Annotated in this window: 50 protein-coding genes and 2 pseudogenes (1 of these 52 running past the window's edge); 38 read left to right on the top strand and 14 right to left on the bottom strand. The window is 39.9% G+C overall.

Features of this window, described 5'->3' with window-relative positions:
- On the bottom strand, positions 1 to 272 hold the beginning of the coding sequence (gene hpxO / locus EXE30_RS14245) for an FAD-dependent urate hydroxylase HpxO (protein WP_130162970.1). 886 nt of this gene lie to the left of the window's left edge; the window shows 272 of its 1,158 coding nt (coding positions 1–272); its start codon is at positions 270 to 272; its stop codon lies beyond the left edge, outside the window.
- 181 nt (positions 273 to 453) lie between these two features.
- Positions 454 to 1,164: a FadR/GntR family transcriptional regulator gene (locus tag EXE30_RS14240; protein WP_130162969.1), complete on the bottom strand. Its 711-nt coding sequence runs from the start codon at positions 1,162 to 1,164 to the stop codon at positions 454 to 456.
- A gap of 161 nt (positions 1,165 to 1,325) precedes the next feature.
- Here EXE30_RS14240 and alc point away from each other — a divergent pair, with 161 nt between their 5' ends.
- Positions 1,326 to 2,330: an allantoicase gene (gene alc / locus EXE30_RS14235; protein ID WP_130162968.1), complete on the top strand. Its 1,005-nt coding sequence runs from the start codon at positions 1,326 to 1,328 to the stop codon at positions 2,328 to 2,330.
- Positions 2,331 to 2,615: 285 nt separating this feature from the next.
- A complete protein-coding gene (locus EXE30_RS14230) occupies positions 2,616 to 3,119 on the top strand; it encodes an ureidoglycolate lyase (protein WP_130162967.1) in 504 nt (167 codons plus the stop codon).
- A 201-nt stretch (positions 3,120 to 3,320) separates the two neighbouring features.
- Here the strand turns inward: EXE30_RS14230 and puuE are convergent, their stop codons facing one another.
- Both puuE and EXE30_RS14220 read right to left on the bottom strand, forming a co-directional pair.
- Positions 3,321 to 4,274, bottom strand: a complete 954-nt coding sequence (puuE, locus tag EXE30_RS14225; RefSeq protein WP_130162966.1) for an allantoinase PuuE — start codon at positions 4,272 to 4,274, stop codon at positions 3,321 to 3,323.
- Positions 4,275 to 4,403: 129 nt separating this feature from the next.
- Positions 4,404 to 5,333: a LysR family transcriptional regulator gene (locus EXE30_RS14220; protein WP_130162965.1), complete on the bottom strand. Its 930-nt coding sequence runs from the start codon at positions 5,331 to 5,333 to the stop codon at positions 4,404 to 4,406.
- A 175-nt stretch (positions 5,334 to 5,508) separates the two neighbouring features.
- On the opposite strand from EXE30_RS14220, the gene EXE30_RS14215 reads away from it, so the two are divergent.
- The 9 genes from EXE30_RS14215 (at position 5,509) to EXE30_RS14175 (ending at position 16,599) form a co-directional block, all read left to right on the top strand.
- Positions 5,509 to 6,564, top strand: coding sequence for an aromatic ring-hydroxylating oxygenase subunit alpha (locus EXE30_RS14215; protein WP_130162964.1), 1,056 nt, complete (start codon positions 5,509 to 5,511; stop codon positions 6,562 to 6,564).
- A 150-nt stretch (positions 6,565 to 6,714) separates the two neighbouring features.
- Complete coding sequence (gene hutC / locus EXE30_RS14210; protein ID WP_121929991.1) at positions 6,715 to 7,467, top strand: histidine utilization repressor; 753 nt, start codon at positions 6,715 to 6,717, stop codon at positions 7,465 to 7,467.
- Positions 7,464 to 8,045 (top strand): HutD/Ves family protein, encoded by a 582-nt coding sequence (locus EXE30_RS14205; protein ID WP_130162963.1) that lies wholly within the window; start codon positions 7,464 to 7,466, stop codon positions 8,043 to 8,045. Before hutC ends, EXE30_RS14205 begins: the two co-directional genes overlap by 4 nt.
- 234 nt (positions 8,046 to 8,279) lie before the next feature.
- A complete protein-coding gene (hutU, locus tag EXE30_RS14200; protein WP_130162982.1) occupies positions 8,280 to 9,956 on the top strand; it encodes a urocanate hydratase in 1,677 nt (558 codons plus the stop codon).
- An 88-nt stretch (positions 9,957 to 10,044) separates the two neighbouring features.
- A complete protein-coding gene (gene hutH, locus EXE30_RS14195; RefSeq protein ID WP_130162962.1) occupies positions 10,045 to 11,583 on the top strand; it encodes a histidine ammonia-lyase in 1,539 nt (512 codons plus the stop codon).
- Positions 11,584 to 11,647: 64 nt separating this feature from the next.
- On the top strand, positions 11,648 to 13,060 hold the full coding sequence (locus EXE30_RS14190; RefSeq protein WP_130162961.1) for an amino acid permease: 1,413 nt from the start codon (positions 11,648 to 11,650) through the stop codon (positions 13,058 to 13,060).
- Positions 13,061 to 13,110: 50 nt separating this feature from the next.
- On the top strand, positions 13,111 to 14,316 hold the full coding sequence (gene hutI, locus EXE30_RS14185; RefSeq protein ID WP_130162960.1) for an imidazolonepropionase: 1,206 nt from the start codon (positions 13,111 to 13,113) through the stop codon (positions 14,314 to 14,316).
- A gap of 34 nt (positions 14,317 to 14,350) precedes the next feature.
- Entirely contained in the window at positions 14,351 to 15,271 is a 921-nt protein-coding gene (gene hutG, locus EXE30_RS14180) for a formimidoylglutamase (protein WP_130162959.1), read from the top strand.
- Positions 15,272 to 15,327: 56 nt separating this feature from the next.
- A complete protein-coding gene (locus EXE30_RS14175) occupies positions 15,328 to 16,599 on the top strand; it encodes a Glu/Leu/Phe/Val family dehydrogenase (protein WP_130162958.1) in 1,272 nt (423 codons plus the stop codon).
- Between the two features lie 68 nt (positions 16,600 to 16,667).
- Here EXE30_RS14175 and EXE30_RS14170 read toward each other — a convergent pair whose 3' ends face one another.
- Entirely contained in the window at positions 16,668 to 18,074 is a 1,407-nt protein-coding gene (locus tag EXE30_RS14170; RefSeq protein WP_130162957.1) for an aminotransferase-like domain-containing protein, read from the bottom strand.
- Between the two features lie 232 nt (positions 18,075 to 18,306).
- Here EXE30_RS14170 and EXE30_RS14165 point away from each other — a divergent pair, with 232 nt between their 5' ends.
- Both EXE30_RS14165 and EXE30_RS15930 read left to right on the top strand, forming a co-directional pair.
- Positions 18,307 to 19,125 carry a hypothetical protein gene (locus EXE30_RS14165; protein ID WP_213072747.1) on the top strand — a complete coding sequence of 273 codons (819 nt, stop codon included), beginning with the start codon at positions 18,307 to 18,309 and terminating at the stop codon, positions 19,123 to 19,125.
- Positions 19,126 to 19,166: 41 nt separating this feature from the next.
- Complete coding sequence (locus EXE30_RS15930) at positions 19,167 to 19,340, top strand: cbb3-type cytochrome oxidase assembly protein (protein ID WP_165382414.1); 174 nt, start codon at positions 19,167 to 19,169, stop codon at positions 19,338 to 19,340.
- Positions 19,341 to 19,578: 238 nt separating this feature from the next.
- On the opposite strand, the gene EXE30_RS14160 is transcribed toward EXE30_RS15930, so the two are convergent.
- Entirely contained in the window at positions 19,579 to 20,583 is a 1,005-nt protein-coding gene (locus tag EXE30_RS14160; protein WP_004671726.1) for a helix-turn-helix domain-containing protein, read from the bottom strand.
- An 85-nt stretch (positions 20,584 to 20,668) separates the two neighbouring features.
- Between EXE30_RS14160 and EXE30_RS16095 the strand changes: the two are divergent.
- From EXE30_RS16095 to EXE30_RS14130, 6 genes and pseudogenes are all read left to right on the top strand, one after another.
- Positions 20,669 to 20,776 (top strand): annotated as a pseudogene (locus EXE30_RS16095) (putative solute-binding protein); the annotation flags it as partial.
- 87 nt (positions 20,777 to 20,863) lie between these two features.
- Positions 20,864 to 21,775 (top strand): metal-dependent hydrolase, encoded by a 912-nt coding sequence (locus tag EXE30_RS14150; protein WP_130162955.1) that lies wholly within the window; start codon positions 20,864 to 20,866, stop codon positions 21,773 to 21,775.
- Between the two features lie 130 nt (positions 21,776 to 21,905).
- Entirely contained in the window at positions 21,906 to 22,913 is a 1,008-nt protein-coding gene (locus EXE30_RS14145; protein WP_130162954.1) for a putative solute-binding protein, read from the top strand.
- A gap of 159 nt (positions 22,914 to 23,072) precedes the next feature.
- Positions 23,073 to 25,481 carry an FdhF/YdeP family oxidoreductase gene (locus EXE30_RS14140; RefSeq protein WP_130162953.1) on the top strand — a complete coding sequence of 803 codons (2,409 nt, stop codon included), beginning with the start codon at positions 23,073 to 23,075 and terminating at the stop codon, positions 25,479 to 25,481.
- Between the two features lie 86 nt (positions 25,482 to 25,567).
- A complete protein-coding gene (fdhD, locus tag EXE30_RS14135; protein WP_407641645.1) occupies positions 25,568 to 26,323 on the top strand; it encodes a formate dehydrogenase accessory sulfurtransferase FdhD in 756 nt (251 codons plus the stop codon).
- 80 nt (positions 26,324 to 26,403) lie between these two features.
- Positions 26,404 to 27,345, top strand: a complete 942-nt coding sequence (locus tag EXE30_RS14130; RefSeq protein ID WP_130162951.1) for a Dyp-type peroxidase — start codon at positions 26,404 to 26,406, stop codon at positions 27,343 to 27,345.
- Positions 27,346 to 27,400: 55 nt separating this feature from the next.
- Here EXE30_RS14130 and EXE30_RS14125 read toward each other — a convergent pair whose 3' ends face one another.
- Both EXE30_RS14125 and EXE30_RS14120 read right to left on the bottom strand, forming a co-directional pair.
- Positions 27,401 to 28,243: an SDR family NAD(P)-dependent oxidoreductase gene (locus tag EXE30_RS14125; protein WP_130162950.1), complete on the bottom strand. Its 843-nt coding sequence runs from the start codon at positions 28,241 to 28,243 to the stop codon at positions 27,401 to 27,403.
- Between the two features lie 31 nt (positions 28,244 to 28,274).
- Entirely contained in the window at positions 28,275 to 29,765 is a 1,491-nt protein-coding gene (locus EXE30_RS14120; RefSeq protein ID WP_130162949.1) for a flavin-containing monooxygenase, read from the bottom strand.
- A gap of 126 nt (positions 29,766 to 29,891) precedes the next feature.
- Here EXE30_RS14120 and EXE30_RS14115 point away from each other — a divergent pair, with 126 nt between their 5' ends.
- Complete coding sequence (locus EXE30_RS14115; RefSeq protein WP_130162948.1) at positions 29,892 to 30,917, top strand: AraC family transcriptional regulator; 1,026 nt, start codon at positions 29,892 to 29,894, stop codon at positions 30,915 to 30,917.
- A gap of 12 nt (positions 30,918 to 30,929) precedes the next feature.
- Here the strand turns inward: EXE30_RS14115 and EXE30_RS14110 are convergent, their stop codons facing one another.
- The gene (locus EXE30_RS14110; protein ID WP_130162947.1) at positions 30,930 to 31,547 is read right to left on the bottom strand and encodes a TetR/AcrR family transcriptional regulator; all 618 of its coding nucleotides are present in this window, start codon (positions 31,545 to 31,547) and stop codon (positions 30,930 to 30,932) included.
- A 504-nt stretch (positions 31,548 to 32,051) separates the two neighbouring features.
- On the opposite strand from EXE30_RS14110, the gene EXE30_RS14105 reads away from it, so the two are divergent.
- The 5 genes from EXE30_RS14105 (at position 32,052) to EXE30_RS14085 (ending at position 37,734) form a co-directional block, all read left to right on the top strand.
- The gene (locus EXE30_RS14105; protein ID WP_130162946.1) at positions 32,052 to 33,011 is read left to right on the top strand and encodes a metal-dependent hydrolase; all 960 of its coding nucleotides are present in this window, start codon (positions 32,052 to 32,054) and stop codon (positions 33,009 to 33,011) included.
- A 142-nt stretch (positions 33,012 to 33,153) separates the two neighbouring features.
- Positions 33,154 to 34,128, top strand: coding sequence for a metal-dependent hydrolase (locus EXE30_RS14100; protein WP_130162945.1), 975 nt, complete (start codon positions 33,154 to 33,156; stop codon positions 34,126 to 34,128).
- A 37-nt stretch (positions 34,129 to 34,165) separates the two neighbouring features.
- Complete coding sequence (locus EXE30_RS14095; RefSeq protein ID WP_004671704.1) at positions 34,166 to 34,990, top strand: SDR family NAD(P)-dependent oxidoreductase; 825 nt, start codon at positions 34,166 to 34,168, stop codon at positions 34,988 to 34,990.
- Between the two features lie 263 nt (positions 34,991 to 35,253).
- Positions 35,254 to 36,774 carry a flavin-containing monooxygenase gene (locus tag EXE30_RS14090; RefSeq protein WP_130162944.1) on the top strand — a complete coding sequence of 507 codons (1,521 nt, stop codon included), beginning with the start codon at positions 35,254 to 35,256 and terminating at the stop codon, positions 36,772 to 36,774.
- An 87-nt stretch (positions 36,775 to 36,861) separates the two neighbouring features.
- A complete protein-coding gene (locus EXE30_RS14085) occupies positions 36,862 to 37,734 on the top strand; it encodes a class I SAM-dependent methyltransferase (protein ID WP_130162943.1) in 873 nt (290 codons plus the stop codon).
- 149 nt (positions 37,735 to 37,883) lie between these two features.
- On the opposite strand, the gene EXE30_RS15925 is transcribed toward EXE30_RS14085, so the two are convergent.
- Entirely contained in the window at positions 37,884 to 38,060 is a 177-nt protein-coding gene (locus tag EXE30_RS15925; RefSeq protein ID WP_005196575.1) for a hypothetical protein, read from the bottom strand.
- Positions 38,061 to 38,453: 393 nt separating this feature from the next.
- Between EXE30_RS15925 and EXE30_RS14080 the strand changes: the two genes are divergently transcribed.
- From EXE30_RS14080 to EXE30_RS14065, 4 genes are all read left to right on the top strand, one after another.
- The gene (locus tag EXE30_RS14080) at positions 38,454 to 39,383 is read left to right on the top strand and encodes an LpxL/LpxP family acyltransferase (protein WP_130162942.1); all 930 of its coding nucleotides are present in this window, start codon (positions 38,454 to 38,456) and stop codon (positions 39,381 to 39,383) included.
- Between the two features lie 326 nt (positions 39,384 to 39,709).
- A complete protein-coding gene (locus EXE30_RS14075) occupies positions 39,710 to 40,468 on the top strand; it encodes a LamB/YcsF family protein (RefSeq protein WP_130162941.1) in 759 nt (252 codons plus the stop codon).
- A gap of 33 nt (positions 40,469 to 40,501) precedes the next feature.
- Positions 40,502 to 42,085, top strand: coding sequence for a 5-oxoprolinase subunit B/C family protein (locus EXE30_RS14070; RefSeq protein WP_130162940.1), 1,584 nt, complete (start codon positions 40,502 to 40,504; stop codon positions 42,083 to 42,085).
- Positions 42,078 to 43,805, top strand: coding sequence for an acetyl/propionyl/methylcrotonyl-CoA carboxylase subunit alpha (locus tag EXE30_RS14065; protein ID WP_130162939.1), 1,728 nt, complete (start codon positions 42,078 to 42,080; stop codon positions 43,803 to 43,805). The genes EXE30_RS14070 and EXE30_RS14065 overlap by 8 nt, the downstream gene beginning before the upstream one ends.
- 62 nt (positions 43,806 to 43,867) lie before the next feature.
- On the opposite strand, the gene EXE30_RS14060 is transcribed toward EXE30_RS14065, so the two are convergent.
- Both EXE30_RS14060 and crp read right to left on the bottom strand, forming a co-directional pair.
- The gene (locus EXE30_RS14060) at positions 43,868 to 44,644 is read right to left on the bottom strand and encodes a M48 family metallopeptidase (RefSeq protein WP_130162938.1); all 777 of its coding nucleotides are present in this window, start codon (positions 44,642 to 44,644) and stop codon (positions 43,868 to 43,870) included.
- A gap of 211 nt (positions 44,645 to 44,855) precedes the next feature.
- Positions 44,856 to 45,563 carry a cAMP-activated global transcriptional regulator CRP gene (gene crp, locus EXE30_RS14055; protein WP_005196588.1) on the bottom strand — a complete coding sequence of 236 codons (708 nt, stop codon included), beginning with the start codon at positions 45,561 to 45,563 and terminating at the stop codon, positions 44,856 to 44,858.
- A 146-nt stretch (positions 45,564 to 45,709) separates the two neighbouring features.
- Between crp and EXE30_RS14050 the strand changes: the two genes are divergently transcribed.
- Positions 45,710 to 46,132 (top strand): OsmC family protein, encoded by a 423-nt coding sequence (locus tag EXE30_RS14050; protein ID WP_005196590.1) that lies wholly within the window; start codon positions 45,710 to 45,712, stop codon positions 46,130 to 46,132.
- Positions 46,133 to 46,192: 60 nt separating this feature from the next.
- On the opposite strand, the gene EXE30_RS14045 is transcribed toward EXE30_RS14050, so the two are convergent.
- Positions 46,193 to 46,993: a peptidoglycan DD-metalloendopeptidase family protein gene (locus tag EXE30_RS14045; protein ID WP_130162937.1), complete on the bottom strand. Its 801-nt coding sequence runs from the start codon at positions 46,991 to 46,993 to the stop codon at positions 46,193 to 46,195.
- Positions 46,994 to 47,254: 261 nt separating this feature from the next.
- On the opposite strand from EXE30_RS14045, the gene clpB reads away from it, so the two are divergent.
- Both clpB and EXE30_RS14035 read left to right on the top strand, forming a co-directional pair.
- Positions 47,255 to 49,834, top strand: coding sequence for an ATP-dependent chaperone ClpB (gene clpB / locus EXE30_RS14040; protein ID WP_130162936.1), 2,580 nt, complete (start codon positions 47,255 to 47,257; stop codon positions 49,832 to 49,834).
- A gap of 166 nt (positions 49,835 to 50,000) precedes the next feature.
- Positions 50,001 to 50,435: a hypothetical protein gene (locus EXE30_RS14035; RefSeq protein WP_130162935.1), complete on the top strand. Its 435-nt coding sequence runs from the start codon at positions 50,001 to 50,003 to the stop codon at positions 50,433 to 50,435.
- Positions 50,436 to 50,447: 12 nt separating this feature from the next.
- On the opposite strand, the gene rlmKL is transcribed toward EXE30_RS14035, so the two are convergent.
- Positions 50,448 to 52,652: a bifunctional 23S rRNA (guanine(2069)-N(7))-methyltransferase RlmK/23S rRNA (guanine(2445)-N(2))-methyltransferase RlmL gene (rlmKL, locus tag EXE30_RS14030; RefSeq protein ID WP_130162934.1), complete on the bottom strand. Its 2,205-nt coding sequence runs from the start codon at positions 52,650 to 52,652 to the stop codon at positions 50,448 to 50,450.
- Between the two features lie 275 nt (positions 52,653 to 52,927).
- Between rlmKL and EXE30_RS14025 the strand changes: the two genes are divergently transcribed.
- From EXE30_RS14025 to EXE30_RS14000, 6 genes and pseudogenes are all read left to right on the top strand, one after another.
- Positions 52,928 to 53,302 carry a hypothetical protein gene (locus EXE30_RS14025; RefSeq protein WP_130162933.1) on the top strand — a complete coding sequence of 125 codons (375 nt, stop codon included), beginning with the start codon at positions 52,928 to 52,930 and terminating at the stop codon, positions 53,300 to 53,302.
- A gap of 120 nt (positions 53,303 to 53,422) precedes the next feature.
- A complete protein-coding gene (locus EXE30_RS14020; RefSeq protein WP_130162932.1) occupies positions 53,423 to 54,439 on the top strand; it encodes an aspartate carbamoyltransferase catalytic subunit in 1,017 nt (338 codons plus the stop codon).
- Between the two features lie 12 nt (positions 54,440 to 54,451).
- Positions 54,452 to 55,684: a dihydroorotase gene (locus EXE30_RS14015; RefSeq protein ID WP_130162931.1), complete on the top strand. Its 1,233-nt coding sequence runs from the start codon at positions 54,452 to 54,454 to the stop codon at positions 55,682 to 55,684.
- 203 nt (positions 55,685 to 55,887) lie between these two features.
- On the top strand, positions 55,888 to 56,457 hold the full coding sequence (locus tag EXE30_RS14010) for a hypothetical protein (RefSeq protein WP_130162930.1): 570 nt from the start codon (positions 55,888 to 55,890) through the stop codon (positions 56,455 to 56,457).
- A 76-nt stretch (positions 56,458 to 56,533) separates the two neighbouring features.
- Positions 56,534 to 57,319 carry a Rossmann-like and DUF2520 domain-containing protein gene (locus EXE30_RS14005; protein ID WP_130162929.1) on the top strand — a complete coding sequence of 262 codons (786 nt, stop codon included), beginning with the start codon at positions 56,534 to 56,536 and terminating at the stop codon, positions 57,317 to 57,319.
- Between the two features lie 79 nt (positions 57,320 to 57,398).
- Positions 57,399 to 57,671 (top strand): annotated as a pseudogene (locus tag EXE30_RS14000) (phage late control D family protein); the annotation flags it as partial.

The following is a 57,671-nucleotide window of genomic DNA, read 5'->3' as shown; positions in this document are numbered from 1 at the left end:
TATAAAGGTGTTAGGCTAAATTGGGTCATGGTCTGATGCGTGAGCCCATCGATATAGGCAAGTGATTCCATTCGTCCACCCAATGCTTGGATTTGATCAGTCAAGCCAAGGTAGTTTAAACATTTAACCCCATTTGACCATAAAGAAATTGCTGCACCTACAGGCAGAATTTCCGCTGTTTGTTCATAGATCGTAACCTGATGCCCAAATTTTTTTAAAGCGATACCAGCAGTTAAACCGCCCATACCTGCACCTACAATCGCAATATTCATCGTTTAGACCCTGATTGTTAAAAATATAGAATTTCTAAACAGTCTTAAGCGAGAAGCGTGCCAGTTTTACTATGTGGTTTTACTGGTCATACCAGTTGTTGTGCTTCATTAAAAAGCAGAAATGGGGTGGGTGAGTTGATGTGGTTCAAAGTTTGAGGCAAAGTGGTGCGTGGAAATAAGATCATTGCTCATGCCGAGAAAAATAAACCCCCGCACGTTGAGCAGCACCAATGATATGCGCTTGCATGGCTTTCTCAGCCGTTACAGCATCTTGTTTAAATAACGCTTGTAAAATCACGTTATGTTCTTGAATGGTTTTAAAGGCAAGATTAGGTTGGACAAAAGGGAGGATCTGGCTTTTTTTCATCCATTCTGTATGCATTTTAAGTGTTTGAATAATCGATTGATTATGACTCAATTCTATAATGTGTTGATGAAAGGCATAATCAGATTCGGAAGCAGCTTGCCAATTTTGTTCTGTGATTGCAGTCGCAAGCGCTTCATAGTGTTGTTGTAAGATCGTTTTATCATTTTCCGTTAAGTATTCGCAGGCGAGCAGGGCACAAAAGCCTTCTAAAACATAGCGTAATTGATAGAAATCTTTTAAGGAAATGCGGTGTTCACCTTCCCATTGTTCAACGGCTTTACTGTGTTGTGAAATGACATAAACCCCTTTACCAGCCTTGATTTCCAACAATCCCAAAGCGGCAAGACGTGTCAAAGCTTCACGCAAAGAAGCACGACTTATTCCGAGTTGGAGCGCTAAATCACGTTGAGAGGGTAATGTTGAACCAATCGCATAAGTCCCTTGTTGAATGCGTTGATGGATGACTTCCACAGCTTGCTCAGTCACCTGAGATGATTTTCCATTGAGCATTGCTTGTGGGCTCATCAGTAGTCTAACCTAAATAAAATAATCAATTTGATTCTACACAAAATTCATAATTTTAGATTGACTCAAACTAAAATTAAGCAAATTTTTTATAACAGGTCAGACCAGTTGGACTGGATTTTGCATATAATGAATCATATAAAATGTTTTAGGATTGATCAATGACGGTGCATATTGCCAAAGCAGTGACTTTGCCAAATAACTTAAAGGGTTTAACCAATTTAGCTGATGCGCGTATTGGCGCGAGTATTGTGTCTTGTTCCGATGAGTTTTTCGCAAGTGCGGAAAGAATGTTGCAAACTGAACCCGCCAAATTTATTGAAGGTAAATTTGATGATCATGGTAAATGGATGGATGGCTGGGAGACACGTCGTAAGCGTGAAGCTGGTTATGATTGGTGCATCGTTCGTTTAGGTGTAACAGGAACAGTCTCTGGCTTTGATATTGATACTTCATTTTTTACAGGGAATTATCCTGCTTCCGCCTCAATAGAAGGGTGTTATGCACCTGATGATCAATTGGAAAATATCACTTGGACTCCATTGTTAGAAAATTCAGTTTTATCTCCAGACCATCATCATTTTTTCAATTGTGAAGCACAAAAAATTACTCATATTCGCATTAATATTTTCCCTGATGGTGGGATTGCTCGCTTACGCATTTATGGAAATGTCGTCCTTGAAAATATAGATTCAACTCAACAAATTGATCTGATTGGTTTGAAAAATGGTGGACGTATTGTGGCATTTAGCGATGCGCATTACGGTCATCCGAATAATTTACTCAGCCCAGATCGCGGCATCAATATGGGAGATGGTTGGGAAACCAAGCGTCGTCGTGAACCTGGTTTTGACTGGTGCATTATTGCCTTAGGTCAAACGGGGCACGTAGAAAAAATCGAAATTGATACAGCGCATTTTAAGGGTAATTTTCCTGCATTTTGTTCGATCCAAGCCGCTTATGTTGAAGATGCTACGGATGCTCAGTTGATTCCACAAAGTATGTTTTGGCCTTTTGTGTTAGAGCAGCAACCGTTATCAATGGATGCGATTCACGCATATATTGCCGAAATTTTGCAGCATCAAAAAGTGAACTATATCCGTGTCAATATGATTCCAGATGGGGGGATCAGTCGGATTCGATTGTGGGGCAAAATCACAGAATGAAATTGTTTCTTCAGTAATGAGCAAGGTCATATAAGTTTTGATAAAACAGATCATTTTTGAATTGGTATTTGCTTACTTTTGAAAGATCAAAAGTAACAAAAATCTTTTGTTAGGCTGATGGCACATCCTGAGCAAAACCAAAGTACTGCTTGGGTTGAAGCGCAAGACAGCCTAACGGGCGGCATCCATGCCGCCTAGCTCGATAGCAAATGTTCATTATGCATTGGATTAGAGAAGAACAATCTATGAAGTTTCGTTCTGCTAAAATAAAGTGAAGTTCAATATATGAGAAAAAACATCCAAATTCAGCCTTTAACTCAAGACAGTTTCTCCGCTTTTGGTGATGTGCTTGAAAAAGAAAATCATGATTTTTTTTCGATTAACCAAGGGTTAACTGAGCGCTATCATGCACTTTCTCTCGCACAAGTATCAGGTGAAAATGCTGTGGTAGGTATGAGTATTTTTCATAATTTATGTGCAACAGAAGTTCCATTCAAAATTGATATGCTTGAGCGTCATCCTTGTGGTTCACAGTCGTTTATTCCACTACAACAGCAAAAATTTATCATTATTGTGGCTTTACCTTTGGATCACTCACAACCAGATGAACAGCAGATATTTGCTTTTCTAAGCAATGGCAAGCAAGGCATTACCTATCATCAAGGGGTTTGGCATCATCCATTGATTACATTAGAAGCTGAAAGTGGTTTTTTAGTCGTCGATCGGATTGGTGAGGGCAAAAACTGTGATGTGTATCCTTTGACTCAATCGCGATGGATTGTCGAGTAAATTTACATGTTATAGAACAGATTCTACCTTGAATTGCAATATAACTCGCTTTACATGTGGAAATATGAATGAGCTAATAAGTCAGTATTCACCCAAAGGTATTGATCTCAATTAAGCATATAGAACATACTTAAACAAAGATGTAATGACTTTAAACTCCCAAGTGAAAGAGTCATGTAATTTCAGCATACATCAATGAATCTATGTGCCCTCATAAGGATGATGTCTATACCAATGCTCAGCAATCTGCTGACGAGTACAGACCCAAACACGATCATGATTCTGAACATAATCCAAAAAGCGTTGTAATGCTTTAAAACGCGCTGGACGACCTAGAATTCGACAATGCATCCCGATGGATAACATTTTCGGTGATGTGGCACCTTCTGCATACAACACATCAAATGCATCTTTTAAATATTCAAAAAAATCCTCACTGCGATTAAAGCCCGTTGGTGAAGCGAATTTCATGTCATTGGTATCAAGCGTATAGGGAATAATTAAATGAGGACGAGTTTCGCCATTTTCTTTGCTTAGCGAGGTCCAAAAGGGTAGATCATCACCATAGTAATCACTGTCATATTGAATCTGATCATAGTCAGCCAACAGTTGACGGGTATTTGGACTATCACGCCCTGTGTACCAACCTGTTGGATATTCGCCAAATAAATCTTTTAAAATCTGCATAGCTTCAGCCATATGCTGTTTTTCAGTCTCAATATCTACATTTTGATAATGAATCCAACGTAAGCCATGCGAAACCACATCATAATGATGCTGTTTAATTGCCTCAACGACCAATGGATTTCGTTGTAATGCCATCGCTACTGCAAAAATGCTCATTGGCAAATGACGTTTGGCGAACTCTTGCTGAATACGCCAAAAACCGACTCGTGAACCATATTCATAAATCGAATCCATCGACAGATGCCGATCAGGATAACTTTCTGCACCGCTAATTTCAGATAGAAATTGTTCTGAACCCTCATCGCCATGCAGAATATGTTTTTCACCGCCTTCCTCATAATTCAATACAAATTGTACTGCGATTTTGGCTTGATTTGGCCATTGGGCGTGAGGAGGATGATTGGCATAACCCAACATATCTCGAGGATAGTCTGGTGAAAAATGATTAGCTTGATCTGAGACGGTCATGAGTTTGCCTGAATCATTAAAATGTGAAACTTCACATCAAATTACTTGATGTTATAACTTGATGTCAAATTATAAAACAATACAAATCAAATACTTGTTGTTTTATTTTGGTGCATTAATTGAATTTATTTATTGATAAATCCCAGTCACGCGCAATTTTAGTGCTTCCATCTCTTCAATGATTTGATTCATCATGATTTGTGCAATACGGGAAAGTTGTCGTTTTGGTGCAACACATAAGGCAAGGGTAATGGGATGTAGCCCATTTTCATGGATTGCTCTAAACTCGAACGCATCATTTTCAATAAAAGGATAGGCATCCAAATAACTCATGATGCCAATGCCTAAATTCTGTCTCAGCAAGGAAATCATCATACGAATGTCGTTGCATTCGATTTTATGTGGCGGTTTAAAATCATGTTTCTTGTATAAGGCGGTGACGTGATCGTGAATAATTAAAGGTGAAGCAGGGATGATATGGTTGAATTCCAGTGTATCCGAGAAATAGAGTTTTTGCTTATTTGCTAAGGGATGGTGTTTGGGAATGACAAAACCGAGCGGTACTTCAATAAAAGAACTGATTTGCAATTGATGCTGATGTTTAGGATTGAGAATCAAGCCAAAATCCAGCTCAGCATTAATGACCATCTCTGCCACACTTTCACTATCGAGCACACAAATATTAAAATTAATCCAAGGATAATCTTGATGGATCGATTGGATCACTTGAGTGACGAAACCTTCGCAGAGTGCTGAAATCATTCCAAAATCAATTGCTCCACGCTGTAAACCTTGAATCTCATTTAAGCGCTTTTGTGTCATTTGAAAGTCTTTTTGCCAATTGCGTAAATCCGCATATAGCAACTCACCCGCTAAAGTCAGTTTTAGTCCATTTGGCAGACGTTCAAATAGTGCAACGCCGAGTTCTTCTTCAGCCAAAGTAATCTGACGATGCACTGCTGAGACAGAAATATAAAGTTGATCTGCCGCTTTTCGCAAACTACCTGTTTTGGCGACAGCAATAAAATATTCTGCAAAACGGGAAAAAGGTAATGCCATTGCAAACACGCTGAATAAAATGAGTATTTATGCAAAAGCAATTTTAGTGCCCAAGTGTTCTAATTTTTAGAATGATTGATCAAATTCATTCTAATAGACGAGGTTATTGTTCTGCTCCAAACTGCTTTTAAGCCATACAGATTCATGATCTATAGCAGGAAAATGAGAGCAAACAATGAATGCAATCCCTTTAATTAATGTGCCGAATAAACCTTGTCATAGCCAGTTTGATGATCGAGATTGGGAAATACTGGCGCAACATTGGTATCCCGTTGCACGAGTTGAAGATGTAACTACAAAGCCTCAGCAAGTCACTTTACTTGATTTGAATATGGTGATTTATAAAACTGAACAGGGAAATATTCATTTGGTGCGTGATATTTGCCCACATCGAGGTGTACCGTTAAGCAAGGGATGGGTCGAAGGTGAAACGATTATTTGCCCTTATCATGGTTTACATTTCAATGAAGATGGCAAATGCACCAAAATTCCTGCGCAACCCGATTTGACTAAAATTTCTGATCGTTTTTCCCTCACCAAATTTCCTGTGGTTTTAAAATATGGTTTGGTGTGGACTAGTATTTTAGGACGAGATGAAAGCTTGGCTAATTTCCCTGTTTTGGATACATGGGATGCAGAACAGCACCAAGCGATCTTGCCGCCGTATGTGGATATTGCGGGTTCAAGTGGTCGTCAATTGGAAGGGTTCATTGATGTCGCTCATTTTGCTTGGGTGCATCACAACGCATTTGCAGATCGAGAAAACCCTGTTGTTCCAAAATATTTAACTGAACGCACTGATTATGGTTTACACACTGAATATGTGAGTAACGTCAGTAATTACCCACATGGGATGCAGCATTTAGCGTCTGATGATTTTCTTTGGGAACGTATTTTTGATGTCTATCCACCATTTTCAGCAGTACTCACCATCCATTTTCCAAATGATGGTGTGTTAAAGATTTTAAATGCCTGTTGCCCTGTATCACATAACAAAACCCGTTTGTTTGTGCCTTTAACTCGAAACTTTGATATGACGGGTGATTTACAAGGTGTTTATGATTTTAATGCGCAGATTTTTGCCGAAGATCAGGAGATGGTGGAGTCTCAGAAACCTGAAGAGTTGCCCTTAGATATTACAATGGAAGCACATTTTGAAGCAGATCGCTCTTCGACCATGTACCGTCGTATTTTGGCTGAGTGGGGCTTGAGTAAACGGTATACGGTATAAGAGAATACAAGTTAAGGGCTATTCAGTTTTTTAAACGCTTGATATTGCGATTTATTAGAATCGAAAAAAACTAATTGTATATGCTTGTATATACAAATGCGATTTATTCATTATACAATAACTTAGCATATATTGTATGAGCTTTAGCCAATGTCAAGAACGTCCAAGCAACAAGATTTGGATTTATCACTCGCAGAAGATAGTCCTGTCCCTTTGTATTTGCGTGTGAAACAAATGATTTCACAAAAAATCTATGAAGGCACATGGACGGTGAATAAAAAAATTCCTTCGGAAAGTGAATTGGTGAATTTGCTCGGTTGTAGCCGTATGACCATTAACCGAGCTTTACGAGAGTTGACCAGTGAAGGTTTGTTGGTGCGTATACAAGGGGTCGGTTCGTTTGTAGCAGAAGGGCAAGGTCGCACCGCGCTTTTTCATGTCAATAATATTGCAGAAGAAATTCTTGCTCGGAATCATAAACATCATGCCGAAGTATTGGTATTAGAACAGATTCAGGCAAATGCTGAACAAAGTGCACTCATGCAAATGCGGGAAGGACAAAAGCTTTTTCATTCGATTATCGTACATTATGAAAATGATGTGCCTGTACAAATCGAAGACCGTTTGGTTGACCCTACACTGATTCCAGATTATTTAGCGCAAGACTTTAGCAGCATTACACCAAACGCTTATTTGATGTCAAAAGCACCTGTAACCGAAGGTGAGCATGTAGTAACGGCGGTACTTGGTTCTGCGCAAGAATGTAAATGGTTGAAGATCAATAAGACCGAGCCTTGTTTATTGATTCGCCGTCGAACTTGGTCAAATAAACAATTGATTTCCAGTGCGCGTTTGATTTATCCGGGTAGTCGTTATTATCTGGAAGGTAAATTTACGCAATGATTGAGCAGTTAACGACAGCACATTATAAAAAAATGCGATGGAAAAATGGCGCTGGCTACACTGTCGAACTTGCACGTAGCGAGGGCGAAAGTTTAGATGTATTTGATTGGCGTATTTCTATGGCCGATGTGAAATCAGCTGGTGAGTTTTCCAAGTTTCATGGGATGCAACGCATTCTTACAGTATTAGATGGTCAAGGCATTGTATTGAATGTCGATGATGATCATCGGCATCTAAAAACTTTGCAGTCTGTCCAATTTAGCGGTGAGCGTGATGTGAGTTGTGAATTACCTCATGGGCAAATTCAAGACTTTAATCTGATCTATGATCCTCAAAAGGTAAATGCCAGATATCAGTGGATTTCCGAACCTACAACATCAGAAATATTTAGTTCCTCCGATTTAATCTTTATTTTTAATCAAAGCCTTGAATTGTTAGAAATTGAAATTGATCAACAGGTTTTTCATTTGAAGCATCAAGAAAGTCTAAAAATTCAGTATGAAAAATTGTTGAAATTTATTGTATTAAGAGAGTCGATTTTGAAACAAACTTGTCTAATCGAACTCACAAAAATCTAAATTAGTTGCTTTTTTTAAAACCCATACAAATTGTAGTTGTATGGGTTTTTTCTTATTCGATAAAAAATAAATTATTTTATTTCATTGGCTTAAAATTTATTTTTAGAAATGGAATGAAATGCATCTTTTCAAGAGAAAAGATTTGTGTAGTATATGGATGTATATACAAGTTAATACATGCTGTATCGTAAAAGCAGTTTAATTTGCAGACCATATTCGATTGAAAGGAGTCTCATTGTGACAACGACCACAAAATTTCGTGACGTAGAAATTCGCGCACCGCGCGGTACAAAGCTCAATGCCAAAAGCTGGTTGACTGAAGCGCCACTACGTATGTTGATGAATAATCTTGATCCTGATGTTGCAGAAAATCCGAAAGAACTCGTGGTTTACGGTGGGATTGGTCGTGCTGCTCGCAATTGGGAATGTTATGACAAGATTGTTGAAACACTGAAAAACTTAGAGCTTGATGAGACGTTATTGGTTCAATCAGGCAAACCAGTTGGCGTGTTCAAAACCCACAAAGATGCGCCACGTGTGCTTATTGCCAACTCAAACCTTGTTCCACATTGGGCGAACTGGGAACACTTTAATGAGTTAGATGCAAAAGGCTTAGCAATGTACGGTCAAATGACCGCTGGTTCTTGGATCTATATCGGTAGTCAGGGAATTGTGCAGGGTACTTATGAAACCTTCGTTGAAGCAGGTCGCCAACATTACAATGGTGATTTAAAAGGTCGTTGGGTACTCACTGCTGGTTTAGGTGGTATGGGCGGTGCACAACCATTAGCTGCAACACTTGCTGGAGCTTGTTCTTTAAATATCGAATGCCAACAAGCCAGTATTGATTTCCGTTTACGTACACGCTATGTCGATGAGCAAGCAACAGACTTAGATGATGCGCTCGCGCGTATTGATAAATACACCAAAGAAGGTAAAGCGGTTTCGATTGCACTACATGGCAATGCTGCTGAGATTTTACCTGAGTTGGTTCGTCGTGGTGTACACCCAGATATGGTCACAGACCAAACCAGTGCACATGACCCATTGAATGGTTATTTACCACTGGGTTGGACGTGGGAAGAATATCGTCAACGTGCCAAAACTGAACCTGAAGTTGTGGTGAAAGCGGCAAAGCAATCGATGGCGAAGCATGTTCAAGCGATGCTAGATTTCCAAAAAATGGGTGTTCCAACGTTTGACTATGGCAATAACATTCGTCAAATGGCGCAAGAAGAAGGTATTACAAATGCCTTTGATTTCCCAGGTTTTGTTCCAGCATACATCCGTCCATTATTCTGCCGTGGTGTTGGTCCATTCCGTTGGGTTGCACTTTCAGGTGATCCAGAAGATATTTATAAAACAGATGCTAAAGTTAAAGAATTAATTCCAGATGATGAGCATTTACATCGCTGGTTAGACATGGCACGTGAGCGTATTAGCTTCCAAGGCTTACCAGCACGTATTTGTTGGGTAGGTTTAGGTTTACGTGCAAAACTCGGTTTGGCATTTAATGAGATGGTGCGTAGTGGTGAACTTTCAGCGCCAATCGTGATTGGTCGTGACCATTTAGATTCTGGTTCAGTATCAAGTCCTAACCGTGAAACTGAAGCGATGCAAGATGGTTCAGATGCAGTTTCAGATTGGCCGTTACTCAATGCATTACTGAATACCGCAGGTGGCGCAACGTGGGTGTCATTGCATCACGGTGGTGGTGTGGGCATGGGCTTCTCGCAACACTCAGGTGTCGTCATCGTCTGTGATGGTACAGATGAAGCAGCAGCGCGTATTGCACGTGTATTGACCAATGACCCTGCAACAGGGGTGATGCGTCATGCAGATGCTGGTTATGACATCGCGATTGATTGTGCCAAAGAGCAAGGTTTGAACCTGCCAATGATCACTCGATAAAAAACATCACAACAACGATTACGGCGTTTTTTGCAATTGTGTAACAAGCGCCGTAAGAAAATAATATAGTGCAAAACAGGACGCCAAAATGGAACTCTTAATTCAACCCGGCAAACTTACGTTAGCAGATCTGCGCCACGCATACTTGAACCCAATCAAAGTCAAACTTGATGACAGTGCCGCTGCTGCGATTAATGCCAGCGTTGCTTGCGTTGAGCAAATCGTTAATGAAGGGCGTACGGCTTACGGTATTAATACTGGTTTTGGTTTATTGGCTTCGACCAAGATCGCACCTGAAGATCTAGAAAAGCTACAACGTTCTTTAGTGCTTTCTCACGCTGCTGGTGTGGGTGAGCCGCTTGATGATGCCATGGTTCGCCTAATCATGCTGTTAAAGGTCAATAGCTTGGCGCGTGGTTTTTCGGGTATTCGCCGTAAAGTCATTGATGCGATTATGGCACTGATCAATGCTGAGGTTTATCCACATATTCCATTAAAGGGTTCAGTGGGTGCTTCGGGTGATTTGGCGCCACTTGCACATATGTCTTTAATTTTACTCGGTGAAAGTAAAGCACGTTATAAGGGTGAATGGTTACCTGCTGTTGACGCACTCAAAATCGCGGGCTTAGAACCGATTTCTTTAGCAGCAAAAGAAGGTTTGGCGCTGTTAAATGGTACACAAGTTTCAACCGCATACGCATTGCGTGGTTTATTTGAAGCAGAAGATTTGTTTGCTGCTGCAACGGTTTGTGGTGGTTTAAGTGTTGAGGCCATGCTTGGTTCGCGTGCGCCTTTCGATGCACGTATTCATGAAGTACGTGGTCAACGTGGTCAAATTGATGTTGCTGTTGCATATCGTGACTTATTGACAGATTCAAGTGAGATTGCACATTCGCATGAAGATTGTAGCAAGGTTCAAGATCCGTATTCGCTCCGTTGTCAACCACAGGTCATGGGCGCTTGTTTAACTCAAATCCGTCAAGCGGCAGAAGTGTTGGCGATTGAGTCAAATGCAGTTTCGGATAACCCATTGGTTTTCGCAGCAGAAGGCGACGTGATTTCCGGCGGTAACTTCCATGCTGAACCTGTTGCAATGGCGGCTGACAATTTGGCATTGGCGATTGCAGAAATTGGATCGCTGTCAGAGCGTCGTATTTCCATGATGATGGATCGTCACATGTCACAACTTCCACCATTCTTAGTGGCCAATGGGGGCGTGAACTCAGGCTTTATGATCGCACAAGTTACGGCTGCAGCTTTGGCGAGTGATAACAAAGCATTGGCACATCCTGCCAGTGTCGATAGTTTGCCAACTTCAGCAAATCAAGAAGACCATGTTTCTATGGCACCGAATGCGGGTAAACGTTTGTGGTACATGGCAGACAACGTACGTGGCATTCTGGCTGTTGAATGGTTAGGTGCATGTCAGGGTCTTGATTTCCGTGAAGGCTTGAAAAGCTCTCCAAAACTTGAGCTCGCGCGTAAAATCTTGCGTGATCAAGTACCTTATTATAGTGAAGATCGCTTCTTTGCACCTGATATTGAACAAGCAAGTGAATTGCTTGCAAGTGGATGTTTGAACGAGTTAATTATTCCAAATCTCTTACCGAGTTTAGTTAAAGGCTGATCAATAAAACGGCCACATGGAGTGGCCGAATCTAACTAAATTTACTCAAGGATTGGAGATTATAATGTCACAACACTCCACATTACAGCGGGGGTTGAACACCCGTCATATCCGTTTCTTAGCATTGGGATCAGCGATTGGAACGGGACTTTTTTACGGTTCTGCGACTGCCATTAGTATGGCAGGCCCTTCGGTCATACTCGCATATATTGTTGCAGGGATTGCAATTTATATCGTGATGCGGGCACTTGGTGAAATGGCAGTAAAGAACCCAGTATCGGGTTCATTTAGCCATTATGCGACACAGTATATTGGTCCATTTGCTGGTTTTACCACAGGTTGGACCTATGTTTTTGAAATGATCATTGTGGCTCTTGCTGACGTGACGGCATTCGGCATTTACATGGGATTTTGGTATCCAGATGTGCCGCGGTGGATTTGGATTTTGTCTTTGATTATGTTCTTAGGGGCAATCAACTTAATCCACGTAAAGGTTTTTGGCGAACTTGAGTTTTGGTTATCTATCGTCAAAGTTACAGCGATTGTTGCCATGATTTTAGGCGGTTTAGGGCTTATGTTTTATGGGTTTCAAGCGGATAACAGTGGTTTTACCACAGGCATCCAGAACCTATGGATACATGAAGGCTTTATGCCTAACGGAATAGCAGGTTTAGTCGCTTGTTTGTCGGTGGTGGTGTTTGCATTTGGAGGTATCGAAATCATTGGTATTACAGCGGGTGAATCTAAAGATCCAAAGACCTCGATTCCTAAAGCGATTAATGCTGTGCCAGTTCGTATCTTACTGTTCTATGTGCTCACGATCTTTGTATTAATGTCGATTTTCCCTTGGAATCAAATTGGTAGCCAAGGCAGTCCTTTTGTACAAATTTTTGAAAATCTTGGGATTGGATCTGCTGCAACGATTTTGAATATCGTGGTGATTACCGCAGCTGTTTCGGCCATCAATAGTGATGTGTTTGGTGCAGGACGTATGCTTTATGGCATGGCGGACAAAGGGCAGGCGCCACAAGTATTCCAAAAGCTCTCGCGTAATGGCGTGCCTTGGATGACAGTGGTTGTAATGGCTGGAGTACTATTGATTGGTGTGTTACTGAACTATCTGATTCCAGAAAATGTGTTCCTGATCATTGCTTCAATTGCCACATTTGCAACGGTTTGGGTCTGGTTAATGATCTTACTGTCACAAATAGCCATGCGTCGTAAACTTTCTACTGCCGAAATTAAAGCACTTGATTTCCCTGTGATTGGTTGGCCGTATGCGCCTGCATTCGCCATCGGGTTTATGCTGTTTATTTTGGTGATGATGGGGTATTTCCCTGACTCTCGACCTGCGATCTATGTCGGTATCTCGTGGTTGATTCTACTTTGGATTGCTTACAGCATATGGGTGAAACCTAAACAAAACACGGTACTCGTAGACCATAGTCTGCCGCAGAATATTGGAATGGAACGCTAAATACGAAATAGCCTGAGCATCTGATGCTTGGGCTTTTTGAGGATATATGCATGAAAAAGCTTTGGAAAAACTGTCATATTGCCACCATGCAAGATGGACAATATTCCAGTATCGAAAATGCTGCCATGGTGACGCTTGGGCAGCACATTCATTGGATTGGTGCAGAAAAAGATGCGCCTGCTGATGATTATGTGGAGTCTATTGATCTCAAAGGCGCGTGGGTGACACCGGGTATGATTGATTGTCATACCCATAGTGTTTTTGGGGGCAACCGTAGTGTCGAATTTGAACAACGTTTGCAAGGTGTGAGTTATGCAGAGATCGCTGCAAGTGGCGGTGGGATTGCAAGTACAGTGCGTGCAACACGTGAAGCAACTGAAGAGCAATTACTTGCATCGGCACTCAAACGTATTCGTTGTATGCAGAAAGAAGGTGTGACCACCATTGAAATCAAGTCGGGTTATGGCTTGGATTATGAAAATGAACGGAAAATGCTGCGTGTGATTCGTCAGATCGCGCAAACTTTACCCCTGACCGTGAAAAGTACCTGCTTAGCAGCACATGCTTTACCTCCTGAATATAAAGATCAAAGTGATGCGTATATTGAGCATATCTGTACTGACATGCTGCCAAAATTACATCAGGAAGGTCTCGTGGATGCGGTGGATGCTTTTTGTGAGTATCTAGCATTTTCACCTGAGCAAGTCGAACGTGTATTTAAAACGGCACAAGCTTTGAATTTGCCGATTAAATTACATGCAGAGCAATTGTCATCACTGGGTGGATCAAGCTTAGCGGCACATTACCATGCATTATCAGCAGATCATTTGGAATTTATGACTGAAGATGATGTTAAGGCAATGGCAGAAGCGGGAACTGTCGCTGTGCTATTACCCGGCGCATTTTATTTCCTGAGAGAAACGCAGCTTCCACCACTCGAAAGTTTACATAAGCATGGTGTTCGGATTGCATTGTCGAGTGATTTAAATCCGGGTACTTCACCAGCATTGTCTTTGCGTTTGATGCTCAATATGGGCAGCACCTTATTTCGTTTAACCCCAGAACAAGCGTTGGCAGGTGTGACCATTCATGCAGCCCATGCACTCGGTCTACAGGATACGCATGGAAGTTTAGAACAAGGCAAAGTTGCCGACTTTATTGCGTGGGATATTGAACATCCATCTGAAATTGTGTACTGGCTCGGTGGTGATTTACCGAAACGGATTGTTCAACATGGCAATGAAATTGTTTTTTAGTATCAAAATTAATTTTTAAAGAGTGACATTGATTATGAATCATTCATTTACGTGGCAAGGACGACAAGATGGTGAAGGTGACGGGCATTTACGCATCCATCAAGTGGTCAATACCAGCCAACATGCCGCTTTTGCCTTAATTGGCTTTAGTTCGGATGAGGGGGTGAAACGTAATAAAGGTCGCTTAGGCGCAGCAGATGCACCGGATATGATTCGTGCTCAATTGGCAAACTTACCTGTTCATCAGCCTGTCACGATCGCAGATGTTGGTACCGTAGTCTGTGATCAAGGTCAGTTAGAAAAAGCTCAGGCAGAGTTGGCTGAACAGGTGGAAAGAAGTTTAAAACAAGGCATGAAGCCGATTGTTTTAGGCGGCGGCCATGAGGTTGCTTTTGGGAGCTTCTCTGGACTATTTCACTATATTCAAAAGCATCAACCAGATAATAAAATTGGCATTATCAACTTTGATGCACATTTTGATTTGCGTGAAGCAGAGCGTGTCAGTTCAGGTACGCCATTTTTAAATGCAGCACAACTATCATCACAACATGATCAAGAATTTCATTATCTATGTATCGGCGTTGCGAAACATTCCAACACGAAAGTGCTGTTTGAAACAGCAGATCGCTTAAATTGCGAATATATATACGATCAACAATTACAACCCTCAAAAATTGATCATTTGATTGCGAAAATTAACGGTTTTATCGAAAAAGTTGACCACTTATACATTACAGTAGATCTGGATGTATTTAGTGCCAGCATTGCTCCAGGTGTGAGCGCACCAGCAGTGAAAGGAATTGATTTATCAATCTTTGATCCGCTGTTTCATGCCATTAAGGAAACAGGGAAAATCCGTGTTTTTGACGTGGCGGAATGTAATCCACGGTTTGATTTGGATAATCGAACATCCAAATTAGCTGCATATATTATTTTTAATTACATATTCGATTGATGGATCGGCTGCGCAAGTAGTCGCTCCATCAATTTTTAATTTTATGAGGATAGACAATGTCTAATTTATCTTATATCTCTCAAAATAACGGTCCATGGTCAACCTATCTCGAACAAATTGATCGTGTTGCTCCTTATCTAGAGCATTTAGAAGATTATATCGATACACTCAAACGTCCTAAACGTGCTTTGATTGTAGATGTGCCGATTGTGATGGATGACGGTACGATTCAACACTTTGAAGGCTATCGTGTTCAACACAACTTATCGCGTGGACCAGGTAAGGGCGGTATTCGCTATCATCCAGATGTAGATTTGAATGAAGTAATGGCACTGTCTGCATGGATGACCATTAAAACTGCGGTATTAAATCTTCCATTCGGTGGAGCAAAAGGTGGTGTGCGTGTAGATCCACGTAAACTTTCACCACGTGAGTTAGAGCGTTTAACACGTCGTTATACCAGTGAAATCAGTCATATCATTGGGCCACAAAAAGATATTCCAGCACCTGATGTAGGTACCAATGCAAATGTAATGGGTTGGATTATGGATACCTATTCATCTGGTCAAGGTCATACCGTAACAGGTGTTGTGACAGGTAAACCTGTACATTTAGGCGGTTCATTAGGTCGTGTCAAAGCGACTGGTCGTGGAGTGTTTATCACAGGTCAGCAAGTTGCAGACAAAATCAAACTTCCTTTAGAAGGCGCAAAAATTGCGGTTCAAGGTTTTGGTAACGTGGGTAGCGAAGCGGCTTACTTGTTTGTTGAATCGGGATCGAAAATTGTGACGATTCAGGACCACACAGGCACTATTTACAATCCTGAAGGAATTAACTTAGAAGAACTAAAAGTTTATTTTGAGAAAAACCAAGGTGTAGGTGGCTTTGCTGGCGCACAAGCAATTAGCGATGAAGATTTCTGGTCTGTTGAGATGGATATTTTGATTCCAGCAGCATTGGAAGGGCAAATCACTGTTGAACGTGCTGAAAAAATCACAGCGAAATTGGTTCTCGAAGGTGCAAACGGTCCAACCTATCCTGATGCAGATGATATGTTGATCAAACGTGGTGTCACTATTGTCCCAGACGTAATTTGTAACGCGGGCGGTGTAACCGTAAGTTATTTTGAATGGGTTCAGGATATGGCGAGTTATTTCTGGTCAGAAGATGAAATTAATCAAAGACTAGATAAGTTGATGATCCAAGCGATCAACGATGTATGGCATACCGCAAGTGAAAAAGCATGTAGCCTCAGAACTGCGGCCTTTATTTTGGGTTGTGAACGCATCCTGAAAGCACGTATGGAACGCGGAATTTTCCCAGGTTAACTTTAACTGGGTGAATCAAAACGATCTTAGAGCGAGTGCTTTAAGGTCGTTTTTTATAGTGCAGTAAATTACATTCCATCCTGAATAACATCAATGAATAGTTCAACGGCGTGTTGAATCTGCTCAGTCCAATCAAAAGAACAATTCATGCGAATGAATTGTTGATGAGAGGGCAAAACATTAAATAATGGACTAGGGGCAACACCGACTTGACGCTGAATCAATTGTTCATACACTTGCATACTACTGACCTTGTCAGGCAGTTGAATCCAAAGAAAAAAACCACTTGGATAGTTATAAACTTTGCTGCCTTGGGGTAAATGCTGTTTCAGATAATGAAAAAATTGCTTTTTATTTTTTTCTAAAGTGCGTCGAAGTGTTCTTAAGTGCTTTTCATAATGATGATGTGAAAGAAACTCAACCAGTGCATTTTGAATCAATGCATTCGCTGAAATGGTACTCATCAGTTGCAAATGTTGGATATGCTCTGAGAATTTGCCTGCATAAACCCAGCCTACACGAAAACCTGAACCCAAGGTTTTTGAAAAAGAAGAGCAGTGTAATACTAAATTTTGCTGATCAAAGTACTTCATCGGCAATGGTTTTTGGTGACCATAAAATAGTTCTTCATAGACATCATCTTCAATCAAATGAATTTGATGCTCATGTAAAAGCTTTGCGATTTTATATTTAATCTCTTCGCTTACGGTAAATCCAATTGGATTATGTGCATTCAGCATGAACCAACATACTTTAATTGGATAATCTCGAATCACTTGCTCAAATGCTTCAAGATCAAAACCATGCTGAGGGTGTTCGGGAATGGTAACGACTTTTAAACCCAAACGTTCAGCCGCTTGCCAAGCGCCATAAAAGATGGTTTGTTGCAATAAAATATAATCTCCCGGTTGCGTAATCGCTTGCAGAGAAAGGTTAAGTGCATCTAAACCACCTGATGTAATGACGATATCATCGGCCTCAGTTGGAATCCCTTGCATACAATAGCGTTGAGCAATCAGTTTTCTTAAGGCTAAGTTTCCCGGGGGGAGGTTTGAGGTTTGATCGTAACTATGCCGATTACGTGCCAGTTGTCCCATAATTTGAATGAGCTTGGGCGGATAGAGCAATTGACTCTCTGGAAAGGCCGAACCTAAAGGACTGACTTGTTTGGACTGAATAGATTTCAGGTATTTAAAAACCAACGAGTTAATTTCAATTTTAGGATTTAAAGAAACCACAGAATAGGTTTGGGGAATGTTTGGATTGCTTTGTTCCGCGATAAAATAACCCGATTTTTCTTTTGAATAAATCAGTCCCTGTGCTTCTAGTTCTTGGTAAGCATTCATCACTGTAATTAAACTAAAACCCGAGATTTGTACTTGCTCACGCAATGAGGGTAATTTGCTATGCGCTTGCCACGTACCATTCTCGATGAGAAGTTTAAGCTTATGTGCCAACTGTTCTGATTTATACATAAGGTCATGAATCCAAATCTGGTTATGAGAATGCAGAATTAATTGATTTAATTTTATAACAGAATGAGAGTATATGAATAATCTGTTATATTTTTTTAGTCAAACTCTGTCGCTATCCACCTATTGCTCATTCCTTCACAATAACAGCATGAACGAAGCAACTTATTTGGTATCTACTGGCAATAATTGCATGGTCGCTCAAAATTTGATTTGGACTTAAGGGCGTATGACGATGTTTGTGACGAAGCAATTAAATGCGATGACTCGGTTTTTTAAAGAGACAACACCTTCGCAATCGATGCAAAAACAGCTCGTGCTTGAATATGTAAATCTAGAGGCGACCTTGTTACGTGCAAAGGTGCTTAGAGATTTCTCTAAAGAGAAAATAGCGTATATCGCACAAGCAAAAATTGGGCAAAACGATAATAATCTGGCTTATTTATTTGCACCATTTATTATCGCGAATCTAAATCAAGCTGTGATGTATACAACGCCTGTTGCGTCATCTGTGTTATCAATTTTGAATCAATACTATCAGGCCGAAAGAAGTACCAATCTAAAGGTTGAAGATGTAATTCAGAGCCTTAAACTCCATCTTGATCTGGTTGATTACATGACAAGCGAAGAAGACTTCCTCTATCGAAGCTTGGTCAAAGCACTATGTCGAACAGATATCTCTCATATTTTCTTGATTACCCATTTAGTTATAGATGATGAACAACGCAACATACTGCAAGCATATTTCGATATAAAAATTGATGTGATTCATGCAGATGTAGCAAAAAGCATAGTCAATGATGATCTGATTAATACCAGAAAATTATTGTTCAAAAATAAAGATGAATGGCATAAAACGCTTTGTATGTTGTTTTCAGATTTAAACGCAAATCTTGTCTCGCAAATTGGTCAGTTCAGCAAGAGTCAAGCCAGCCATCTCATTGAAGATATGTTCTATGCAGAGCATATCTTTGAAAAATTATCGGTCTATGCCGAATACATGCAAACCCGTATTCAAAATGGTGCGGGTTATAGAGCACTGATCACGATTTAGTTTTTCAAAATTTGAAATTTATGATTTTAGGAGCAGATGATATGTCTCAGAAGCCACAAAAGTTCCCATATATTACGGTTGGGATGAGTATTTTATTCGGTTGTTTATTTTTAGTTTTCTTCTTTCTTGCCGTGAGTCATCAGCCTGATTATATGCCTTCTCAGCAAAAGCAAAATGCGACCCAAGTGCAGCATTCGATTCAACATAATAAGTAGATCGAGTAGGTATCAACATGGTGCTGTTTTATCACTTTTAGTGGTGAACAGAGTGCTCGCTAGCAACGACTTTGCTTTAATACTGATTGCACAATGGATTGTGCTAACAGAATTTTAAATTACCATAACAGTTAGGTGAGAAGTCTTGGCCTTTGAGTTGTAAGTTTGATAAATTCATTTGCAATGGATTAACGTCAGAAATGATATTATTTTAAATAGATTTTTAAAACTTAGTGAATTAATGTTTTCGAGGTGTTGATCCTGTCCAGCGTTTAAATGCGCGAGAGAAGTTTTTGGCACTTGTATACCCAAGGTGGGTAGCAATATTTTCAAGAGATAAATTAGGATTTTTAAGGAGCTGGATCGCTTTTTCACATCGTATTTTGTCGACAAGCTCTCTAAAGTTAGTTCCTTCACTTTCTAATTTTCGTTGTAAAGTGCGTTCTGAGATTTTCAATTTTTTAAGTATTTCTGTTAATGGACTAATTCCCATACTTTCATCATAAATCAAATCTTGGATAATATGATTAAAGCTATTTTGTTTTAATAACTTACGTAACTGTAATTTACATTCTTCTCGAGCGAGACGCTCAGCAATTGGGTCCGAGTGTAGCAAAGGAATATCTAAAATTTCTTTTTTAAATTCTAGACGTGTTATGGGGCGATTAAATCTTATTTCACCAGGAAGTAAGGGTAGTAATTTATCAAAATAAGTAGGTTTACTAAATTGAACATCTGCAAAACCAGTTAATTCATGCCCAGAAATGCTTTTTCCCATTTGGGCAAAACCAAGCAATAACGCAATTTGAATAACCTCATCAAGATAATAAGCTTCAGTCTGCTGAAAGATAATTATTGCGTGATCATCTAAAACTTCGAGTTTGATGGTATGTATGCTGGATTGAAGTGAAATAAACTCTTGGGCAATATTCAACGCTTCTCTAACATCGCGGGCCAACATTGCAGTCATACCCATAAGGCCATGACATGTAATGGTCATTTGAATACCGAGATAAAAACCAAACTCTAAAGCAGGTACTTGGGTGAGTTCGAGTGCTCGTCGTAGGATTCCCATCACAATTTTGGCATCTGCCCGCCATAAGGGCTGGAGCAATTGGTTTGTATTAAGACCAGACCCTTTTAAAAGCTCATCTCCTGAAATATCCCAACGTGATACCACATCAACCATTAAAGCAATGTAGGTACCTGGAACTGTTTTTTCTATTTCTTTATTCAGTTTCATAAAAATTAACGTCGGGAAATGATACCAAAATGGCTTGCTAAGAACTATTACAACATTTTTTTTTATTTAAAAATAGCCTTAATAAATGTTGAGCGATGGACGAATCGAACTCACAAAATTAGACATTTATGATCCTTTAATGATGGGCGTTTTAAAACGTGCGCGTTGTACGGCTGAGAGAACAGATTTTTGAACGCTCTTTAAGTGCAGAATCGTGAATTAATTTTTCTGATTCTAAATGTTTAGACGATATAAACCTAGATTGTAAGTAGAGGTCAATATGAATGCGGTTGTTCATCACAAACTTGTTGCAAGGCCAGTAAAGTTTGATTTTTCAAATTCCCCTGTGCAGTGGATTCCAAATGATCCTGTTTGCTCTCATTTGATTAATGGAATTAACCTGATTTTGCCTGCAGGTGAGTTTTGGTTTTGTCGTGTCTATAACAAGACCTTACCTTATATTAAAAGCTCAATTTTAATAGATGATGTAAAAGGGTTCATTCGTCAAGAAGCAACACATGCGCGTGCACATCAGAGTGCGCAAGAATTTCTTATCCAGCACGGCTATAATCTTGATCCTGCATTGAAAAAAATTAATTGGATTTTTAGCACTCTACTTGGTGAAAGCCCTTTAGGAATTAAAGCATTAGAGTTAAAGCCACTAGAACAATTTTGGTTGGTTACTAGAGTGGGAATCGTTGCTGCAATCGAACATTTTACAGGTGCGCTTGGTCAGTGGTGTCTGGACAATAAGTCATGGGATAAAGCAGATCCAGTGATTGCGGATATGTTCCGTTGGCATTTGGCTGAAGAAGTTGAGCATCGCTGTGTAGCATTTGATTTATTTAAAGAAATGATTCCAAATAATGTTCTTTTTTATTTATATCGTCAGTTCTTAATGGCCCTGGTATTTCCTATTTTTATTTATGTACTCGCAGATGTTGGTCGTAAACTAGGCAAGCAAGATCCAGATCAAGCTGTTCAGAAGATTGCGAAACGCACACTAGTAGGATTACTAACGAAATATCATCGACAAGCAAAACAAACGGATAATGGCCCTACACTTAGCTTCTTATTTAAAACAACAGTACGTTGGATTTCACCCAAATTTCATCCCGAAACTGAGGGAAACACACAACAAGCTTTAGATTATTTAGCACGTTCTCCAGCAGTGCAAATGCTCAGTAAATGATGAGATTAAGTATGGTGTTTTATTATCAATCTATATCAATGAGTCAAGCATCAAGTAGATATCAATTATTTATAAAACTATTTTAACAATGATGTGGAAATCAAACTTTAAGTTTGTCACAGGAAAAATTATGAAAAAGTTCTCATTTGCACTTGTATCAGCTTCAATCATGAGCATATCGCATTCAACTCAAGCAGCGGTTGATGTATGTGTCTTTGATATTTTAGGTAAGTCAGGTGAAGCTTACAAAATGATGCAAGATTGGTCACTTGCTGCAAAAGCTTGGGGAGCTGATATTAATCTTATTGCGATCACTGACGAACAAGTTGCAAACAATAATTTTAAAGCAGGTAAATGTGCAGGGGTCGCGATGACCTCTATGCGTGCACGACCTTATAATAAGTTTGTTGGTTCTATTGATTCTTTGGGTGGAGTACCAAGCGACGAGATTGCGAGACGGGCAATAACTTTTGTCTCTGATCCGCGTAACGCTGCTAAAATGACGACAAATCTTGGTGGTAATAAATATGAAGTTGTTGGGATTTCTCCGTTAGGGTCGGCTTATATTTTTGTTCGAGATAAAAGTATTAATTCAATTGAAAAAGCCGCAGGTAAGAAATTTGCAGTACTGGGATATGACGATGCGCAAAAACTGATTGTACAACGTGTGGGGGCTCAAGCAGTTCTTTCTGATATTTCAAACTTTGCAGCGAAGTTTAATAATGGTCAAGTGGATATGATTGGTGCGCCAGCCTATGCCTATAAACCACTTGAGTTAAGTAAAGGCTTGGGTACTAATGGTGTGATGTATAATTTTCCTGTATTACAAGTGACAGCAAATTTGGTCATACGACCTGAAAAATTTCCAGTCGGTTTTGGTCAGAAATCCCGGGATTGGTCTGTTAAACAGCTACCAAGGATATTTGCAACCATCAAACGATTAGAAGCTGAAATCCCTGCAAAATATAAAATGGATTTAACACCTGAGGATAAATTGAAATATCAAAAAATGATGCGTGATGGTCGCATTGAGTTGACTCAACGGGGGATCTACGATGCTGGTATGATGTCCGTATTAAAGAAAGCACGTTGTTCAGTTGATAAAGCAAACTTCGAATGTTCTTTAGATGGGGAATAATAAAAAACCATATTTTACTCAATGTTAAATAAAGCCTAGATCATCTAGGCTTTATTGTTATATAGCGTAATTAGACAAATCAAGAATAGAAAAGAACAAAAAATCATGTTAATCCTATCTGAGATTGAAATTTAAAATAGCTCAAATGAGGGCAATTCGATGAATGAGTTAGAACAAGCTAAACATAAACAAGAAGATACAGGATATGCCCGAATTGAGCCTTATACTCAACCCGCAGGTGGGTGGGGAGCATTATTAAGCGTTGCTCGCAATCTCAAACGTCAAGATATTTTGAAAAAAGGGTCAATCACTTTACTCAACATTAATCAACCAACGGGGTTTGATTGTCCGGGTTGTGCATGGCCTGAAAAGAAAGATGCACATGCTTTTAACTTTTGTGAGAACGGTGCAAAAGCAGTTGCCTTTGAAGCAACCAGTAAAACCGTAACACCTGAATTTTTTGCTCAACATACTGTCAGCTGGTTGACTGAGCAGAGTGATTTTTATCTTGAGGACTTAGGACGTTTAACTGATCCAATGCGTTACGATCCCGCATTAGATAAATACGTGCCAATTTCTTGGGATGATGCATTCCAATTGATCGCCAAACATTTACATGCTTTAGATCATCCTGACCAAGCTGCATTTTATACCTCTGGCCGTACCAGTAATGAAGCAGCTTTTTTATATCAACTGTTTGTACGAAGTTTTGGAACCAATAATTTTCCAGACTGTTCCAATATGTGCCATGAAACCACCAGCGTTGGCTTGAAAGATGCGATTGGTTTAGGCAAAGGCACAGTCACTTTGGATGATTTCGATCAAGCCGATGCAATTTTTAGTTTTGGACATAATCCGGGAACCAATCACCCCCGCATGTTGGCAACGCTTAGAGAAGTCTCCAAACGTGGAGGCAATATTATTGCGATTAATCCAATCAAAGAGCGTGGTTTAGAGCGTTTCCAAGATCCTCAAGCCCCTTTGGAAATGATGACCAATGGTAGTACGCCGATTAGCCGTTATTATTTCCAGCCTAAAATCGGTGGGGATTACGCTTTATTATTTGGTGTACTTAAACATTTGTCTGAATGGGACAAAAAAGCCATAGCCAAAGATAAGGCAAGTGTATTTGACCGTAGTTTCATCGAGATGAATACGATTGGTTTTGAGGAAATGCTAGCAGAGATTGATCGCACTGAATGGTCTCAGATTCATAAACACACAGGACTTTCACCTGAACATTTAGAATCCATAGCTCAAATGTTTCTTGATGCGAAAAAAGCTATTTTCTGCTGGGGTATGGGGATTACTCAGCATCGTCATGGTACCGCCAATATCCACATGCTAGCCAATTTAATGCTGGCAAGAGGACATATTGGTCGTCCCGGAGCAGGTTTATGCCCAGTACGTGGACATAGTAATGTGCAGGGCGACCGTACCATGGGAATTAATGAAAATCCGAGTGATAAATTGCTGGATAGCATTGATCGTGTATTTGGAATTCAATCACCACGTAAACATGGTTTTGGTGTCGTCGATACCATTAAGGCAATGTATGACAATAGGGTAAAAGTATTCATTGGCTTAGGTGGGAATTTTGCCGTCGCAACACCCGATACACCTTATACGCAAGAAGCGTTAAAGCGTTGCAATTTAACAGTACATATTGCTACTAAAATGAATCGAAGCCATTTGGTTTGCGGTAAGGATGCTTTAATTTTACCTTGTCTCGGGCGTACCGAAGTAGACATGCAACTTCATGGCGCTCAGGCAATTTCCGTTGAAGACTCAATGAGCAATGTCCATCTTTCGGCAGGACGAAACCCGCCAATCTCAGAGAATATCTTATCTGAACCTGATATTGTGGCACGAATGGCTGAAGCAACTTTGCTTGATAGTAAAGTCAAATGGAAATGGTATATCGAGAGCTATGATCGCATTCGTGATTCGATTGCAGACGTGTTTGATGAATTTCATGATTTTAATCAACGGGTCTATCAACCGAGCGGTTTTCATTTAGAACATCCAGCCAATCAACATGTTTGGAATACACCAAGTGGTAAGGCGCAGTTCTTGATTACGCCGTTGACGGAAGTCTATGAAGACAAAGAAAACCAATATGCTGCTGCTTATAGTGAACAACAGGTTTATACCTTGATGACCACACGTTCGCATGATCAGTACAACACGACTTTATATGGTTTAGATGATCGCTATCGTGGTGTGTATGGGCAGCGACGTGTCCTGTTCATGAATCAAACTGATATTGATGAGGCTGGTTTTGAAGCAGATCAATGGGTGGATATTGAAAGTGTATTCTCCGATGGCGTGAAGCGGATTGTGCATAGTTTCCGTATCGTGCCTTATAACATTCCAAAAGGAAGTTTAGCTGCGTACTATCCTGAAACCAATCCACTGGTGGCTTTGGGTAGCCATGATAAATATGCCAAAATTCCTGCGTCGAAAAGTGTTCCCGTTATTTTGCATGCAGGCCAAGCTCCTGAACATTTCAATTTGGCAGTTGAAGTCGATCCAGAACATGCCAACGAAAGAGTCAGCGGTGCATAACTTTCTAGATTTATAAAGAAATTTTAATCCAGTGATATGGGAAAGAGAGTAATAGAGTGGAAGCACAAAAATTAGGCTATGAAACAATGCAAGTGCATCGATTTCATCATGATGTTTCTGAAGATCAACTGGATTATATTGTTCAAGAATACCCTGTGGCACTCATCTACAACGGAATTTCTCATGCGGTGATGATGGCAACACCTTCTGACATTGAGAAGTTTGCCAAAGGTTTTAGTTTGTCCGAAGGCATCTTGCAAAGTTTAACGGAATTGTATTCGCTAGAAATTAGTCAAAATGAACTGGGTATTCAAGTTGATATGGAGATTTCTGCTAGAGCCTTTATGACTTTAAAAGAGCAGCGTCGGATGATGGTTGGGCGAACGGGATGTGGTTTGTGTGGCATTGAAAGCTTAAAGCAGCTGTATTCAAACTTGCCAGTGGTCAGCACAAAAGTTTCCCCAGCATGGTTCAATCAAATTCCAGCCGCAATAGCTCAACTCAAAGTCAGACAAAAAATCAGTGCATTGACAGGAGGGGCACATGCTGCGGCTTGGGTGGTGAAAGGACAAATCGTGGCTTTATTTGAAGATGTTGGTCGTCATAACTCTCTAGACAAATTATTGGGTTATTTAGCAGAGCAAAACATGGATGTCGCGGAGGGTTTTGTGGTCATGACCAGCCGTGCTAGTTATGAGTTAATTCGTAAATGTGCACAATACAATATTGGTTTATTGGCGACGATTTCAGCCCCGACCAGCATGGCGATTGATATGGCGAAACAGCTAAATTTAACTTTGGCAAGTTTCTGTCGTGGCGATAGTTTTGTTTTATATAAATAGTAAGAAAATGTGATGAATTTGGTATCTAAGGCATTGATTTGTGTAGGATAGGGGTTTGCATTCTACTATTCCTAAAAGTCATGAATATACCTTTAAGACCACAGCCAGTTATTAATAATCTTGCTGGCGAAAATGCATTATTTATTGTTCTCGGCATCAATAGTAATCCTGATCATTCAGGAATTATCGACTTTCTCGCCAATTTTTCAGCTTTAGTCCGAAGTATGGCTAATCGTTTCCCAAATAGTCAATTTACTGCCTCGCTCGGGATTGGCTCTCATGCGTGGGATCTTCTATTTCCAGATTTGAATAAACCTAAAGAACTGCAACCATTTCAAGAGATCAAAGGTTCCAAGTACACGGCAGTTGCCACCTCCGGTGATTTATTTTTCCATATTCGTGCCAATCAAATGGCGATTTGCTATGAGCTGGCTTCCATTATTCATGATCAACTCAAAGAGAGCAGCTATCCAATCAGTGAAACCAAAGGTTTTAGATACTTTGATGGTCGTGCAATTTTAGGATTCGTGGATGGTACAGAAAATCCTGAACATGAAATCGCTAAAGAGATTGCTTATGTCGGTGAAGAAGATATTGAGTTTCTTGGTGGCAGCTATGTCTTTATCCAAAAATATTTACATAACATGGAGATGTGGAAAGCACTAAGTACCGAAGAACAAGAAAAAGTAATTGGTCGAAAGAAATATGATGATGTTGAACTAAGTGATGATGTAAAACCACAAAATGCACATAATGTCGTGAGTAAAGCACATGATGCTGATGGCAATGAGTTAAAAATTCTCAGAGCAAATATGCCATTTTCCAATCCATCTGAAGGAGAGTCGGGTACTTTCTTTATCGGATACTCTCGTTCATTCAATATCACCAAGACCATGTTAGAGAATATGTTTCTCGGAAAAGAAAATGGTCACGTAGATCGTTTACTTGATTTCAGTACACCTGTTTCAGGTAGTTTATTCTTTGTACCTACTTTCGATTTCTTGGAAGATTTGGCTGAATAAAACAGTAGGGGCGGTTCACCGTTGATGACATAACGATGAACCTACCCCTAACGTGTTAATTCATAAAACGCGCTTGTAATGCGGTTGCAGTCGCAAAAAGCTTTTGATAACCCTGAGGAAATAAACGCTGAATGGCATCAACCGCTTTCGCATCTGCACCGATCAGTAAACGACGACGATTTTTTTGTACCGCATTTAAAATTAAATTTGCAGCTTCATCGGCAGGTGTACGTAGTAATTTATCAAAAGCGTCCTGACTCTTGGCAGGATCCATCCCTAGACTTGTGACACTGTTATTCATACGTGCAGCTTTGGCAATATTGGTACGAATACCACCCGGATGGATACAGGTTGCACTAACACCTGAATTTTCGATATCCAGTTCTTGACGCAGGGACTCAGTGAAACCACGAACTGCAAATTTACTGGCATTGTAAGCACTTTGGGTCGGTTGCGCAGTCAATCCAAACATACTGGAAATATTGACGATATGTCCATCACCACTTTGTTTTAGATAAGGTAAAAATTCTTTGGTGCCATAAACCACACCCCAAAAATTTATTCCAATCAACCATTCAAGATCTTCATAACTTACACCTTCGGCGGTACTGCCAAGTGCAACACCTGCATTGTTAAAAATCAAATTCACTTTGCCATGTTGTTCTACCACAGTTTTTGCCCAAGCTGCGATTTCATCACGTGTTGCTACATCTACTTTTTGTGTTGTGACTTTGACTGGAAATGCTTGTAGCAGTGCCACTGTATTCGCTAAGCCTGTTTCACTAACATCCGAGAGTGCAAGGTTACATCCTTGTTTAGCCAAAGCAATTGCCAATGCTTGACCAATACCTGATCCTGCACCCGTGATCGCTGCAACTTTATCTTTAAATGTTTTCATTTCATCTATCCTTTGTTTTTATGATCGTGCCTTAATTGGAAACCACTGGGACTTGAACATAATGTTCAAGATCAAAGCGGCGGGTTCGTTGACGATATTCAAAAGTGAAACCGGGCCAATTATTGGTGTTTTTTCCTGCCGCAGTTTGGTACCAACTGTTGCAGCCTTGCGACCACATGGTGCTTTTCATTCTTTCTTGAATTTCTTGGTTAAAGTTTTGTTGTCTATCGGCTTTTAAATCTGTAAATAACAAGTTCTTTTGAATATGAGTTTGAATTGCATCAATAATATAATTCACCTGACTTTCAATCATATACACAATTGAATTGTGTCCAAGGTTGGTATTGGGTCCATACAACATAAAGAAATTGGGGAAGCCACTCACCGTTAAGCCTAAATATGCTTCGGCACCGTCTTGCCATTGTTCTTTTAAGGTTGTGCCTTTTAAACCCGTAATCTGCATGGGTGCCATAAAATCAGTTGCTGCAAATCCAGTCCCATAAATAATGGCATCAACTTCACGTAAAGTACCATTTTTATCGACGATCCCTGTTTCTGTGATTTCTTCAATATCGTTGTTGATGACTTCTACATTGGGTCGAATTAAGCTTTCATACCAATAATTAGAAATCAGAATACGCTTACAACCAATTGGATAATCTGGCATTAACTGATGGCGGAAATGAGGGTCTTTGATTTCCTTGCGAATATGGCGTTGAAACATATATTCCACGAGCGGGATTTCATTGAGGGTAATGGTAAAGCCCTTAAGAACACTTTCGTTATAACTATACTGATACATACGATCAAGGCTTTGCAAGATCGGTAGCTTTTGAAAAGCTTTGCGAGTAAGCGGAGAGTAAATGCGGTCTGGCTTTGGAATAACATAGGGTGCAGAACGTTGGTATACATCTAAATGCGCGACTTCTTTAGCGATCTCTGGCACAAACTGAATGGCACTAGCACCTGTACCAATCACGGCGACACGTTTATGATTTAAATCATAATCATGTTCCCAACGCGCAGAATGAAATGCTTTGCCTTTGAAATGTTCAATGCCTTTAATTTTTGGATAAGCAGGTCGATTCAGTTGACCGACTGCCGCAATCAGAAATTCTGCTTCAAATTTCTCACCTGTTGTACTTTGAATCTGCCATAGCCCTTGCTCTGCATTAAAGTCTGCACTAGCGATCTCAGTATTAAACTGAACATGAGGGCGAATTTTATATTTATCAGCACAATGACGTAAATATTGATGGATTTCTTGCGAAGTCCCGTAACGGTTTTTCCAGCCAAGTTCCTGTTCAAAGGAAAACGAATATAAATGCGAGGGTACGTCACAGGCCGCACCTGGATACGTGTTATCACGCCAAACGCCACCAACATCCCCAGCTTTTTCAAATAAAGTAAACTGATTGAAACCCGCTTGTTTTAGGCGGATAGCAAGCCCTAATCCACCAAAGCCTGTTCCTATAATGGCGATACGGATATTTTTATTTGAATTGGATGATGGTTTTGACATGGTCTGCTCGCACGATTGGGAAAGAGGGGCAATCGATAAAAGAATATAGAATAGTGGTTAAAGCTATTGATTTAGAGGATGGATGCGGACAAAATATTGTGATTCGAGGACATTTGGAAATGTACATTGACGTACGCATGGGCATTTGATCGAAGTATACATAGTGTTCGATTGATGGCTGATTTTGCAGCAGAGTTGGGTGTTGATTATCAGCTCATATTAAAAGGAACGGGCTTAGATCAACAGCACTTACTTGATCCGAATATGGCTGTAACAGCACAACAGGAATTACAACTGATTGGTAATTTGGTTGAACAGCTTTGTCATAGGCCTATGTTGGGCTTAGAGGTTGGTACACGCTACCATTTCACCACTTTTGGCTCGTTGGGTTTAGCACTAATGAGTGCTGCCAATATTCGTGAAGCGCTTGATTTTGCTTTGGCATATTTCCCATTAACTTTTGCGTTTACCCAGTTTATTGTTTCTGAGGAAGAACGAGGTATTCGAATTGAGATTGCAGTCGATGAGGGGATTCCCCAATCTCTTTCTCAATTTATTATTGAGCGAGATATCGCCGCTTTAGTGACTGTTCAAAGAGATTTGATACCAGAAAATTTCTGCTTAGCCTTGGCATTTTCTTTTCAGCCTAAGGGTGATGTACAAACCTATATTGATTTATTCGGTATCGTCCCTGAGTTTGCTGAGACCAAGAACTTTATTATTCTCGATGTTGAAAAAGTAAACCAAAAACTGCGTATGGCAAATGAATTGGCTTTGCAGCATGCAGAACAACAATGCCGTCAAATTTTAGAGAAGCGACAATCACAAAAAAAATATTCGCACCATGTACAACAAGTCTTGATGCATACCAAAGGAGAGATACCGTCAATGGAAATCGTAGCTGATCGGTTGCATCTCAATTCAAGAACTTTGCGCCGTCACTTGGTTAATGAAGGCACAACTTTTATTAAGATTAGAGAGGATGTTCGCAAAATTTTGGCAGATTACTATTTATCTTTACCGCAAACTTCGATTGAACAGATTGCTGAATGGCTCGGCTACGCGGAAGCGACCAGCTTTATCCATGCCTATAAGCGCTGGTATGGGAAAACACCGCATGCATCACGTTTGGCAATGAAGGAATGTATTTAAGAACGACTTAAATCAACCTTCAGCTTTTGCCAATTCTGCCTCGATATAGCTGATGATCATGGTACTCAATCCTCTGACCATTTCATCAAAGCTAATTTGTGGGTTTGGTAAAATCAGATGGCGTGCCACGTTAAAAATACTGCTATTAATACTAATATAAGCCGTCACGCTAAGGTTATTTACTTTTAAATATCGAGGATGACGGATCATGTATTTCATCAATACATCCATCAATGCATATTCAATCTGACTGATATATCTTTCATATTTGAGTTCAGTTGCATATCTTAAGCAAATTAAATAACGATCATCATCCCGCGTTAACAAATCTCGGAAAGTATAAAAAATTATTTCAAATAAAGGTTCTAACTCTTGTTCAATGATGATAGGTGTGAGTTCTTTGACCATATCTAAAACTTCTTTGACGAAAGTTTTTGCCATCGCATCGTAGATTTCTTCTTTGTTTTTAAAATACTCGTACAATGAGCCGACGCTGACACCTGCAATATCTGCAATGTGTCTTGTGGTGGTTCCACTGGTACCATGCATTGCCACAGCGATAAAACCCGCTTCAATAATAGTATCTACGGTCACTTTTGAGCGTGCTTGACGAGGTTTACGTGTAGCCATAGTGGTTTTACAAAAATCCGAACATAGTGTCAGATTAACATGCTGATGAATATTATAGAAGATTAGGGTTTCTAATCCGAACAAATAAAATTACTAAATTTTTAATATTCATTTCAAATTTGTAATAAAACTATTGAATAGACATTTTACACCAAGATTTTATAACGTTGTTTTTTGTTGTGTTTTAAATAGTAGATTGATATTTATGATAAATATCCTATTTTTGAGTAATTTAAAACATTCTTGGTTTCATTGGGAAATGAGCAAATTATCGGTTGTTGACAAGCGTTGAAAACTGAAAATTACCCGAATTGAATCCGAACATAAGATCAGTCTACAGTAGACCTATCAAATATTAAGTTCAGAAATATCTTCCCGAATGATTCTTCAATGAGCTATCCACTGTTTAAAAGATAGAGATGCTCCAAGAACCATGGTTAATGAGCTTAATGGAGTGTCATATCACGAGCTAACTCCGCTCAATACTGAATGTAAGGTGTTGCTATGATTGCGAACACAGTGAAAAAGACCTTTAGTCTATTCAAGCCGAACCCCCTCGCTGAGCAAATTGATTTTGCGAGCAAAGACTCTATTCCAATCCGTCATTTGGCAATCGGATTTGAAGGAGAGAAAGTTGATCTCTCATTTTATATGAATAATCAATTTGCCACGATTTTTTTCGCTACGCTATCTGTGTTCTTGACCTATGGCGAAGATCTTGTCATCGAAACTGCACGTCATCACCGCGATTTACTTAAAGATCCGATCTTAAAGCAACGTGTTACTTCATTGATTGGTCAGGAAGCGATTCATTCTAAACTACATAATGAATTTAACGATGCGATCGTAGAACTCGGTTATCCAGTGACTTTGTATCGTTTTTTGGGTTCAAACTTCTTTAAATATATCTTTCTTCAATTTCCGCAACCATTAAAACTGTCGTTGATGGCAGGTATTGAGCATTTTACAGCGGTTCTTGCAGAATACATGATGAAGCATGAACAAAACTTCTATTTCTCAGAGGACGCTAAAACTCGTGCGCTATGGATGTGGCACATGTTGGAAGAGTCTGAGCATAAAGATGTTGCTTATGATGTCTATGAAGTTTTGAATGGTAATTACGCCTTGCGTATCAGTGGCTTTGCGCTTGCTTACTTTACGATTTTAGGACTGATTCCATTTTCAGCCTCACTGGTGCCCGTTTTCCGTAAACCACAAGAGATGTTGACGGCTAAATTTTGGAAAGATGCAAAACGAGGCGTAAAGCTGATCTTTAGTCCTAAAGATGGCGTGTTTGGCAGTACGCAAGGACAAATCTTTGATTATTTACGTAAAGACTTCCATCCGAATGATCATGATACATCGAAGTATCTTGAATATTATAAGCAAAAACTACTATCAGAAGGCGGGGCATTACACCCTTTCTTTGTGAAAGAGTTCACGCCTAAAGTTCAAGCAGCTTAATGATTTGATTGAACGATCTAATCCAATTGTTGAGGCATTGAGACAGTCAAAATTGTAGAAATAATCTTATAACCAATTTTACTGTTTCAATTGATACATTGCTGTTTTATTTAATTTTTTCACTATTTTATGGGAATCGAAAATGGTTGCTCAAATTATCCGAAATGTCTTTAATGACAAATTAAGTACCAAATATCAGGGGATTGTTCAGAACTTCGTGAACAAATCGCCAATTCCGATTCGTCATTTTGATTTTAAATTCAACCCTACAGAACTTGATGAAAAGTTCTTCTTAAATAAAGAGCTGGCAACATCTTATTTCCATGCGTTATCAATATTTTTAACGTTTGGCGAAGATGTCGTTATTGAAACAGCACGTTATCATCGAGACTTTATAACAGACCCTATTTTAAAGCAGAGACTGACCTCTTTAATTGGACAAGAAGCCATCCATTCTAAAGTACACAATCAGTTTAATGATGAAGTGCTGAAAGAAAATAACTACCCAGTTGAATTGCTTCGTGCGATTGCGGATAAGGTTTTTGAGTACGGCATTTATAAACTTCCGCATTCATTACAACTGTCTTTGATGGCAGGTATTGAACACTATACCGCTGTTTTAGCAGAATTTATGATGCAGCATGAGGACTATATTCTTGGTTCTCAAGATGAAAGACAGCGAGCGATGTGGATGTGGCACATGCTGGAAGAGTCAGAGCATAAAGATATTGCCTATGATGTATTTTTAGAATTATCAGGTAATTACTGGGTCAGAGTGACAGGTTTCTTATTAGCAAGTTTGACCATCCTCGGCGGAGTTTCGTTGGGTGGTTATCTCATTCCCTTTATTCGTAAACCAAGCAATTTGATTAACCCACGTTATATGAAAGATATGTTGGAAAGCACTGCTTTATTGTTTGGTAGTGAGCGTGGGGTATTTGGTAGTAGCTTCATGCACATTTTGGAATATCTACGTCCAAGCTTTCATCCAAATGATCATGACACCACAGCTTATATGGAATATTACAAACAGCGATTATTAGACCCAGAAACAGGTTTATTGACGCCTTATTTTCTCAAAGAATTTGTACCGCCAGTACGTGCAGCCTCTGCATAAGCTCGGCGCATAAAAACCTGATTGTTGGATTGTATATATGAAATTATTTGCTAAAAAACCTAAGCCCAGTCAAAAAGCATTTGCTGTTGTGACGGGTGCGGGTAGTGGGATTGGAAGAAGTTTTGCGCTTGAACTGGCAAAGCGCGGTGGAACTGTTGTGTGTTCAGATATCAATCTGGATGCAGCCAATGAAACGGTTTCACTGATCGAGCAACTGGGTCAAAAAGCCTTTGCTATCCAATGTGATGTCAGTAAGGCTGAACAAGTTACACAATTGGCAGAGCAAGCAGAACAGGTGATGCAGAACCCTGTCACGCTTGTGATTAACAATGCTGGTATTGGATTGGGTGGCAAGTTTGATGAGATGACCACAGAAGATTGGCAATGGTGTATGGATGTCAATTTGTGGGGCGTAATTCATGGTTGCCGTACTTTCGTACCTAAGTTTAAACAACTTGGGCATGGTGCCATAATCAATGTCGCATCTGCTGCTTCTTATACCGCTGCACCTGAAATGGCGGTCTATAACGTCAGCAAGGCGGGTGTTCGTGCGTTATCCGAGACGCTTTCTGCTGAGCTTAGAAAGTTCAACATTAAGGTTAATGTCCTGTGTCCAACGCTGGTTCCGACCAACATCATTAAAAATGGCAAAGTACCGCATAAAGGGATATTGGATTATGCCTTGACCAATCTGGCGTTTACCACCAGTGATAAGGTTGCGAAACTGACTTTAAACCGTTTGGATAAAGATCAGCTTTATACCATTCCTCAGATTGACGCTAAGCTTTTCTGGCTAATGAAACGTACAGCACCGAATTTATATGCGAAATTCTTAGGCAACTCGTACAGATTTATGAAGTAACCCAAGTAAATACCAAAACTTTTGCCAGAATTTGATACACGGAAATGTCATCCGCAACCTGCGTAGTATCAGAAGAGTATAAGGTTTTGTATTTATGAAGGAATTAAATATATGAAACAAGTGAACAGGTTTTGTGGATGACAAATGGTTTTGCCTACTTTTCCCGAAAGAAAAGTAGGTCGAGCCGAAGGCTAATTACGAAATTTAGATGAGAACTCGGCAAGACGCCGCCGTGAATCTAAACGATGGATAGGAAGTTTTAAATGACAGCTCAAGCAAAAAAATTAAACTCAGCTGAGAAAAAAGCATTACCTGCACATATCTATGACAGCTTTATTGTAGGTGCTGGGATTTCAGGGATTGCCACCGCGATTCGACTTGATCAAGTGGGCTATACCAATTACAAAATCATTGAAAAAGCCAATCGTGTCGGTGGTACGTGGCGTGAAAACACTTATCCGGGTTGTGGATGTGATGTGCCATCAGCATTGTATTCATATTCATTTGCGCCAAGTGCAAAATGGAGTCACTTATTCGCACGTCAGCCTGAGATTCTAAGCTATCTAGAAGAAGTCAGCGAAAACTTCAATGTCAGTTCAAAAATTGAATTTGGTACTGAGCTGACCAATGCAGCTTGGGATAACCAACGTAATTTATGGGTGATTGATACCAACAAAGGTCAATATTTGTCTAGAACTGTGGTTTTTGCCACTGGACCAATTACCGAAGCACAGATTCCAAAATTAGATGGTTTAGAAACATTTAAAGGTGAAATGTTCCATTCAGCTAAATGGAATCATGATTATGATTTGACGGGTAAGCGTATCGCTGTGATTGGTACGGGTGCATCTGCAATTCAATTTGTGCCTCAGATTCAGCCTTTAGCGAAGGAATTGTATGTTTACCAACGTACAGCGCCGTGGGTCGTACCGAAGCCTGATACTGATTTAGGTGAAGTGAGCAAATCACTGATTGCAAAATATCCACTGATTCAAAAAACATGGCGTAAAGCAGTTGCTCAATCACTCAATGCGATCAATTTCGGGCTACGTAATCCAGCCGTGTTAAAACCTGTAGGTGAACTGGCTAAACTGATTTTAAAATTCCAGATCGAAGATCCTGAATTACGTAAAAATGTAACGCCTAACTTCACCATTGGTTGTAAGCGTTTATTGTTCGCAAATAACTATTACCCTGCATTACAGCAAGAGAATGTCAAACTGATTCCACATGGGTTAGTGAAAGTAGAAGGCAATACTGTTATTTCTGCAAATGGTGAACGTCAAGAAGTAGATGTGATCATTTGGGGAACAGGCTTTGAAGTTTCACATCCGCCGATTGGTAAGCGTGTTTCTAATGAAAAAGGTGAGTGCCTAAATGACTTATGGAAAAGCAGTTCTCCAGAAGCATATTTGGGTACCAGCATTGAAAACGTACCTAATGCGTTCTTAGTGTTAGGACCAAATGTTCTAGTTTATGATTCGTTTATTGGTTTGGCAGAAGCGCAGCTTGATTATATTGTTGATGGTTTATTGAAAATCAAAGAGCAAAATATTGGTAAATTAAACATTAAGTCTGACGTGATCAAAAAGCATAATGAATTGGTACAAAAGCATCTAAAAACCACTGTGTTCAATGCTGGTGGTTGTAAGAGCTATTATTTAGATGCCAATGGACGTAACTTTGCTGCTTGGCCTTGGTCATTGAAGAAACTGAAACAACGTTTAAAGCATATGGATTTGAATGATTATGAAGTGACTTATCAAACTGAAAAAACTAAATAATTTTAGATAAGTAAACGGGCAGTAAATTTTATCTGAGGATCGAATTTGCTGCTTATTTTTTTGATTATTTAAAATAGAAAGGAAAATATGAAAAAAGGACAATCAAGTCGCACGGCTGAGGCTGCTGCAGCATTAAGAGCAAACCATTTTTTGTATGCATCTCATCCCATATTTTCAGATCCGTATGCATTTGAATTAACCAGTTCAGCTTGGAAAAAGTTATTGACCACATCATTGACAGCCAAAGTAATGAACTCGTCGATATTTAACAGAACGTTAGGATTATTAACTGGACAAGTCGTCGGTCGTTCCCGCTATGCAGAAGATTTGCTTCAACAAGCGATTGCGAAAGGTATTCAACAATATGTTTTAGTTGGTGCGGGATTGGATTCTTTTATTCTCCGTCAAACAGGACAGTATCCCAATTTAAAAATTTTTGAAGTTGATCATCCTGATACTCAAGTCGCTAAACAGAAAAAACTATCTGAGTTTGGTGAGATCCCAACCAATGTTGAGTTTGTCGCAATTGATTTTGAAAAGGAATCAATCGCAGAAGCTTTAGAACGAAGTGGATTTCAACAAGATCGGCCTGCATTTTTTTCATGGTTGGGTACAACCCATTACCTTGAACCAAAAACAACTTTGAATACATTAAAAAGTATTGCAAAAATCGCAGCGTCAAATAGTGAAGTTGTCTTGGATTATTCAATTGATTATCGCGAGTTGCAGGGCGTTGAACGTTTTGGCAGTTTATTTGTTTCTGAATTTACCCGCTTTCTAAAAGAACCTTTGTTAGGACAGTTTAGACCTAAACGACTTCATCAAACCGTGATACAAATGGGCTATGACGTGGTTGAGGATTTATCAGGAGACGGTTTAAGCGAACGTTATTTCCAAGACCGTGCAGATCAAATACGCCATACCATTGCGACGCATATGCTACATCTACGTCTGAAGTAGCTTTGGTGTAGCCACAAAGAACACTCACCTCATGATGCAAATTTCATAGCCAAGTGGGGCGGGATGAAATGTGCAAAGTTTTGGTGGTGTTGATTTTGTGATATTGAAATGACAAAGCCTAATCACTGATAAGCTTTGCCGATAACAAATTACTTGTTATTTGGATCCGCTTTTTCACTATCTTCAGTTTGATTGCCTTTTGGGCTTGGTGTGGTATCAGGTTTTGGTTCGGTAGTGGAATCCGCTTGAGAATGCTCTTTGACCTGAGTTTGTTTAGCATTTTCGTCTTTGGTGGTCTTTTCAGAAAAACTTTTGAAACCTGACATTATTATCTTCTTTGTTGGTTATTGAGCTTTCATGGTACAGATTTGGATTGATTACACTTGGGTAGTTGTGAGAGCGATATGTTGAGATATGTGCTCAGTAAGGTGTTTATATCAACATCATATTTCATTAATAAAATCATATATATATTATCCATTGAAACTTATAGTTTAATTCAAAAAAGACCAGCTCAATATTCGCAATGGCTGTACACAAAGAGCACAAATATTTTATTTAGCATATATAGACGATTTTTATATGGTCATGCCTATCGTGATTTATAGGAATGACTTGGCAAAAAATTGTGAATATGGATGACTACGGATACGAGAATTAAAAACATTAAGAAATTACATGTGCTAGTCTTGCTGGATTTTCCTAATAAGCTATCCGCTATGAATGTTGAGCGACACCATGAGGCAAGTAAGTTTCAGTGGTCTTTTCTATTGCCTAAATATTGGGGGATATGGATAGCTATACTGGTTTTGATGATATTTGCAATACTTCCTTGGGCCATCCAATGGCGATTAGCAGAAGGTTTGTCTAAACTAGGATGGAAATATCTAAAATCTAGACGTAAAACGACGATTAGAAATCTCGAACTGTGTTTTCCAGAGAAAAGTGAACTTGAAATCCAAGAAGATGCTAAACAAGTCTTTTTTAATATGATGCTGGGTGTCTTTGAAGCATTGAATGCTTGGTATTGTCCGAGTTGGTTTAAAAAGCGCATACATATTCATGGATTAGAGCATCTTCAGCAAGCACAGGGTAAGGGGGTTTTATTGCTCAGTAGCCATACCACATTGTTGGATGCTGGCGGTTATGTAAGCAGTTGCTTTTTTGATTTTGATGTTGTTTATCGTCCACAAAACAATCCTTTATTAGATATGTTGATCCGTAGATGTCGAGCGACGATTTATAAGAATCAAATTTCGAAAGATGATATGAAAGGATTAATTCATAGTTTGAAAAATGGCCATGCAATTTGGTACAGTCCTGATCAAGATTTTGGCTTGAAACAAGGCGTTATGGCACCGTTTTTTGGTGTACAGGCTGCAACATTAACCGCACATCGCCGATTGATGAAAATTACCAAAGCATCCGCCATTCCTTTATTCTTTTATCGTGAAGGCGATATTCGAGATCCCCAATATCACATTTTATTGGAACCACCATTAGATCATTTTCCGGGTCTTGATGAGGTGGAAGATGCAACACGAGTGAATTTGATCCTCGAAAATCAAATCAGAACGCAGCCGACCCAATATATGTGGTTTCATCGTCGTTTTAAAACCAGATTGAAAGGTCAAGAAAAGCTGTATTAAAAATTAAGCCTTAAACCCACCTTATTTTGGTGGGTTTTTTTAATAAAATGTAGATAATTTAAAATGACAACAACTGCGATTTAATGCTTTAAAAATAAATTTTAGTTAAGTGAAATGATATAGATTAAGTATTCATTAGCTACGTTCATAAATTCTCTTTGTTTCTGTCTATGGGAAATATAAAGCGGCTCAATAATTATGAAAGAGCGCTATTGACTGTAAAATCTATCAGGACCTAAAGATTTTCAACCGAGTTTTCTGTTAGCATTTTAAATGGTAGGTAGAAACGATCTGCTTTTTCGGAAAATTAAAAATATAAGGTCATTATGCGTATTGATTTAAATAGCGATTTAGGCGAAAGCTATGGCTCATGGAGCATGGGCAATGATGAGCAAATTCTTCCTATTGTGAGTAGTGCAAATATTGCATGTGGCTTTCACGCAGGCGACCCGCTCCATATTCTTAAAACATTAAAACAAGCAGCTAAACTTCATATAAATGTCGGGGCACATGTATCGTATCCTGACTTAGTTGGTTTTGGTCGGCGCAAAATGACCTTATCTTATGATGAACTACTTGCCGATGTACTTTATCAAATTTCAGCTTTACAAGGTTTGGCGCATGTTGCGGGAACCAGAGTAAGCTATGTCAAACCACACGGTGCTTTATATAACACTATCGCGACAGATTTAACGCAAGCCCAAGCGGTGATTGATGCAATTCTACAATTTGATGCAGACTTAACGTTGGTGGCTTTGGCTGGCTCACCATTGATTGATTTTGCTCAAAAGCAAGGTTTGACAGTTGTATCAGAAGCTTTTGCCGACAGAGCTTATCATGATGACGGTACTTTAGTTTCTCGTCGTGAAATTGGGGCTGTTTTACATGATGCAGAGATTGTGGCTCAACGTGTTCTTGATATGATCCTAAAAGGCGGCGTGGAATCCATTGAAGGAAACTTTACGTCTATCCAAGCAGATACGATTTGTTTGCATGGTGATACGATGGGAGCTGTGCAAATAGCTCAAATAATTCGTCAAAAATTAGAAGAACAACACATCGAAGTTCGAGCGTTTACCCATTAAATACTTTGCAGGAATGCTTTAACGAGTGATGAAATGAGATTTTTATCGGTTAATTTGAATTGCTTTTTGATTGAGTTGTCGAGTTTAGAGGAAACCGTTGCGCTTTATCATTGTTTAAAGCGTACAGCACATCCTGATATTCAGGAGCTTATACCTGCTGCACGTACTATATTGGTTTATTTTGATCCTGTTTTTACTGATGAAAAAAAATTGATTCAGTGGATTTCAGCTCAAAAATTAGAACAAAATCTTCTGAATATGGGTAAAGAAGTCGTCATCAATGTCTGCTATGACGGTGCGGATCTTGCGCATGTCGCTGAATATTTGGGTATCGATGTGAATGAGGTCATCCATAAACATACGCATAGTCGTTGGCAAGTTGCCTTTATTGGTTTTGCTCCTGGTTTTGCTTATTTGATCAGTCCAGATCATCCTTTTGGAAGCATTCCACGTTTAGTCTCACCACGCAAAAAAATAGCATCAGGTTCTGTAGGATTGGCAGGCGAATATAGTGGTATTTATCCGAAAGAGAGTCCTGGCGGATGGCAGTTGATCGGACGTACAGATCAAACGATGTGGGATGTCTATCGAGAGCAAGCTGCCTTACTATTGCCAAGTGATCAGGTGGTTTTTAAAGATATAAGCAAGCATCCGACTCAAGTTACGGTTCCTTGCACTAAACTTTTTTCAAGACAAAGACTGGAAAATCCGATCGTATTCACTGTGCTAAATGTTGGTTTGCAAGTATTAGTACAAGATGAGGGACGTAAAAATGTCGCTCAACTAGGCGTTGGACAGGCAGGTGCGATGGATCGGAGCGCATTTCACTGCGCCAATGCATGTGTGGGTAATTCTAAAAATGCTGCTGCACTAGAAATATATAATGGTGGTTTACGCTTAAAAGTGATGGAAGAAACTGTTATTGCGGTAACAGGAGCTGAAACGGAGCTATGGGTATCATACGCGAACGGCTATACAGTCAAGCAACCATTATATCAACCAATTGCATTGGATCAGGGCGATGAAATTTATCTGACCAAAGCTCAGGCTGGAATCCGTAACTATGTGGCAGTTCGTGGTGGTATAGCCGTCGAGCAGGTATTAAATAGTGCCAGTTATGACAGTTTGGCTGAACTAGGAACAGTACCCCTAAAGGTTGGAGATGAGATACGATCAGCACAATTGAAAACAGAATGTGTCGATTTAGACCAAGCAGCAAATGCTTTACCCAAAGTGGGAGATCAGGTTGTCGTTGATATTGTGTTGGGGCCTCGAATGGATTGGTTTACGCCAGAAAGTATGGATCTACTGCTTGCTCAATTTTGGTTGGTGACTGCGGACAGTAATCGTATAGGATTAAGGCTCGTTGGCGATAAGCCCTTACAACGTCAGATCAAGCAGGAATTGCCGAGTGAAGGATGTTGCACTGGCGCGATACAAATTCCACCAAATGGGCAGCCCGTCTTGTTTATGAATGATCATCCGATTACTGGAGGTTATCCAGTTATTGCGGCTGTAGCACCATATCATCTTGATTTGATCGCTCAAGTTGCAGCAGGATGTTATATCCAGTTTCGCAAAATATCAGACTTTATGGATATCAAAAAAAATGTATAAGCAACATAGGCTGTTGATCGCCAATCGTGGTGAAATTGCTGTTCGTGTTATTCAAGCATGTAAAGATTTAGGTATTCACACTGTAGCCATCTATGCCGACGATGACATGGAAAGCTTATATGTAACACTCGCTGATGAGGCTTGGGCTTTATCTGGTCAAACCGCGAAAGAGAGCTATCTCGATATTGATAAAGTTTTGAATATTGCTAAGCAAAGCCAAGCGACTATGATTCATCCAGGTTATGGCTTTCTGTCTGAACGTGCTGATTTTGCGCAAGCTGTTATAGATGCAGGGTTGATTTGGATCGGACCAACTCCTCAAAGCATGATTAGACTAGGCGATAAAATCGAAGCGCGTAAGCTTGCACAAGCTGTTGGAGCACCGTTGGTTCATGGTACTGAACAGCCACTTCGTTCTGCCAATGAAGCGGTGACATTTGCACAAACATACGGATTGCCTATTGCGATTAAGGCTGCATATGGTGGCGGTGGACGTGGTTTAAAAGTGGTTAGGCAGCTAGATGAAGTTGCTGATTCTTATTCTTCGGCAGTGCGAGAAGCTCAAGCGGCTTTTGGTCGAGGAGAATGTTTTGTTGAACAGTATCTGGATAAGCCCAGACATCTGGAAGCCCAAGTAATTGCCGATCAGCATGGCAATATTGTAGTGGTTGGAACCCGTGATTGCTCTTTACAACGCCGTAATCAGAAATTGGTAGAAGAAGCACCTGCGCCATTTATTGATGATGATATTTATCAACAATTAATACAATCTACGCTCGATCTCTGTCGCGCGGCGAAGTATGTTGGCGCTGGCACAGTGGAATATTTGTTAAGCCAAGATGGCAAGCTATCTTTTCTCGAGGTCAATACACGTTTACAAGTGGAGCACCCTGTTACTGAACAAACAACAGGGATTGATTTGGTTGTTGAACAGATTCGAATTGCACTGGGACAACCGTTATCAATCCAAGAAACGCCAAAACCACAAGGCCACGCAATTGAGTTTCGTATCAACGCCGAAGACCCAGCGCGAGGCTTTATTCCAGCATTTGGTCACATCTCTCGATTTAATCCACCTTCGGGGATTGGTATTCGTTTAGATACAGGTGTTATCCAAGGGAGTCTTGTCTCAAGTCATTTTGATTCATTAATGGCAAAACTGATTGTGACTGGGCCAACGCGTGAAATCGTCATTCAGCGTGCCAAAAGAGCATTTGCTCACTTTGAGTTAGAGGGTGTTGCATCTGTTTTAGCTTTTCATCGTGCGATATTGTCCGAAGCAGACTTTATTGATGCATTTAAAGTGCATACCCGTTGGATAGAGCAGGAGTTTCAGCATAACTTTGCAATGCATCCACGCAGTAAAAAACCAGAAGCATCCGGGTTACAACGGTACATGATTGAGATTGATGGCAAGCTTCATCAAGTGGGATTGCCTGTCGGATTGTTGAAAATGGCCAGTGTTACGGAGAATCATTTATCTGATGAGGCTTCGTCGTCGTTGCATAATGAAAATGCTGTTATCGCGCCAATCAATGGAATTTTAAGTAGCTGGACCGTTCAAGAAAATGCTCAAGTCGAGCTGGGTGATGTAATTGCCACGATGGAAGCAATGAAAATGGAAGTACCAGTGATTGCACATCGAACAGGTAAAATTAAAAACCTAGTAGCTTTAAATCAAATGTTAGATGCGGATATGCAGATTGCAGAAATTATTTGAATTTAACGTTGTGGCTGAATCAGCCATTAAACGCAAAAAGGCGTTTAATGGCTGTGATGTGATTAACGACGGTTATTATAAATTGCCATTGCTGCTGGTAGGTTTTTGCGCATATCTGCAATACGTTGAGTATTTGATGGGTGAGTTGATAGGAATGCAGAACCACTCTTACCATCTAAACGACTCATTTTTTCCCACAATGTAATCGCAGCATTTGGGTTGTAACCTGCATGAGCCATCAGCATTAAGCCACCGAAGTCGGCACGGCTTTCTAGGTTGCGTGAATAAGGTAAACCAATACCCACTTGACTGCCCAAATTAATTGCAGCATTACCTGCTTCACCGATATTGGCACCAGCATAAGATGTACCAATACCAATTGCTAAGTTGGTCAGTGCTTGCGCACCGATTTTACTTTTCGCATGTTCTTCTAGGGCATGGGTCATCTCATGGCCCATAATTGCAGCAATTTCATCATTGGTGAGATTAAGTTTGTTCACGATACCCGTATAGAAAACAACTTTACCACCAGGCGCAACATAAGCATTGACTGTATCCGATTTTAATACGGCGAGCTGCCAGTCAAAGCGTTGACCTGTTTGGTTCATTTTATCGGCATGTGGTTTTAAACGATTAAATACCGTATTGATGCGTTGATATGTGGCAGAACTGGTATCAAGCTGATTTTTAGCACGAGCTTCTTGAGTCATCTTACTGAAGCCTTGCGCAGATTGGGCATTTAGCGTTGCGCTGTCTGCACCAGCCATCTCTGCGAACGATGCACAGCCAGATATTGTCATTACAGTGACCGCACAAAGGCTCAAAGCTAACTTCTTCATACTTATTCTCTCCAAATCAGTATCTTATGAGTATAGTCGTAATTACGGTGAATTATAAAAAATGTTGATCAGACTTAACATTCTGATTCGCTCTATAATCATTGTAATTATGTAATCACATCTACATAGATTCTGCTATTCATTTATAAACAAAGCCAGTGTTTTTACACTGGCTTTGTTTTATGTGGGGTTTGATGAATATCAGATGAGATTAATCTTCATCATCAAACTCTTCTTCAGGGAAGGTATTTTCCTCTAAAGAAGCATCAAAAATTAAGATTGCTTTACCTTCGGTTTGGATCATACCTTGGTCTTCAAGTGTCTTAAGTACACGACCAACCATTTCACGGGAACAGCCAACGATACGACCAATTTCTTGGCGCGTAATGCGAATTTGGCGACCATTCGGCAGAATCATGGCTTCTGGTTGTGAAGATAAATCAATTAAGCAACGCGCAATACGACCTGAAACATCAATAAATGCAAGGTCAGTGACTTTACGTGTTGTATTTTTAAGACGGCGTACAAGTTGAGCAAATACCGCATAGCTCAAATCAGGATACTGTTTACTGAGTTCATGAAAGTTGTCATACGTAATTTCTGCAATTTCACAAACATCTCTAGTGCGTACTTCAGCAGTACGTTGAGGGTTTGTTTCGAACAATCCCATTTCACCAAAGAAATCCCCAGGGTTTAAATAGGCGACGACAATCTCACGCTCATCATCTTCGCGTAATATGATCGACACTGAGCCCTTTAAAATTAAATACAGTGATCTTGATTCCATTCCAGCGTCAACAATCGTGGTGCGTTTTGGATATCTATTAATATGAGCACGTTTTAGCAAAGCTTTTACTGATTCAGGCAGTTGGCCTGGAGACAAAGCATCAGTGCTAAGTTGTGAAAAATTTGAAGTCATGCTTAAAATTTCCGAATTTGGATAAAACCGATCGCACAGGCTCATTTGAGCTTTTTCTACACAGAAGAGATGAAATTCCTTATCAACTCATTTTATGTTAGTGTACAAGAACACAGTAAATTTATAACGTTTTTTGGGTAGTTGCAATGCAAACAAGTGTACATTGGTTAGAGAATGTTGCTTTTGAGGCAAAATCAGAAAGTGGCCATAGTGTGGTGATGGATGGTTCTGCTGAGTATGGGGGTGAAAACCGAGGTCCACGTCCTATGGAGTTGATTTTAATGGGACTTGGTGGGTGTGCTTCGTTTGATATTGTGACCATTTTAAAGAAATCTCGACAAGATGTGACGGGTGTCGTATGTGAGTTGAAAGCTGAGAGAGCGAACACAATCCCAGCAGTCTTCACCAAAATCCATTTACATTTCATTGTGACAGGTAATGCAGTAAAAGCCAAACAAGTTGAAAAAGCCGTGGAGCTTTCAGCAGAAAAATATTGTTCAGCCAGTAAAATGCTGTCTGATGGTGGTATTGAAATTACCCATGACTTTGAAATTGTAGAAGCTGCATAAGTTCGTATTGTTAAGCATTACTAAAAAGTGATCTATTTTGATAGATCACTTTTTTTGTTTTTATTTAAGAAACAATTGAGGGTCTACCCGAGCATTATTTAGACTCATTCCCCAATGTAAATGTGCACCTGTTACACGTCCTGTTTTACCTACCAATCCGAGAATTTCACCCTGACGAATGGTTTGCCCTTGTTCCACATCGATTTTGCTGAGATGGCAGAACATACTAATGAGTCCCTGACCATGATCAATTAGAACCGTCTTGCCATTAAAAAAATAATCTCCCGTTTGTACAACGATGCCATCAGCAGGCGCAACAACTCTTTGTCCGACAGGAGCAGGAATATCTAAACCAGAGTGTGGTGCTCGTTCTTCACCATTGAAAAACCGTTTTCGACCAAATGAGTTACTAAATTTACCTGAAGTAGGGACAATAAATTTTGGAAAACTTTTCCATGTGCTATTACTAAATGAGGTATAAACCGTATTTTGCTCCTTAGCTTCACGTGCATAGCGTTCTAATTGACTTGGATTTGGATTGACATGATCTTGATTTTTAATAGTTAAACGTTGTTCTGGATATTTGTATGGTTTAACTTCAATTTGAATCGGTGTGTTATTGGTATTTAAGGTGAGTGTACCAACAGGTGCGGATAATGGGATTCCAAAAATAGCATAACGTTGCCCATTTTCTTCGCTCAGCAACACGGGTTTTTGTTCATAATAAACTTGTGTTGTGCTTGCCGTGAGTGGAATAATGGCAATCCCGCCCGCACGTCTCGAATCTTGGGGTAATTGAGCAAAAGCGAGATGAATAGGAAGAAGACAAGCCGTGGTAAGGAATATTTTTTTTAGAAACATAATGACAATTTTAATGAACGTAAATATATAGGCTAAAAGGTTCACTGCAAAATCACAACAAGCAATTTGTTTGAATCCGCATAGACAGAAAAATGATACAAAATAGACTTGAAATAAAATATTTATATACCCATATTATGATTAAGTTTTATCTTTTTTATTATTAATAAGATTTTGAAAAATATATAAATTTTATTTGAAATTTTAAAAAGTGTTCCCATCTTAGTGATAAGTCAAAATTTGTTGTGAGGAATAACAAGAATGCGTTTTGAAAAATTTACAAACCGCTTACAGCAAGCACTCTCAGATGCACAATCATTGGCCATGGGTAAAGACCATACAGCAATTGCTGGGATCCATATCCTAACGACTTTACTCGAAGAGCCTGCCAATTTGAGTTTGTTGCAACAAGCGGGTGCTCGTTTACCAGAGTTGAAGCAAAAGCTTGAGCAAGCAATACAAAATGCCCCGACTTTGGCAAATCCGACAGGTGACATCAATCTCAACCCAGAGGCAGTTAAAGCGTTGAATTTAGCCGACCGCTATGCACAAAAGGCGGGTGATGAATTTTTATCAACCGATTGGGTACTGTTGGGTTTAGCAGAAACGGGCGAAACCAAAACCATTTTAAATAGTGTTGGTGTAACTCCAGAAAGTTTACGTAAAGTTATTGAAAATATTCGAGGAAGTGACAAAGTCATGAGTAATAACCATGAAGATCAACGTGACTCACTAAATAAATATACCATTGATTTAAATGAACGTGCGTTAGCAGGAAAGTTAGACCCTGTGATTGGTCGTGATGATGAAATTCGCCGTACCATTCAAGTGTTGTCTCGTCGTACCAAAAATAATCCCGTACTTATTGGTGAACCTGGTGTGGGTAAAACGGCCATTGTTGAAGGTTTGGCACAACGTATCGTCAATGGAGAAGTTCCTGAAAGTTTAAAGAATAAGCGTGTGCTTTCTTTGGACTTGGGGTCATTGCTCGCAGGTGCAAAATACCGTGGTGAGTTTGAGGAACGTCTCAAAGCTGTACTCAAAGACCTTGCCAAGCATGACGGTGAAATTATTTTATTCATCGACGAATTGCATACCTTGGTTGGTGCAGGTAAAGGCGATGGTGCAATGGATGCGGGGAATATGTTGAAACCTGCCTTGGCACGTGGTGAATTACGTTGTGTTGGTGCGACCACTTTAGATGAATATCGTCAATTCATTGAAAAAGATGCTGCGCTGGAACGTCGTTTCCAAAAAGTGCTGGTCGATGAGCCAAGCGTTGAAGACACCATTGCGATTTTACGTGGTTTAAAAGAGAAGTATGCCACCCATCACGGTGTGCAGATTTTAGACTCTGCCATTATTGCAGCAGCGAAAATGTCACATCGTTATATTACAGATCGTCAGTTGCCCGATAAAGCGATTGATTTGATTGATGAGGCAGCTTCACGGATCAAAATGGAGATCGACTCCAAACCTGAGGCTTTAGATAAACTTGATCGTCGTTTGATTCAATTGAAAATGCAATTGGAAGCAGTGAAAAAAGATCAAGATGCGGGTAGTAAAGCTGAAGTGAATCATCTTGAGCAGCAAATCGCTGAAAAGCAGAAAGAGTACAATGATCTAGAAGAGATTTGGAAATCTGAAAAAACATTGGTTGAAGGTGATAAAAAAGCACAGGTGGAGTTAGACCAAGCACGAATGGCGTTGGAAAAAGCCAAACGTGAAGGTGATTTGGCAGAAGCTGCGCGGTTGCAATATGGTGTTATTCCAGAGTTGCAGAAACGTTTGGAGCAAGCAGAAGTTGCTGAGGAAAATGAAGAACCGAAGTTGATTCGTACCAAAGTGACTGAGAATGAAATTGCTGAAGTGGTCAGTGCTGCAACAGGGATTCCTGTCTCCAAAATGTTGCAAGGTGAACGTGAAAAACTACTGAATATGGAATCATTCTTACATAATCGTGTGGTTGGTCAAGATGAAGCGGTAGTGGCTGTATCCAATGCGGTTCGTCGTTCGCGTGCAGGGCTGTCTGATCCGAATCGTCCAAGTGGTTCATTCCTGTTCCTTGGACCGACAGGTGTCGGTAAAACTGAGTTGACCAAAGCTTTGGCAAACTTCTTATTCGATAGTGATGATGCCATGATCCGTATTGACATGAGTGAATTCATGGAAAAACACTCTGTCAGTCGTTTAGTCGGTGCACCTCCTGGATATGTGGGTTATGAAGAAGGCGGTGTCTTAACAGAAGCTGTTCGACGTAAGCCTTATAGTGTGGTGTTATTTGATGAGGTGGAAAAAGCGCATCCAGATGTCTTTAATATCTTATTGCAAGTATTGGATGATGGTCGCTTAACCGACTCTCAAGGTCGAGTCATCGATTTTAAAAATACGGTGATCGTAATGACCTCAAACTTGGGTTCACAAGATGTGCGCGAACTGGGTGAGGGTGCAACGAATGAAGAGATGCGTGCTGTGGTAATGAGTGCTGTCAGTCAGCATTTCCGTCCAGAGTTTATCAATCGTATCGATGAATTGGTTGTTTTCCACTCGTTACAAAAAGCGCAAATTCGTGGTATTGCAGATATTCAGTTGGATCGTTTACGTTCACGTTTGAGTGAACGCGATATGAGTTTAACTGTGGATGATACTGCTTTTGATTTGTTGATTGATGCTGGATTTGATCCAATCTACGGTGCACGTCCATTGAAACGTGCCATCCAACAACAAGTGGAAAATAGTTTGGCTCAGAAAATTTTATCAGGTGAGTTCCAAGCAGGAGATAATATTTTGATCAAAGCTGAACATGGTCATCTTGTCTTCGATAAAATGAAACTGAGTTAAGCTAAAATTTTAACAATCAAACAAAAGATGGTGATGAAAATCGCCATCTTTTTTATTTTTCTGCAACTTATCTGATTTTTTAAGGAATATTACCAATTAGATTGCGACTTGATGAAAAACTTGGTAGTTTCAGAGCAAATAAGAAAAAGATTCAGGATGAATTGCAATGGAAAATAAGCAACATCATTACGCAAGTATCTGTGTAGTTTTGTGCATGATGGTTCTACCTGCTTCAATCGGGTGGGCTGCTCAACCAATGTCAGAGGGGACACTAGCACTTCAAACAGGGTTAGCAAATAATACTTTGCCGAATATTATTATCAAAGCCGAACAAGATGCGATGAAACCAGAGCAAGAACGTTGGAGAGTTCAACGTGCCTTAAGTGACCGCTATTTGCGTGAAGTCAGGATTAGTACATTACTCGATAGCGTACTATCGCCGCATGAAGAACAAAAGAAAACCAAAGTCACTGATCCGCGAGAGAAAAAAGATGCGAGTATAAAGCCGCATAGACAACCCTCAGATCGTTTTGTGGTATATGAATTTGATTCGAATGATAATGTTCATGGAACCATCACCATTCATGTCAAAGAACGGTGATGGTCGCTTTACTTATACCGCAGGATGCTTGATTTTCCATGCGCGATGGATTTTTTGATTGCGCTTGAAATCTAAGCCGATAGTTTCAGAGGTGATTTCTTCAATGTCATACATCGCCTCGATTTCTTCATCCAGCTCAAAACCACGATAGTTGTTAGAAAAATATAAAGTGCCTTCAGTGGTTAGGCGGTTCATGGCACGTTTTAACAGTGAGAGATGATCGCGTTGTACATCAAATGTACCGTAAAACTTTTTCGAGTTAGAGAAGGTCGGTGGATCAATAAAGATCAAATCGTATTGTTCATGACCTTCTTTTAACCACTCAAAGCAATCACTAGCAAAGAACATGTGTTGTTCATCCGCATGATCAACGGTTAAACCATTCAGTACAAAGTTTTCTTTAGACCAATTTAAGTAAGTGTTTGATAAATCAACACTTGTTGTGCTTGCCGCGCCGCCTAGAGCCGCATGTAAGCTTGCTGTAGAAGTATAGCTATACAGGTTTAGGAAGTGTTTGCCGCGTGCTTCTTTGGCAATTCTTAAACGCATTTGGCGATGATCCAAGAACAAGCCTGTATCCAAATAATCGGTCAGATTTACCAAAATGCGTGCGTTGCCTTCTTGAACGATAAAACGTTTAGACGCGGTACTTTGCTTGGTGTATTGAGTTGTTCCAGCTTGTCTTGCACGGGTTTTGATGAAAATGGCATCACGATTTAGCCCAGTTACAGCGCGAATGGCTGCAAGCCCAAGATTAAAACGTTTTTTGGCTTTTTCTGGGTCGATGGTTTTAGGCGGCGCGTATTCTTGTACATGCAACCTATCGCCATATAAATCGACTGCGATATTAAAATCTGGCAAGTCGGCATCATAAAGACGTAAACAATAGATGTTTTCTTTGACAGCCCATTTTTTCAATGCTTGCATATTTTTCTGCAAACGATTGGTAAAGTCTTCAGCACCTTCAATCTTTTCAAATTGTAGCGGTTGCCAGTTTGCTAAAAATGGTTGTGTAACGCTTGCTGGTTTGATGGTTCCGAAACGAATGTAAATCGGCAGTTTACCGTTCATCAAACGTAAGGTTTGCGGATCATTGATTGCAAGTACATCCGCCTGTTCGATTTGTGCCGCAATCACTGCAGCAGGTTGATTTGGAAAATTCTTTTGTAATAATCCAGATAAACCCAAGTAAAATGAACGGCTAGAGGCTTTATCACCTAAACGCTCACCATAAGGCGGATTAGTCACGATAAAGGCTTTTTTACCTTCAGCTTGAAAATCTTCCCAATCGGCTAAGGTGCGTTCTTCGATTTGAATTTGATCAAGCACGCTTTCAAAACCAGCGGCAATAATATTTTGACGTGTTGCTTTGACTGCTTCCCAATCTGCATCGTAGGCGTATAATTTTGGAAGCGGTTGTTGTAATGCCTTTTCATGGCGTTCAGTTGCTTCGGCTTTGAGAGATAACCACAGTTCACGATCATGCCCATGCCAGCCATTAAAGCCAAAACGACGCACAAGACCCGGTGCACGATCCGTTAAAATCATTAATGATTCAATAATAAATGTCCCTGAACCACACATCGGATCAAGAATGATATCGGGTTGATATTGTAATAATTGTGCTTTTTGTAAAATCGCTGCAGCTAAGTTTTCTTTGATTGGTGCATCAGTCATAAAGTGACGATAGCCGCGTTTGTGCAAAGAATCGCCCGATAAATCGAGGCAGAAGGTATGTTCAGTTTTCCCAGCTAAAACATAAAGCGTAATTTCAGGCTGCTTAATGTCAATACTTGGGCGTTTACCGACGGCTTCCATAAAGGAATCCACAACGCCATCTTTCACACGTAAAGTCGCAAATTGCGTATTGACCTTAATGTCTCGTTCAACATGCAGACGCACAGCAAAGGTACTTTGTGGTGCAAAAATTAAAGACCAATCGAAGCTAATCGCACCTTCAAAGAGTTCTTCTGCCACATCGCGCGCATCGTGAGTAAATTCAAGCTCATGTTTATGGATCGGTAACAATACGCGAGAGGCAAGGCGAGACCACAGGCAAATACGATAAGCCTGCTCAAGCGTACCTTGGAAAATTAAACGTCCAGCAAAACGTTGGATGTCTTGAACACCTAAACTTTCCAGTTCTTGTTGAAGTAGGGTTTCAAGTCCATCCGCACAGGTTACCCAGTAGCTTGTAAGACGTTGTGTTGAATTCATTCAAATTTCCAAAAGCGATTTTAGCAATCGCGTATTTTAACCGATTTTTATTGGTTCTGTCGGTGCATATTTGTGTGATTGTCAGCTTTATCATCGATTAGACACTATTTTTGGGATTAGGATTCGCGAGCTTGCTTTAATCTATTGTTTTCATATTTATAAATTATTTTAATTATTGGTACAGATTTTGCTAATTAGCCTGTAGATCATTAGCAAATTTTTCTGCTAAAAGCTGATGAAATTTAAGCAGTTTAATGGGGAACTTGGGGGGATTTATGAAAGAGAGTATGAGTAACGATGTGTTGGTCAAAGCTGAAGCTTTTGCAATTGCAACTCAAATGTATGTTCGCTTGAGACGCGTATCGAGTCGTGTGATTGATGTGATGTATCTGGTTAGCAATAAAGAGTATGCCCAACATATTGTTGATATTGCTTTGGCAACAAAAGATTCAGAGTTAGAGCGTTATGTCGCTCGTTTAAGCCCGCTTATTGATTTATATCCTGAACCAAAGGCTGCCGTGATTGCAGCGCAGAAAGGTAGGTTGGAAAATGAGCAGGTTGATGCATCGGACGTCTATTCTAATGAAGTGACTGCTGAGGAAATTTATGAGGCTCAGGTTTCACATCACTATATTGGTGCATTACGTTAGATAAAATTTGTTGCAACTCCCTAATTAATGGCAGCATAAGGGTGAAAAGTTGTTCTGCTAAAACCAAAGAATTGGGCTACACTATGCAAGTTTTGGTGATTCGACCCATAGGAATCCTTTATGCATATTGCAGCCCTGCATCAACCAAGTCAGGTTCAATTGAATCAACAAGGAAATTTAAAGCACTTTTTAACCATTGAGGGTCTTTCCAAGGAAAGCCTGACCAAAATTCTAGATACAGCGCAAAGCTTTTTAGATGAAAATAATAATTTGATCAACCGTCCGCTATTAGAAGGGCTGACGGTGATGAATCTTTTCTTTGAAAATTCGACTCGTACGCGTACCACCTTTGAAGCCGCAGCAAAACGTTTGTCTGCCAATGTTTTGAATATTGATATTGCACGTTCAAGCACCTCAAAAGGTGAAACTCTTCGTGACACGCTTTGGAACTTAGAAGCGATGGCTGCGGACATTTTTGTGGTACGTCATTCGTCTTCAGGTGCGGCGCATTTTATTGCCAAAGATGTTTGCCCTAATGTTGCCATTATCAATGCAGGTGATGGTCGGCATGCACACCCTACTCAAGCGATGTTGGATATGTTGACCATTCGCCGTGAGACCAAAAAGCCTTTTGAGCAACTGAGTGTGGCGATTATTGGCGATATTAAGCATTCTCGTGTGGCACGTTCGAATGTTGCGGCATTACAAACCTTAGGGTGTAAAGACATCCGTGTGATTGCACCGAACACGTTATTACCTGTCGGTTTTAATGAGTATGGTGAACATGTACGTTTATTTAATCAAATGAATGGTGGTGTTACCGATTGTGATGTGATCATCGCATTGCGTATTCAAAATGAACGTATTGATTCACCAGCGTTGGCATCACAATCAGAATTTTACAAAATGTATGGTTTAAATAAAGAGCGTCTTGCTTTGGCTAAACCAGATTGTATCGTGATGCATCCCGGTCCGATGAATCGTGGAGTAGAAATTGACTCAAGTGTTGCTGATGGTGATCAATCTGTGATTCTGAAACAGGTCACCAATGGCATTGCGGTGCGTATGGCGGTGCTTGCACTAGCGATGCAAGGGCAGTTACAAGAACAAGGTTTGATTGAAGCGATTTCACTGTAAAGGATAGATCACATGAGTATTGTAAAAATTGAAAATGTCCGTGTGCTCGATCCGATTCAGAACACTGATCACGTGCAAACGGTCTATATCGAAAATGGCAAGTTCATCGATGCAGTCGAACATATTGATGAAACAATCAATGGTCAAGGTAAATGGCTGATGCCGACCATGGTGGATTTGTGTGCTCGTCTACGTGAACCAGGGCAACAACAACATGGGACACTAAAGTCAGAGGGTCGGGCTGCACGTGCCAATGGTATTTTGCATGTCATTACTCCTCCAGACTCAAAACCGATCGTGCAAGACAATGGGGCATTGATTCATGGCCTAATTGAAAAAGCACAACTCGATGGTGGTATTTATTTGCAAATCATTGGTGCACAAACCCAAGGTTTGAATGGCAAACAACCAGCCAATATGGCAGCTTTGAAAAAAGGCGGCTGTACAGCAGTTTCCAATGCCAATGCGGCCTTTGAAAATGATGACGTTGTGATTCGGACGCTTGAATATGCTGCTGGTTTGGGCTTAACCGTTGTGTTCTATGCTGAAGAACCACAAATTGCTAAAGATGGTTGTGTTCATGAGGGATTCATTGCCTCGCGTCAAGGGTTGCCAATGATTCCTGCAATCGCAGAAACGGTGGCAATTGCCAAATACCTTCTAATGATTGAAGCAACAGGGGTTAAAGCTCACTTTGGTCTACTGTCTTGTGGTGCATCTGTTGAATTGATTCGTGCCGCCAAAGCCAAAGGCTTACCAGTGACAGCTGATGTTGCCATGCATCAACTGCATTTGACTGAACAGTTGATTGATGGATTTAATTCACTGGCGCACGTACGCCCCCCTTTACGTTCTGAGCAAGATAAGCAGTTATTACGTCAAGCTGTGAAAGAAGGGGTGATTGATGCGATTTGTACTCATCATGAGCCATTAAGCAGCTCGGCGAAAATAGCACCGTTTGAGGAAACTCAATCAGGTATTACTGCTTTTGATACTTACGTGGGATTAGGCGTACAACTAATTCAAGAGGATGTATTTACCCCATTGGAGTGGGTTGAAAAGGTCACTTCAATTCCTGCGAAAGTTGCCAATATAACAGACCGTTGGCAGCAAGAAGCAGGGTGGGTGTTGGTCGATCCTGAGTTGCAGTGGATGGTATCTAAAGAAACAATCGTTTCGCAAGGCAAAAATACTCCATTACTTGGGCAACAGTTGACTGGTAAAGTTGTAGCGACATTCGCATAAACATAATTCAAATTGAGCAGAGTAAGCCTTTTAATGGGCTTGCTCTGCTGTCTTAAAAATGATGTATATATATTGTATTTAAATTTTTAAAAATAGATAAAAACGATAAAAACTATATTAAAGTAACAAGAAGAAATGAGACCCGCTTTGCATAAAATTATAAAAAAGAGATGTAAATCATTTGAATTGTTGGAGCTAATACAATGCCTATAAATCCAATGGAGTTACTTAAACTGAAAGTTTCATCGGTGATTGTGAATGATCAAACTTGCTTAGTGAATGAAAAAAACGATATTTTATCAAGATTTTATCCTATTCTTTTGTCTAGATTTTTGGTAAAGCCAGAACTTGTTGATCAATTAAAAGAAAAGCTGACCCCTTCAGTTTATGATTTATTTGAAAAAAATGACCAAGTAAAAAATGCATTACTTTTACGATTAGCTGCTGGCAGAGTTCCTGCGAATGAAGTGGAAAAAACCTTAAATAGGGCGATTCCTAAAAGTTTAGCGGTGCTTTCCAATGAGGTGGGTAATGATACGATGAGTATCATCTACTATCTTAGAGATCATAAAGAGTCAATTTATGCGTTACTACCTATTTGGATGAATGACGTTCTATACTTAGATCAGCTGGCTGTAAAAACACGTTTAGCACCCCCTATTTTATCGCTGCCGGTTATGCCTCCAAACACCAAGCAACACAAAGCCTTTCCTTTTTTTGCCTTAATATTTGCAAGCTTTTCTTTGCTATGGCTCTATCAGATTAGTAAATAGTGGCTATTATTGTAGATTGATTTCAACTTTCTTTATTGGCATGCTTCGCGTTAGGAAATCTATTTAGATCGAGTTTATGCGAATCACATTAGTTGGTGCTGGACGAGTAGCTACACATTTAGTAAAGGCATTAAAATCACAGCATGAAATTGTTCAAGTTTTTAGTCGAAATTTGAAACATGCTCAACAATTAGCTGGGCAGGTCCATGCACAAGCAATTGATAGTGCAGATCAACTCACTTCGCAAACAGACTTAGTAATTGTTGCTGTAAGTGATCTAGGAATAGCTGATGTTGTAGGATCTATCGCCGCTTATTTGCCGCAAAATCTCATCGTACACACTTCTGGTAGTACAAGTTTGATAGCGCTTCAGCAACGACATCAAAGAGCTGGGGTGTTCTATCCTCTACAAACTTTTAGTTTTGAGCGCGAAGTCGATTGGTTGGAAACGCCGTTATTTGTAGAAGCAGCCCACCAACAAGATCTAACCCTATTAACCAACTTGGCAAATAGTTTAAGCAATCGAGTTTATCAATATAGCTCGCAACAACGCCAAACGTTGCATTTGGCTGCGGTATTTGCATGTAATTTCAGTAATTATTGCTATGACATGGCAAAACAAGTTGTAGATGCTGAACAGGTTGATTTTAGCTTGTTATTCCCATTGATTTTAGAAACGGCGAAAAAAGCAACGAACACAGACCCAAAGCAAATGCAAACAGGACCTGCAATGCGTGGTGATCAAAATATTTTAACGATGCATCAAGCGTTATTGTCTCAATCCAATCGTCCTGATTTGGAAGAGGTATATAGGCTGATGAGTGAGGGTATTTTTAAACGGCACCTTAACAAATTTGAATAAATGTTCTACTTTCAATGGGTGGACTGCATTGTCTATTTGGGATAGAATTCGCTAAATTTTAGTAAATATTTTATAACAAATGTTGAACAACATATTCCAAGCATTGTCGCAATTAGGCTTAACCGCCCAAAAACGCGCGATACATATTCAATTTGCCAACTCTGCCTTAAACACAGAAGTTTTCCTACAAAAAATACAAGGGCAACATCAACTCAATACTGGCATGACAGCAGAGCTGATCTGCCTATCAACCAATGCCACCATCCCATTAAAACAATTCATTGGCTCTCAAGTCGCTGTCGATCAAGTGACCGACACAGGCACATTATTTAGAACCACAGGCATCATTACC

The organism is Acinetobacter halotolerans, from assembly GCF_004208515.1.
Lineage (GTDB): Bacteria > Pseudomonadota > Gammaproteobacteria > Pseudomonadales > Moraxellaceae > Acinetobacter > Acinetobacter halotolerans.
The sequence above is the reverse complement of the archived record's forward strand: the minus strand, read 5'-3'. Positions and strand labels throughout refer to the sequence as shown.

Excerpts from the sequence above, each read along its gene's own strand:
- EXE30_RS14240 (WP_130162969.1), bottom strand. The coding sequence starts at position 1,164 with ATGAGCCCACAAGCAATGCTCAATGGAAAATCATCTCAGGTGACTGAG.
- alc (WP_130162968.1), top strand. The coding sequence starts at position 1,326 with ATGACGGTGCATATTGCCAAAGCAGTGACTTTGCCAAATAACTTAAAG.
- EXE30_RS14230 (WP_130162967.1), top strand. The coding sequence starts at position 2,616 with ATGAGAAAAAACATCCAAATTCAGCCTTTAACTCAAGACAGTTTCTCC.
- puuE (WP_130162966.1), bottom strand. The coding sequence starts at position 4,274 with ATGACCGTCTCAGATCAAGCTAATCATTTTTCACCAGACTATCCTCGA.
- EXE30_RS14220 (WP_130162965.1), bottom strand. The coding sequence starts at position 5,333 with ATGGCATTACCTTTTTCCCGTTTTGCAGAATATTTTATTGCTGTCGCC.
- EXE30_RS14215 (WP_130162964.1), top strand. The coding sequence starts at position 5,509 with ATGAATGCAATCCCTTTAATTAATGTGCCGAATAAACCTTGTCATAGC.
- hutC (WP_121929991.1), top strand. The coding sequence starts at position 6,715 with ATGTCAAGAACGTCCAAGCAACAAGATTTGGATTTATCACTCGCAGAA.
- EXE30_RS14205 (WP_130162963.1), top strand. The coding sequence starts at position 7,464 with ATGATTGAGCAGTTAACGACAGCACATTATAAAAAAATGCGATGGAAA.
- hutH (WP_130162962.1), top strand. The coding sequence starts at position 10,045 with ATGGAACTCTTAATTCAACCCGGCAAACTTACGTTAGCAGATCTGCGC.
- EXE30_RS14190 (WP_130162961.1), top strand. The coding sequence starts at position 11,648 with ATGTCACAACACTCCACATTACAGCGGGGGTTGAACACCCGTCATATC.
- hutI (WP_130162960.1), top strand. The coding sequence starts at position 13,111 with ATGAAAAAGCTTTGGAAAAACTGTCATATTGCCACCATGCAAGATGGA.
- hutG (WP_130162959.1), top strand. The coding sequence starts at position 14,351 with ATGAATCATTCATTTACGTGGCAAGGACGACAAGATGGTGAAGGTGAC.
- EXE30_RS14175 (WP_130162958.1), top strand. The coding sequence starts at position 15,328 with ATGTCTAATTTATCTTATATCTCTCAAAATAACGGTCCATGGTCAACC.
- EXE30_RS14170 (WP_130162957.1), bottom strand. The coding sequence starts at position 18,074 with ATGTATAAATCAGAACAGTTGGCACATAAGCTTAAACTTCTCATCGAG.
- EXE30_RS14165 (WP_213072747.1), top strand. The coding sequence starts at position 18,307 with ATGTTTGTGACGAAGCAATTAAATGCGATGACTCGGTTTTTTAAAGAG.
- EXE30_RS15930 (WP_165382414.1), top strand. The coding sequence starts at position 19,167 with ATGTCTCAGAAGCCACAAAAGTTCCCATATATTACGGTTGGGATGAGT.
- EXE30_RS14160 (WP_004671726.1), bottom strand. The coding sequence starts at position 20,583 with ATGAAACTGAATAAAGAAATAGAAAAAACAGTTCCAGGTACCTACATT.
- EXE30_RS14150 (WP_130162955.1), top strand. The coding sequence starts at position 20,864 with ATGAATGCGGTTGTTCATCACAAACTTGTTGCAAGGCCAGTAAAGTTT.
- EXE30_RS14145 (WP_130162954.1), top strand. The coding sequence starts at position 21,906 with ATGAAAAAGTTCTCATTTGCACTTGTATCAGCTTCAATCATGAGCATA.
- EXE30_RS14140 (WP_130162953.1), top strand. The coding sequence starts at position 23,073 with ATGAATGAGTTAGAACAAGCTAAACATAAACAAGAAGATACAGGATAT.
- fdhD (WP_407641645.1), top strand. The coding sequence starts at position 25,568 with ATGCAAGTGCATCGATTTCATCATGATGTTTCTGAAGATCAACTGGAT.
- EXE30_RS14130 (WP_130162951.1), top strand. The coding sequence starts at position 26,404 with ATGAATATACCTTTAAGACCACAGCCAGTTATTAATAATCTTGCTGGC.
- EXE30_RS14125 (WP_130162950.1), bottom strand. The coding sequence starts at position 28,243 with ATGAAAACATTTAAAGATAAAGTTGCAGCGATCACGGGTGCAGGATCA.
- EXE30_RS14120 (WP_130162949.1), bottom strand. The coding sequence starts at position 29,765 with ATGTCAAAACCATCATCCAATTCAAATAAAAATATCCGTATCGCCATT.
- EXE30_RS14110 (WP_130162947.1), bottom strand. The coding sequence starts at position 31,547 with ATGGCTACACGTAAACCTCGTCAAGCACGCTCAAAAGTGACCGTAGAT.
- EXE30_RS14105 (WP_130162946.1), top strand. The coding sequence starts at position 32,052 with ATGATTGCGAACACAGTGAAAAAGACCTTTAGTCTATTCAAGCCGAAC.
- EXE30_RS14100 (WP_130162945.1), top strand. The coding sequence starts at position 33,154 with ATGGTTGCTCAAATTATCCGAAATGTCTTTAATGACAAATTAAGTACC.
- EXE30_RS14095 (WP_004671704.1), top strand. The coding sequence starts at position 34,166 with ATGAAATTATTTGCTAAAAAACCTAAGCCCAGTCAAAAAGCATTTGCT.
- EXE30_RS14090 (WP_130162944.1), top strand. The coding sequence starts at position 35,254 with ATGACAGCTCAAGCAAAAAAATTAAACTCAGCTGAGAAAAAAGCATTA.
- EXE30_RS14085 (WP_130162943.1), top strand. The coding sequence starts at position 36,862 with ATGAAAAAAGGACAATCAAGTCGCACGGCTGAGGCTGCTGCAGCATTA.
- EXE30_RS15925 (WP_005196575.1), bottom strand. The coding sequence starts at position 38,060 with ATGTCAGGTTTCAAAAGTTTTTCTGAAAAGACCACCAAAGACGAAAAT.
- EXE30_RS14080 (WP_130162942.1), top strand. The coding sequence starts at position 38,454 with ATGAATGTTGAGCGACACCATGAGGCAAGTAAGTTTCAGTGGTCTTTT.
- EXE30_RS14075 (WP_130162941.1), top strand. The coding sequence starts at position 39,710 with ATGCGTATTGATTTAAATAGCGATTTAGGCGAAAGCTATGGCTCATGG.
- EXE30_RS14070 (WP_130162940.1), top strand. The coding sequence starts at position 40,502 with ATGAGATTTTTATCGGTTAATTTGAATTGCTTTTTGATTGAGTTGTCG.
- EXE30_RS14065 (WP_130162939.1), top strand. The coding sequence starts at position 42,078 with ATGTATAAGCAACATAGGCTGTTGATCGCCAATCGTGGTGAAATTGCT.
- EXE30_RS14060 (WP_130162938.1), bottom strand. The coding sequence starts at position 44,644 with ATGAAGAAGTTAGCTTTGAGCCTTTGTGCGGTCACTGTAATGACAATA.
- crp (WP_005196588.1), bottom strand. The coding sequence starts at position 45,563 with ATGACTTCAAATTTTTCACAACTTAGCACTGATGCTTTGTCTCCAGGC.
- EXE30_RS14050 (WP_005196590.1), top strand. The coding sequence starts at position 45,710 with ATGCAAACAAGTGTACATTGGTTAGAGAATGTTGCTTTTGAGGCAAAA.
- EXE30_RS14045 (WP_130162937.1), bottom strand. The coding sequence starts at position 46,993 with ATGTTTCTAAAAAAAATATTCCTTACCACGGCTTGTCTTCTTCCTATT.
- clpB (WP_130162936.1), top strand. The coding sequence starts at position 47,255 with ATGCGTTTTGAAAAATTTACAAACCGCTTACAGCAAGCACTCTCAGAT.
- EXE30_RS14035 (WP_130162935.1), top strand. The coding sequence starts at position 50,001 with ATGGAAAATAAGCAACATCATTACGCAAGTATCTGTGTAGTTTTGTGC.
- rlmKL (WP_130162934.1), bottom strand. The coding sequence starts at position 52,652 with ATGAATTCAACACAACGTCTTACAAGCTACTGGGTAACCTGTGCGGAT.
- EXE30_RS14025 (WP_130162933.1), top strand. The coding sequence starts at position 52,928 with ATGAAAGAGAGTATGAGTAACGATGTGTTGGTCAAAGCTGAAGCTTTT.
- EXE30_RS14020 (WP_130162932.1), top strand. The coding sequence starts at position 53,423 with ATGCATATTGCAGCCCTGCATCAACCAAGTCAGGTTCAATTGAATCAA.
- EXE30_RS14015 (WP_130162931.1), top strand. The coding sequence starts at position 54,452 with ATGAGTATTGTAAAAATTGAAAATGTCCGTGTGCTCGATCCGATTCAG.
- EXE30_RS14010 (WP_130162930.1), top strand. The coding sequence starts at position 55,888 with ATGCCTATAAATCCAATGGAGTTACTTAAACTGAAAGTTTCATCGGTG.
- EXE30_RS14005 (WP_130162929.1), top strand. The coding sequence starts at position 56,534 with ATGCGAATCACATTAGTTGGTGCTGGACGAGTAGCTACACATTTAGTA.